General features: G+C 62.3%; 58 protein-coding genes and 1 other RNA gene (2 of these 59 cut by a window edge). 26 read left to right on the top strand and 33 right to left on the bottom strand.

Translation table 11 applies throughout. The features are described from left to right. Together BMZ70_RS19100 and BMZ70_RS19095 are read right to left on the bottom strand one after the other, a co-directional pair. Positions 1-1,187, bottom strand: the 5' portion of a protein-coding gene (locus BMZ70_RS19100; RefSeq protein ID WP_092278352.1) for a tryptophan halogenase family protein. The gene continues 325 nt to the left of window position 1, outside the view; the window shows 1,187 of its 1,512 coding nt (coding positions 1-1,187); the start codon lies at positions 1,185-1,187; its stop codon lies beyond the left edge, outside the window. A 56-nt stretch (positions 1,188-1,243) separates the two neighbouring features. Further along, a complete protein-coding gene (locus BMZ70_RS19095; RefSeq protein WP_092278350.1) occupies positions 1,244-3,952 on the bottom strand; it encodes a TonB-dependent receptor in 2,709 nt (902 codons plus the stop codon). Positions 3,953-4,320: 368 nt separating this feature from the next. Here BMZ70_RS19095 and BMZ70_RS19090 point away from each other — a divergent pair, with 368 nt between their 5' ends. Then, positions 4,321-5,076 (top strand): GntR family transcriptional regulator, encoded by a 756-nt coding sequence (locus tag BMZ70_RS19090; protein ID WP_092278348.1) that lies wholly within the window; start codon positions 4,321-4,323, stop codon positions 5,074-5,076. Next, complete coding sequence (locus tag BMZ70_RS19085) at positions 5,066-6,286, top strand: glycoside hydrolase family 18 protein (protein ID WP_092278346.1); 1,221 nt, start codon at positions 5,066-5,068, stop codon at positions 6,284-6,286. Before BMZ70_RS19090 ends, BMZ70_RS19085 begins: the two co-directional genes overlap by 11 nt. 36 nt (positions 6,287-6,322) lie before the next feature. Here BMZ70_RS19085 and BMZ70_RS19080 read toward each other — a convergent pair whose 3' ends face one another. The 8 genes from BMZ70_RS19080 to BMZ70_RS19045 form a co-directional block, all read right to left on the bottom strand. Then, positions 6,323-7,627 (bottom strand): tetratricopeptide repeat protein, encoded by a 1,305-nt coding sequence (locus tag BMZ70_RS19080; RefSeq protein WP_092278344.1) that lies wholly within the window; start codon positions 7,625-7,627, stop codon positions 6,323-6,325. A 71-nt stretch (positions 7,628-7,698) separates the two neighbouring features. Further along, positions 7,699-8,997 (bottom strand): MFS transporter, encoded by a 1,299-nt coding sequence (locus BMZ70_RS19075; protein ID WP_092278342.1) that lies wholly within the window; start codon positions 8,995-8,997, stop codon positions 7,699-7,701. A 23-nt stretch (positions 8,998-9,020) separates the two neighbouring features. Next, positions 9,021-10,523 carry a beta-N-acetylhexosaminidase gene (gene nagZ / locus BMZ70_RS19070; protein WP_092278340.1) on the bottom strand — a complete coding sequence of 501 codons (1,503 nt, stop codon included), beginning with the start codon at positions 10,521-10,523 and terminating at the stop codon, positions 9,021-9,023. A 127-nt stretch (positions 10,524-10,650) separates the two neighbouring features. Beyond that, positions 10,651-11,664: an SIS domain-containing protein gene (locus BMZ70_RS19065; RefSeq protein WP_092278338.1), complete on the bottom strand. Its 1,014-nt coding sequence runs from the start codon at positions 11,662-11,664 to the stop codon at positions 10,651-10,653. Between the two features lie 5 nt (positions 11,665-11,669). Then, entirely contained in the window at positions 11,670-12,767 is a 1,098-nt protein-coding gene (nagA, locus tag BMZ70_RS19060; RefSeq protein WP_092278336.1) for an N-acetylglucosamine-6-phosphate deacetylase, read from the bottom strand. Then, complete coding sequence (locus tag BMZ70_RS19055) at positions 12,764-13,498, bottom strand: GntR family transcriptional regulator (protein WP_092278335.1); 735 nt, start codon at positions 13,496-13,498, stop codon at positions 12,764-12,766. The genes nagA and BMZ70_RS19055 overlap by 4 nt, the downstream gene beginning before the upstream one ends. A 5-nt stretch (positions 13,499-13,503) precedes the next feature. Beyond that, entirely contained in the window at positions 13,504-14,373 is an 870-nt protein-coding gene (locus BMZ70_RS19050; RefSeq protein WP_092278333.1) for a glucosamine kinase nucleotide-binding domain-containing protein, read from the bottom strand. 210 nt (positions 14,374-14,583) lie between these two features. Next, the gene (locus BMZ70_RS19045) at positions 14,584-15,672 is read right to left on the bottom strand and encodes a GIN domain-containing protein (protein WP_092278331.1); all 1,089 of its coding nucleotides are present in this window, start codon (positions 15,670-15,672) and stop codon (positions 14,584-14,586) included. 186 nt (positions 15,673-15,858) lie between these two features. On the opposite strand from BMZ70_RS19045, the gene BMZ70_RS19040 reads away from it, so the two are divergent. The 3 genes from BMZ70_RS19040 to BMZ70_RS19030 are packed head-to-tail and all read left to right on the top strand — an operon-like array spanning position 15,859 to position 18,264. Then, entirely contained in the window at positions 15,859-16,044 is a 186-nt protein-coding gene (locus BMZ70_RS19040) for a hypothetical protein (RefSeq protein ID WP_092278329.1), read from the top strand. Next, on the top strand, positions 16,044-16,547 hold the full coding sequence (locus BMZ70_RS19035; protein ID WP_092278327.1) for a hypothetical protein: 504 nt from the start codon (positions 16,044-16,046) through the stop codon (positions 16,545-16,547). Before BMZ70_RS19040 ends, BMZ70_RS19035 begins: the two co-directional genes overlap by 1 nt. Positions 16,548-16,572: 25 nt before the next feature. Continuing rightward, a complete protein-coding gene (locus BMZ70_RS19030; protein ID WP_092278325.1) occupies positions 16,573-18,264 on the top strand; it encodes an AAA family ATPase in 1,692 nt (563 codons plus the stop codon). Here the strand turns inward: BMZ70_RS19030 and BMZ70_RS19025 are convergent, their stop codons facing one another. The 3 genes from BMZ70_RS19025 to BMZ70_RS19015 are packed head-to-tail and all read right to left on the bottom strand — an operon-like array spanning position 18,265 to position 19,368. After that, positions 18,265-18,612: a GFA family protein gene (locus BMZ70_RS19025; RefSeq protein WP_092278323.1), complete on the bottom strand. Its 348-nt coding sequence runs from the start codon at positions 18,610-18,612 to the stop codon at positions 18,265-18,267. Between the two features lies 1 nt (position 18,613). Then, positions 18,614-19,033 (bottom strand): SRPBCC family protein, encoded by a 420-nt coding sequence (locus tag BMZ70_RS19020; protein ID WP_092278321.1) that lies wholly within the window; start codon positions 19,031-19,033, stop codon positions 18,614-18,616. Beyond that, positions 18,946-19,368 carry an ArsR/SmtB family transcription factor gene (locus BMZ70_RS19015; protein ID WP_092278319.1) on the bottom strand — a complete coding sequence of 141 codons (423 nt, stop codon included), beginning with the start codon at positions 19,366-19,368 and terminating at the stop codon, positions 18,946-18,948. The genes BMZ70_RS19020 and BMZ70_RS19015 overlap by 88 nt, the downstream gene beginning before the upstream one ends. 84 nt (positions 19,369-19,452) lie before the next feature. Here BMZ70_RS19015 and BMZ70_RS19010 point away from each other — a divergent pair, with 84 nt between their 5' ends. From BMZ70_RS19010 to BMZ70_RS18985, 6 genes are all read left to right on the top strand, one after another. Beyond that, on the top strand, positions 19,453-20,130 hold the full coding sequence (locus BMZ70_RS19010; RefSeq protein ID WP_092278317.1) for a general secretion pathway protein GspB: 678 nt from the start codon (positions 19,453-19,455) through the stop codon (positions 20,128-20,130). A 67-nt stretch (positions 20,131-20,197) separates the two neighbouring features. After that, the gene (locus BMZ70_RS19005) at positions 20,198-20,383 is read left to right on the top strand and encodes a hypothetical protein (protein WP_092278315.1); all 186 of its coding nucleotides are present in this window, start codon (positions 20,198-20,200) and stop codon (positions 20,381-20,383) included. Positions 20,384-20,439: 56 nt separating this feature from the next. Then, a complete protein-coding gene (mobB, locus tag BMZ70_RS19000) occupies positions 20,440-20,961 on the top strand; it encodes a molybdopterin-guanine dinucleotide biosynthesis protein B (RefSeq protein WP_092278313.1) in 522 nt (173 codons plus the stop codon). A gap of 53 nt (positions 20,962-21,014) precedes the next feature. Next, positions 21,015-21,206: a YjfB family protein gene (locus BMZ70_RS18995; RefSeq protein ID WP_092278311.1), complete on the top strand. Its 192-nt coding sequence runs from the start codon at positions 21,015-21,017 to the stop codon at positions 21,204-21,206. Positions 21,207-21,362: 156 nt separating this feature from the next. Then, positions 21,363-21,632, top strand: coding sequence for a BufA1 family periplasmic bufferin-type metallophore (locus tag BMZ70_RS18990; protein ID WP_092278309.1), 270 nt, complete (start codon positions 21,363-21,365; stop codon positions 21,630-21,632). 24 nt (positions 21,633-21,656) lie between these two features. After that, positions 21,657-23,375, top strand: a complete 1,719-nt coding sequence (locus tag BMZ70_RS18985) for an MNIO family bufferin maturase (protein WP_092278307.1) — start codon at positions 21,657-21,659, stop codon at positions 23,373-23,375. Here BMZ70_RS18985 and BMZ70_RS18980 read toward each other — a convergent pair. Both BMZ70_RS18980 and BMZ70_RS18975 read right to left on the bottom strand, forming a co-directional pair. Further along, entirely contained in the window at positions 23,349-23,642 is a 294-nt protein-coding gene (locus tag BMZ70_RS18980; RefSeq protein WP_092278305.1) for a DUF883 domain-containing protein, read from the bottom strand. The genes BMZ70_RS18985 and BMZ70_RS18980 overlap by 27 nt on opposite strands. 142 nt (positions 23,643-23,784) lie before the next feature. Continuing rightward, the gene (locus BMZ70_RS18975) at positions 23,785-24,003 is read right to left on the bottom strand and encodes an RNA-binding S4 domain-containing protein (protein WP_092278303.1); all 219 of its coding nucleotides are present in this window, start codon (positions 24,001-24,003) and stop codon (positions 23,785-23,787) included. 192 nt (positions 24,004-24,195) lie between these two features. Between BMZ70_RS18975 and BMZ70_RS18970 the strand changes: the two genes are divergently transcribed. Beyond that, a complete protein-coding gene (locus BMZ70_RS18970) occupies positions 24,196-25,110 on the top strand; it encodes a hypothetical protein (protein ID WP_092278301.1) in 915 nt (304 codons plus the stop codon). On the opposite strand, the gene fumC is transcribed toward BMZ70_RS18970, so the two are convergent. Then, positions 25,107-26,504, bottom strand: coding sequence for a class II fumarate hydratase (fumC, locus tag BMZ70_RS18965; protein WP_092278299.1), 1,398 nt, complete (start codon positions 26,502-26,504; stop codon positions 25,107-25,109). The two genes, BMZ70_RS18970 and fumC, sit on opposite strands and share 4 nt — an antisense overlap. A 166-nt stretch (positions 26,505-26,670) precedes the next feature. Here fumC and BMZ70_RS18960 point away from each other — a divergent pair, with 166 nt between their 5' ends. Continuing rightward, entirely contained in the window at positions 26,671-28,320 is a 1,650-nt protein-coding gene (locus tag BMZ70_RS18960; RefSeq protein WP_130301112.1) for a FimV/HubP-related protein, read from the top strand. Positions 28,321-28,433: 113 nt separating this feature from the next. Further along, complete coding sequence (locus BMZ70_RS18955) at positions 28,434-29,639, top strand: aspartate aminotransferase type Ic (protein ID WP_092278295.1); 1,206 nt, start codon at positions 28,434-28,436, stop codon at positions 29,637-29,639. A 54-nt stretch (positions 29,640-29,693) separates the two neighbouring features. On the opposite strand, the gene BMZ70_RS18950 is transcribed toward BMZ70_RS18955, so the two are convergent. Together BMZ70_RS18950 and BMZ70_RS18945 are read right to left on the bottom strand one after the other, a co-directional pair. Continuing rightward, on the bottom strand, positions 29,694-29,972 hold the full coding sequence (locus tag BMZ70_RS18950) for a flagellar protein FliT (RefSeq protein ID WP_092278293.1): 279 nt from the start codon (positions 29,970-29,972) through the stop codon (positions 29,694-29,696). A 148-nt stretch (positions 29,973-30,120) separates the two neighbouring features. Then, complete coding sequence (locus BMZ70_RS18945) at positions 30,121-30,948, bottom strand: HDOD domain-containing protein (RefSeq protein ID WP_092278292.1); 828 nt, start codon at positions 30,946-30,948, stop codon at positions 30,121-30,123. A 117-nt stretch (positions 30,949-31,065) separates the two neighbouring features. Here BMZ70_RS18945 and BMZ70_RS18940 point away from each other — a divergent pair, with 117 nt between their 5' ends. Both BMZ70_RS18940 and BMZ70_RS18935 read left to right on the top strand, forming a co-directional pair. Continuing rightward, positions 31,066-31,710 (top strand): class I SAM-dependent methyltransferase, encoded by a 645-nt coding sequence (locus BMZ70_RS18940; protein ID WP_092278290.1) that lies wholly within the window; start codon positions 31,066-31,068, stop codon positions 31,708-31,710. Positions 31,711-31,754: 44 nt separating this feature from the next. Further along, a complete protein-coding gene (locus tag BMZ70_RS18935) occupies positions 31,755-31,943 on the top strand; it encodes a CsbD family protein (protein ID WP_092278288.1) in 189 nt (62 codons plus the stop codon). 45 nt (positions 31,944-31,988) lie between these two features. Here BMZ70_RS18935 and BMZ70_RS18930 read toward each other — a convergent pair whose 3' ends face one another. Both BMZ70_RS18930 and BMZ70_RS18925 read right to left on the bottom strand, forming a co-directional pair. Continuing rightward, positions 31,989-34,196, bottom strand: a complete 2,208-nt coding sequence (locus BMZ70_RS18930) for a S9 family peptidase (RefSeq protein ID WP_092278286.1) — start codon at positions 34,194-34,196, stop codon at positions 31,989-31,991. Positions 34,197-34,271: 75 nt separating this feature from the next. Further along, on the bottom strand, positions 34,272-35,648 hold the full coding sequence (locus BMZ70_RS18925; protein ID WP_092278284.1) for an MATE family efflux transporter: 1,377 nt from the start codon (positions 35,646-35,648) through the stop codon (positions 34,272-34,274). A 93-nt stretch (positions 35,649-35,741) separates the two neighbouring features. Here BMZ70_RS18925 and BMZ70_RS18920 point away from each other — a divergent pair, with 93 nt between their 5' ends. Further along, entirely contained in the window at positions 35,742-36,068 is a 327-nt protein-coding gene (locus tag BMZ70_RS18920; protein ID WP_092278283.1) for a beta/gamma crystallin-related protein, read from the top strand. A 192-nt stretch (positions 36,069-36,260) separates the two neighbouring features. Here BMZ70_RS18920 and BMZ70_RS28915 read toward each other — a convergent pair whose 3' ends face one another. From BMZ70_RS28915 to BMZ70_RS18895, 6 genes are all read right to left on the bottom strand, one after another. Then, positions 36,261-36,500, bottom strand: a complete 240-nt coding sequence (locus BMZ70_RS28915; protein ID WP_229205501.1) for a DUF6641 family protein — start codon at positions 36,498-36,500, stop codon at positions 36,261-36,263. Between the two features lie 336 nt (positions 36,501-36,836). Continuing rightward, on the bottom strand, positions 36,837-37,346 hold the full coding sequence (locus BMZ70_RS28085; RefSeq protein WP_130301114.1) for a hypothetical protein: 510 nt from the start codon (positions 37,344-37,346) through the stop codon (positions 36,837-36,839). A gap of 35 nt (positions 37,347-37,381) precedes the next feature. Further along, positions 37,382-37,723, bottom strand: a complete 342-nt coding sequence (locus BMZ70_RS18910) for a DUF3223 domain-containing protein (RefSeq protein ID WP_092278281.1) — start codon at positions 37,721-37,723, stop codon at positions 37,382-37,384. Positions 37,724-37,792: 69 nt separating this feature from the next. After that, complete coding sequence (locus BMZ70_RS18905) at positions 37,793-39,706, bottom strand: AAA family ATPase (RefSeq protein WP_092278279.1); 1,914 nt, start codon at positions 39,704-39,706, stop codon at positions 37,793-37,795. After that, positions 39,693-40,193 carry an ABC-three component system middle component 5 gene (locus tag BMZ70_RS18900; RefSeq protein WP_092278278.1) on the bottom strand — a complete coding sequence of 167 codons (501 nt, stop codon included), beginning with the start codon at positions 40,191-40,193 and terminating at the stop codon, positions 39,693-39,695. Before BMZ70_RS18900 ends, BMZ70_RS18905 begins: the two co-directional genes overlap by 14 nt. After that, positions 40,187-40,753: an ABC-three component system protein gene (locus BMZ70_RS18895; protein ID WP_092278276.1), complete on the bottom strand. Its 567-nt coding sequence runs from the start codon at positions 40,751-40,753 to the stop codon at positions 40,187-40,189. Before BMZ70_RS18895 ends, BMZ70_RS18900 begins: the two co-directional genes overlap by 7 nt. Before the next feature lie 816 nt (positions 40,754-41,569). On the opposite strand from BMZ70_RS18895, the gene BMZ70_RS18885 reads away from it, so the two are divergent. After that, the gene (locus BMZ70_RS18885; protein WP_092278273.1) at positions 41,570-42,493 is read left to right on the top strand and encodes a DnaJ C-terminal domain-containing protein; all 924 of its coding nucleotides are present in this window, start codon (positions 41,570-41,572) and stop codon (positions 42,491-42,493) included. A gap of 2 nt (positions 42,494-42,495) precedes the next feature. Continuing rightward, entirely contained in the window at positions 42,496-42,804 is a 309-nt protein-coding gene (locus BMZ70_RS18880) for a chaperone modulator CbpM (protein ID WP_092278272.1), read from the top strand. Here BMZ70_RS18880 and BMZ70_RS18875 read toward each other — a convergent pair. Further along, positions 42,782-43,858, bottom strand: coding sequence for a LysR family transcriptional regulator (locus BMZ70_RS18875; RefSeq protein ID WP_373922524.1), 1,077 nt, complete (start codon positions 43,856-43,858; stop codon positions 42,782-42,784). The genes BMZ70_RS18880 and BMZ70_RS18875 overlap by 23 nt on opposite strands. 140 nt (positions 43,859-43,998) lie before the next feature. Here BMZ70_RS18875 and BMZ70_RS18870 point away from each other — a divergent pair, with 140 nt between their 5' ends. From BMZ70_RS18870 to BMZ70_RS18855, 4 genes are read left to right on the top strand one after another with little or no spacing between them, the layout of a single operon-like run. Then, positions 43,999-44,610: an FMN-dependent NADH-azoreductase gene (locus BMZ70_RS18870; RefSeq protein ID WP_092278269.1), complete on the top strand. Its 612-nt coding sequence runs from the start codon at positions 43,999-44,001 to the stop codon at positions 44,608-44,610. A 53-nt stretch (positions 44,611-44,663) separates the two neighbouring features. Continuing rightward, a complete protein-coding gene (locus tag BMZ70_RS18865; protein ID WP_092278267.1) occupies positions 44,664-45,557 on the top strand; it encodes a cysteine hydrolase family protein in 894 nt (297 codons plus the stop codon). Next, on the top strand, positions 45,554-46,750 hold the full coding sequence (gene pncB, locus BMZ70_RS18860) for a nicotinate phosphoribosyltransferase (protein WP_092278265.1): 1,197 nt from the start codon (positions 45,554-45,556) through the stop codon (positions 46,748-46,750). The genes BMZ70_RS18865 and pncB overlap by 4 nt, the downstream gene beginning before the upstream one ends. Next, the gene (locus tag BMZ70_RS18855) at positions 46,747-49,026 is read left to right on the top strand and encodes a putative bifunctional diguanylate cyclase/phosphodiesterase (protein ID WP_092278263.1); all 2,280 of its coding nucleotides are present in this window, start codon (positions 46,747-46,749) and stop codon (positions 49,024-49,026) included. Before pncB ends, BMZ70_RS18855 begins: the two co-directional genes overlap by 4 nt. A gap of 13 nt (positions 49,027-49,039) precedes the next feature. Here BMZ70_RS18855 and BMZ70_RS18850 read toward each other — a convergent pair whose 3' ends face one another. The 3 genes from BMZ70_RS18850 to BMZ70_RS18840 are packed head-to-tail and all read right to left on the bottom strand — an operon-like array spanning position 49,040 to position 50,351. Then, positions 49,040-49,342, bottom strand: a complete 303-nt coding sequence (locus tag BMZ70_RS18850) for a hypothetical protein (protein WP_092278261.1) — start codon at positions 49,340-49,342, stop codon at positions 49,040-49,042. 37 nt (positions 49,343-49,379) lie between these two features. Further along, positions 49,380-49,679 carry an antibiotic biosynthesis monooxygenase family protein gene (locus BMZ70_RS18845; protein WP_092278259.1) on the bottom strand — a complete coding sequence of 100 codons (300 nt, stop codon included), beginning with the start codon at positions 49,677-49,679 and terminating at the stop codon, positions 49,380-49,382. 27 nt (positions 49,680-49,706) lie between these two features. Further along, positions 49,707-50,351 carry a TetR/AcrR family transcriptional regulator gene (locus BMZ70_RS18840; protein ID WP_092278257.1) on the bottom strand — a complete coding sequence of 215 codons (645 nt, stop codon included), beginning with the start codon at positions 50,349-50,351 and terminating at the stop codon, positions 49,707-49,709. 182 nt (positions 50,352-50,533) lie between these two features. On the opposite strand from BMZ70_RS18840, the gene BMZ70_RS18835 reads away from it, so the two are divergent. Both BMZ70_RS18835 and ssrA read left to right on the top strand, forming a co-directional pair. Next, positions 50,534-51,196, top strand: a complete 663-nt coding sequence (locus BMZ70_RS18835; protein WP_130301116.1) for a hypothetical protein — start codon at positions 50,534-50,536, stop codon at positions 51,194-51,196. Positions 51,197-51,364: 168 nt separating this feature from the next. Continuing rightward, positions 51,365-51,724, top strand: a transfer-messenger RNA (tmRNA) gene (gene ssrA, locus BMZ70_RS18830). Between the two features lie 183 nt (positions 51,725-51,907). Here ssrA and BMZ70_RS18825 read toward each other — a convergent pair. Further along, the gene (locus BMZ70_RS18825; protein WP_092278253.1) at positions 51,908-52,672 is read right to left on the bottom strand and encodes an SDR family NAD(P)-dependent oxidoreductase; all 765 of its coding nucleotides are present in this window, start codon (positions 52,670-52,672) and stop codon (positions 51,908-51,910) included. Positions 52,673-52,775: 103 nt separating this feature from the next. Here BMZ70_RS18825 and BMZ70_RS18820 point away from each other — a divergent pair, with 103 nt between their 5' ends. After that, entirely contained in the window at positions 52,776-53,675 is a 900-nt protein-coding gene (locus BMZ70_RS18820; RefSeq protein ID WP_092278251.1) for a LysR family transcriptional regulator, read from the top strand. Between the two features lie 175 nt (positions 53,676-53,850). Here the strand turns inward: BMZ70_RS18820 and BMZ70_RS18815 are convergent, their stop codons facing one another. Both BMZ70_RS18815 and BMZ70_RS18810 read right to left on the bottom strand, forming a co-directional pair. Then, complete coding sequence (locus BMZ70_RS18815) at positions 53,851-54,318, bottom strand: carboxymuconolactone decarboxylase family protein (protein WP_175500807.1); 468 nt, start codon at positions 54,316-54,318, stop codon at positions 53,851-53,853. A gap of 87 nt (positions 54,319-54,405) precedes the next feature. Further along, positions 54,406-54,624, bottom strand: partial view of an RNA polymerase sigma-70 factor gene (locus BMZ70_RS18810; RefSeq protein ID WP_092278249.1) — the end only. It continues 654 nt past the right edge of the window; 219 of the gene's 873 nt are visible here — the last part of the coding sequence; its start codon lies off the right edge, out of view; the stop codon is at positions 54,406-54,408.

Genomic DNA, 54,624 nt, shown 5'->3' with positions numbered 1-54,624 from the left:
TTGTAGTGGGCCACGATGTAGTCGCGGTGGCCGTCGAAGTAGTCGTGGATTTCCTGGTTGTAGAGATCTTGCGCCTTGTCGCTCAGATCGCCTTTTTCCAGGAACAGCAGGAAGATCGCGGCCGTCATCTGGGTCAGGTACAGCGCGGTCGCTTCCAGCGGTTCGAGGAAGCCCTGCGACAGGCCGACCGCCAGCACATTGCGGTTCCAGTGCTTGGTCACACGGCCCAGTTTCATTTTCAGATGGCGCGCCTGCACGTCCGATTCCAGCAAGCCCAGCTTGCTGCGCAGTTCGTGCTCGGCTTCGTCGGCCGACACGAACGACGAGCTGTATACATAGCCGTTGCCATAGCGGTTGGTGAGTGGGATCTTCCACGCCCAGCCATGCTTCATGGCGGTCGATACGGTCTGGGTCGGAATCTTGTCGCCGATCTCGCTCGGCATGGCGATGGCGGAATCGTTGAACAGGTTGTCGGCATAGCTGACAAACGGCGTCTCCAGCGTTTTGCCGATCAGCAGGGCGGAGAAGCCGGAGCAGTCGATGAAGAAATCGGCCGCCAGCTGTTCGCCTTCCTGGGTGGCGACGGCCGCGATGTCGCCGCGTTCATTCATCACCGCGTGCGTCACGTGGCAGACCTTGTGCTGCACGCCCAAGGCGGCCGCGCGCTGGTGCAGGAATTGGCCGAGCAGGGTGGCGTCGAAGTGGTAGCCGTAGGTGGTGAAGAACGGGAAGTTCTCCGCCGCGTGCGGCGCCAGGCAATCGTCGCTCAGGCGCGACGACAGGAAATAACGGTTGGGACGGGCGTCGATGGCGGCGCCGCGTTGGCGTGCATGGACGTTTTCCATAAAGTTCGGCAGGGTCAGGTTGTCGACCATCGTGGCGAACTGGTGGAAGTAGCTTTCGTAGCCGGGTTTGGTGGACCAGCCGTCAAACGTGATGCCGCTTTTGTAGGTGGCGTGACAGGCCGGCATCCATTCGGCTTCGCTGATGCCGAGGCTGTCGAAGTAGCGCTTGAGCGCCGGCGTCGAGCCTTCGCCCACGCCGATCACGCCCACGGTGGGCGATTCCAGCACCGTGATCTCGACGCCTTGTTTGATCAGGGCGTCGCCGTACATCAGGGCCGTCATCCAGCCGGCGCTGCCGCCGCCGACGATGATGATTTTCTTGGGAGGCGTGGTCACGTTCATGTCAGGTATTCCGGGTTAAAAAAAACGGGGCGCGAACGCCCCGTTTTGACTGCTGCTTAGTACTTGGCGTGCAAGGTCAGGTAGACCTGGCGGCCATTCTTGTACAGCGAACCTGGCAGGTCCATCGCGCCGGCGGTGTGGATGACCGAACGCACCAGCGGGTTGTTCAGGTCCTTGCCGTCCAACGTGATGCTGTAGCTGTCGTTGATCTGGTAGGCCAACGATGCCGACAGGGTGCCGATCGGCGCCTGGAAGGCGGCGCTGTTACGGCTGGTGCCGTTCAGGAAGCCCGAACGCCAGCTGTAGGTCACGCGGGCGCTCAGCTTGTCCTGCTCATAGAACAGGCCGACGTTGTAGGCGTTCTTCGAGGTGCCGATCAGGGTGCAATCCGGCGAAGTCAGGTTGCCGCATGGCGAACCTGGCGCTTTGCCGGTTTCCTTGCCCAGGGTGTAGGTGTAGTTGGCGTTGATGCCGAAGCCCTTAGGCAGTTCCTGCACGTACGAGAACTCCAGGCCCTTCACTTCCGCCGTGGTGTTGACCGGGGTCGACACCTGGTACACGGTGTTTTGCTTTTGCAGCTGGTTGTAGAAGGTGGCGGTGCTCGAACCGTAGGTCACGTAGCCGTCCAGCGCCGAGTAGAAGGCGCCGGCCGACACCAGCGATTTCGGCGCGAAGTACCACTCCAGGCCCAGATCGTAGTTGTTGGCGCGGATCGGACGCAGGTTCGGGTTGCCGACGTTGCCGGTACCCTGGACGTCGCGCAGGTCGACGCCGGCCATCATGCCCAGCTCAGGACGCGCCATCGTGCGGCTGGTGCCGAAGCGGGCCACCAGGTCCTTGGTCACGTCGAGGCGGAAGTTGGCGCTCGGCAGGAAGTCGATGTAGCCGTTGGAGTACTGCTTAGGCTCGAAGCCGCCCGATGGGCCGATCTCGTAGCGGTTCACTTCTTCGGTGGTGTGCACCACGCGCAGACCGAAGTTACCCGACAGGCTTTCGGCGCCGAAGTTGGCCATCACGAAGGCCGACTGGGTCGGTTCCTTGATGGTGAATTCGTTCTGGCGCAGGTTGCCCGAGTAGCTGCCGTATTTGGACAGCCAGCCGTTGACGGCGTCACGCGAGAAGGTCCAGTAGCCGGCGCCGTTGGCGCCCAGTTCGTTGAAGTCGCTCGGGAACGAGGTCAGGCCCGACATCGGCAGGTTGGCCACGGAATCGAGGCCCGGCAGGGCGTTGATGCCGATCGCGGTCAGGTCGCGCTTGTGTTCCGCCACACGGCCGCCGAACTGCACGCTGCTCACGGCGCCCCAGTCGGTACGCAGGGTGCCGCTCAGTTCACCGTAGGTTTCCTTGTCGTTCGCGGTCACATGCGAGCCGTAGGTGTACGGGGTGGCCTGCATGCCGCCGATCGAGAACTTGTCGGCGCCCGGGATGTTGTAGATCACGGCCGAGCCGGCGTCCTTGATGGTGTAGCTGCCGCCGGTCCACGGCATCCAGACACCGAGCGCGCCGCTGACGGTGTTGCCGATGCCCTTGGTGGTGCCGATGCGGCCTTTCAGGGTCAGCTGGTCGTTGACGCGCCATTTGGCGTCGATGTCGAAGAACTGCGATTGCGATTCCGCCACCGGACGGCTGAACTCTTCCTGTACCGCGCTCGACATGGTGGCGCAGGCGGTGCAGTTGGCCGGCACGGTGCCGGTCAGCTGGGTGATGACGCCGTTGCTCAGGGTGCCGCTGGTGGCGCCGGCCGGGAAGTTGGTGGTGGCCCACGACGGCGCCAGGAAGCGGCCCAGCGACTGCATGAAGTTGTGGTTGATGTTCGGCGCGTCGAGGTGCGAGCGGAACGCGGTCAGGTCCAGGGTCAGGTCGTTGGTCGGCTTGATCTGTACGTCGATCAGGCCGCCCTTGCGGGTACGCTCCTGCTCGAACCAGGCGGTGCCGCCCAGGTAGTTGGCCATCGCGCCGGCCGAACCTGGCACGGCGTTGGCGACCGGGCTGCCGGCTTCCACGCGGTCATACCAGATCTGGTTTTCCTGGCCGACGCGGCTCAGGGTGCGCTTCTGGTGGAAGCCTTGCACCAGCACGCCCAGGGTGTTCTGGTCATTCTTCCAGGCCACCATTGCGCTCAGTTGCGGGTCGGTCTTGCCGGAGTTCGACGAGTTGACGCCGCCCAGGCTCACCTGCGCGTTCAGGGTTTTCTTGAAGTCCAGCGGCTTGCGGGTCTCGATATCGACCACGCCTTCGGCGCCGCCTTCGAGCAGGTTGGCTTGCGAACCTTTATGGACCGTGACACGGCCGATCAGTTCGGACGGGAACAGCGAGAAGCTCACGCTGCGGCCGCCGCCGATGATGTTGTCGGCGAACCAGTCGCCGCTTGAGACGGTATGGCCGTTGAGGGTGGTCAGGGTCAGGCCGAACGGGGTGCCGCGCAGGGCCACGCGGTCGTTCTCGCCGAACGAGCCTTCGCCGCCGCCGGCCGCCGCCACGCTCACGCCTGGCAGGCGCTGCAGCGAGTCCGCCACGTTTTTGTCCGGCATCTTGCCGACGTCTTCGGCGGTGATGACCTCAACCAGCGAATCGGAGTTGCGCTTCTGGTTCAAGGATTGTTGCAGCGAGGCGCGGATACCGGTCACGACGACCGATGCCGGTTCGTCCGCTGCCTGTTGTGCTTGTGCTTGTGCTGAAATGGTGGCGCCCAGAATCATCAGGCCGACCGCAGTGGCGATCGGCGTCAGTTTGGACTGTTTGCTGTTCTTCGTATGGTGATGCATTGTTCCCTCCCGTTGAAGAGGGCTCCGCCGAGCCCCCTGATTGTTGATGTGCTTCTTTTTAGATCACGTTCAAAACCAATCCAACGCCAATATACTCGCGTTTCAATACCAGATCACTACCACTTTAAAATTCTTTTTTGTTATGTTGTATGTAGCCGACAAAGTATCTTTTCGGCAACCTGATAAGACCGGATTGATGGTGGTATGGAAAGCCGCTGTGCGCGTATGCAACACAGAAAAAGCCTTTACCTAAAGGCTCTGTGCGATGCGATAGATTTTTTTTGCGGCGCTGGCTGGCGCGCTGGAATTACGGTGGTCTTTTTTTGGTATTATCGTCTGACAACTACGGAGAGGACGTCACCATCGTTATGAAAAGCGATCCAACGACACCACTGGTACACATCCGACAGCACCTCAATGAGACCAGTAACCTGCCCCTGTACCAGCGCCTGCAGCGTGCCTTGCGTTCCGCCATCGAGCACCACTTGCTCAAGCAGGAGGACGCCTTGCCGGCCGAGCGCCAGCTGGCGGCCGACCTCGAGATCTCGCGCATCACGGTGCGCAAGGCGATCGACGGGCTGGTCAGCGAGGGCGTGCTGGTGCGGCGTCCCGGCTCCGGCAACTTCATCAACACCCGCATCGAAAAGAACTTCTCCAAGCTGACCTCGTTTTCCGAGGACATGCGGGCCCGCGGGCGCACGCCGCGCAGCGTGTGGCTCAAGCGCTCGGAAGGCACGGTGACGCCGGACGAGGCGATGCGCCTGCGCCTGAGCCCCGGCTCGAAGGTGTACCGCTTCAACCGCATGCGCTACGCCGACGATGTGCCGATGTGCCTGGAATACGCGACCATCGTCGCCGCCTGCCTGCCGTCGCTGGAGGCGGTGGACCTGTCCATGTACGACGCGCTGGAACAAGCCGGCAACCGCCCGGTGCGCGCCTTGCAGCGCTTGTCGGCGCTGCTGCTGAACGCGGAGCAGGCCGCGCTGTTGCAGGCGAAGGAAGGGGATGCCGGGCTGGCCGTTGAGCGGCTCGGTTTTTTGCGCGACGGACGCGCGGTGGAATTCTGCCGCTCCTACTTCCGTGGCGATATGTACGACTTTGTGGCAGAACTGAATGCAAACTAAATTTATCCCGCTGGCCCTGGCGCTGGCTGTATCGTCGACTGTCGCTCCGGCGATGGCTTCGGAAGTGATCGGCTACTACCCCGGCTGGAAGCACGCCGCCTTTCCCGTCGCCTCGGTCGACGCCAGCCGCCTGACGATGGCGCTGTACGCCTTCGTCGACCTGTGCTGGGACGGCAAGCATGGCAATCCCGAGCCGTCGGTAAACTATGTCGCGGCCTGCCAGGAACCGCTCAACGGCGCGCTGGCCTGGCGCGACGAAACCGAGGATGGCGCCAACCTGCGCGCGCTGGTGGCGCTGAAGCGGCAGCATCCGCACTTCAAGGTGGTGATCTCGGTGGGCGGGTGGGACTGGTCGAACCGCTTCTCCAACGTGGCGGCGTCGGCGCCGGCGCGCGCCAACTTCATCGCCTCGAGCTTGAAGGCGATGCGCAAGTACGGGCTGGATGGCGTCGACCTCGATTGGGAGTATCCGGGCGAGGCCGGCGTGCCTTGCGTGGCGGGCGAAGTGTGCGCGCGTCCCGAGGACCGCCAGAACTTCATCACCTGGGTGCGCGAGCTGCGCGCGGCCTTCGATGCGGCGGGCAAGCAGGATGGCAAGCATTACAGCATCACCATCGCGGCCGGCGCCAACGGCAATTACGTCGGCGATGGCAAGTGGCTCAAGGAGCTGGCGGCAGGCCTGGACTGGATCAACATCATGGCCTACGACTACCACATGCCGTGGGAGAAAAGCACGGGCCACCACGCGGCGCTGTACGCCGACCCGAAAGATCCGGTGGCGGCCGACGGTTTCTACGCATCGCGTTCGGTACAGCGCTATCTGGGCGCCGGCGTGGCGGCGGACAAGCTGGTGCTGGGCGTGCCGTTCTACGGCTACGGCTGGAAGGGCTGCGCGGCGGGACCGGCTGGCGATGGGCTGTACCAGCTGTGCACGGGCGGCGTCACCGATGGCATCAACGGCGGCAATTCATACGGCTACGGCACGATCTTGAAGAAGCCGGGCCAGCGCCTGCGCAACGCTGCCGCCAGGGTGCCTTATCTGTACGATCCGGCCGGGCAGGTGTGGATCACGTATGAAGATCCCGCGTCGCTCAAGGAAAAGGCGCGCTACATCAAGCAGCAGAAGCTGCGCGGCGCGATGTTCTGGGAACTGAGCGCCGACGACAGCGAGCACCAGTTGCTGCGCACTTTGTGGAGTTCAATGAGGTAAAAAAAAAGCCAGCTCGAACGCTGGCTTTTGATTTTCTTACTTGGCTTCAGCCGCGCCGATCTTCGGGCCGGTCTGGTACATGATCCAGTAGCGGGCCAGGTCGGCGCGCGGGTCGGTGCCGACGGCCAGAGGCTTCAGCACTGCCAGCGACTCGTCCTTCTTGCCGGCCATTGCCAGGGCGTAGCCCAGGCGCAGCTTGGCGTCTTCAGGATTCTTCGATACGCCCTTGGCGATACCTTGCTTCATCAGGTCGACGCCCTTGTCGAACTGGCCCAGGGTCACGTAGTTGTAGCCCAGGTTGACCAGGCCCACGCCGTCTTTCGACTTCTGCGCAGGAGCGATGCCGCTGTCGATGTTTTTCGCATCGTCAGCCGCGCCCTTGTTGGCGCTGTCGCGGATTTTTTGCAGCGCGGCCTTGTCCTTGCCGGCCGGGATGCCGTTCGGGTAGCCCTTGTCCATCGCGATCTTCGCTTCGGTGAAGAAGCCGCCCAGCACCGACAACTCGGCTTGTTCGGCGTAGTCCTCAGGCTCCATCTTCGACGGCACGGTGACGGCCTTCAGGCGCACCAGGTCCAGGTCCAGACGGTTGTTGTAGGTCTTCTTGCCACGGGTGCGGTTCAGCAGGTCGTTCCAGTAGTCTTCGGTCGGGTAGTAGCGGGTCAGCTCTTCCACCGCTTGCAGATACAGTTCGGTGTCCTTGGTCTTGATGCCGACGTTGCCCAGCAGGTTCAGGGTGTCCTTGCTTGGCGTGGCGCCGGACGCCTTGGCCGCTTCGATGTCCTTCAGCGCTTCGACCTTGGCGGTGGCGAAATCGTTCTTCAGGAAGTACGAGCGCACGATGAAGGGACGCTGCTTGACCTTGTCGCCCGACTCGACGCCGTAGCGCTCGAACCATTTGATGGCGTTGTCGAAGTCTTTCAGGTTGCTGTAGTAGATGCCGGCAATCGCGTCGATGAAGCGCAGCTTGTTATCCTGCGGCAGGCGGCCGGAATCGATCATCGCGATCAGGCCGTCGATGGTCATTTGCTGGTTGCCCGAAGCCTGGCCCAGTTGCACGCGCAACTGGTTCAGCACGAAGGTTTCGTACGGGGTCAGGTTAGGCATGGCCGCGACCTGGTCGATGCGGCTCTGGAATTCGGTGTAGTTCTTCGCGTCCAGCAGCGGCTTGGTCTGCGCCGGGTCGATCAGTTTGTAGATTTCCGGACGCACGGCGTCTTTCGGTGCTTCCGCTTTCTTTTCTTCCGCAGCGTGGACCGGGGCCAGGCCCAGCATGGCCGGAGCGGCGTTCAGGCCAATGGCGGCCAGGAGCAGGCTGATACGAGCAAAACGAGTGTGGGACATGGTTATCCTTTAAATCATACTGGAGATGTAAACCCGCGTATTGTTACATAAAACCGGTTCGAAATCCCAATTCAAGCGTGCTGCACGGCGGCGGCCTGCGCCTCTTCCTTCTGCTGCGGGCGCGCGACCATCGGAATGACTTGCGACAGGATGGCAACCGGAATCGCCGACAGCATCACCCAGATGAAGAAATGCTGGTAGCCGAGCGCGATCTGGATGTCGCCGCTGAATAGCTTGAACAGCACAGAGCCCAGCTGCATGATGCCGGTGGCGAAGGCGTAGTGCGCGGTCTGGAACTTGCCCGGCGCGACCACCTGCATCATGTACAGGATCAGGCCGACGAAGCCAAAGCCATAGCCGAACATCTCCACGCTGAGCGCCGCGCTGATGATGGACAGGTCGGTCGGCTGGAAGGTGGAGAGCAGGTAGAAGGCGACGTTCGGCAGGTTGACCGCGAGGATCAGCCACAGGATGGCGCGCTTGAGGCTCAGCCACGAAGTGAAGTAGCCGCCGGCGATGGAGCCGACCAGGAACGCCACGGTGCCGACGGTGCCGTACACCGCGCCCACTTCGGCGGTGCTCAGGCCCAGGCCGCCGAGTGCGCGCGCCTCGCGCAGGAACAGCGGCCCGATGGACTGCACTTGCGCCTCGCCGGCGCGGAACAGGATGATGAAGATGATCGAGACCCAGATGCCTGGCTTCTGGAAGAATGCCACGATCACTTCCCACAGCGTGCGGGCGATGGCGGTGGCGTTGGTGTCTTTGCTCGCTTGGTTTTGCGCCAGCGGCAGCGCCCAGCGGTTGTACAGGCCGAGCGCGATCATCATGGCGCCGAGGATACAGAAGCAGATGGTCCATGCCGGCACCACGCCCAAGGTTTTCTCGAAGTGGCCGGCCAGCAGCAGCAGGCCGCCGGTGGTGAAGAATTTGGCGGCGTTGAAGAAGGTGCCGGTCCAGCCGGCGTACTGCGCCTGGCCTTTTTCATCGAGGCTGGTAATGTACAAGCCGTCGCACGAGATGTCGTGGGTGGCGGAGGCGATGCCGACCAGTGCCAGCATCGCCAGGCTGGCGGCGAACCAGAACGGCGCCTGCAGCGCCAGCGCGACGCCGCCGAGGCACAAGCCACCGAACACCTGCAAGAAGGTGACCACCAGCTTTTTGCTTGGCGCCAGTTCGAGGAAGGGACTCCACAACGGCTTGAGCGCCCACGGCAAGCCAACCAGGGCGATCCAGTGATTCAGCTCGTCGTTGGGCACGCCCATGCTCTTCAACATCTGGCTGGCGACGATGGCGACGGCGAAGTAGGGCAGGCCCTGCGCGAGGTACAGGGTCGGCACCCAGAGCTTGGGATTGCGGATGGTGTCTTGCATGTGGAGTGTCTCCGGTGTGTTCTTTATTCGAAGCCAGGTACCGGTGCGTTGCCGGTGGCTTGCAGGGCGCCGGACAGCCAGCCGTTGATGGCCTCCAGCGCCGGCTTGGCGAAACCGTAGGTCATCAATGCGGGCGCGTTGATGTCCAGCGCCTGATACGGGTTCCACAGCGCCAGATGCAGGTCCGGACGCCAGGTGTCGCGCGCATGCTGGCCGTAGCGCAGGCGCGAGGTGGAGGCCAGCATGGTGAAGCGGCCGTCTTGCGGCAGCGCGCTCCAGTCGAAGCTGTCGGCATCGGCAAAGGTGACCAGTTCGACGTCGTACAGCGCGCGCAGCGAATCGGCCACCACACCGGCCGGCACGCCCGCTTCGGAGACGCCGTCGCTCACCACGTCGGCGCGCGCGATCAGACGTACCTTGGCGCCGGCGGCGGGACGTTGCGGCTGGCTTGATGCGGTGCTGTACGCGGTCAGGCTGCGGCGCCAGCCTTCGGCCATGATGTCGCGGTCGGCCGCGTCTTCCTTGTACGAGCGCGGTTTGCATGGGTAGGCCTTGGCCAGCGACGACAGGCGCGCCAGGCGGGTGTCGATGTCGGCCTGCGACAGCGCGCCCGAGGCGATGGCGGCGGCGATGGCGTCCAGCGTTTCGTTCTGCGTTTCAGTGGTGCCCAGCGCCATCACCATGTCGGCGCCGGCGGTCAGCGCGCGCACGGCGGCGTTGCCGACGCCATAGCGGCCGGCGATGGCGTGCATGTCCATGCCGTCGGTGATGATGATGCCCTTGTACTCCCATTCCTCGCGCAGCAGGTCGTTGAGGATGCGGCGCGACATGGTGGCCGGGTTTTCCGGATCGAGCGTCGGGTAGACGATGTGCGCGGTCATCATGGCCGGCGCCGCGCCGGAGGCGATGCGGAACGGCGCCAGTTCCAGGCGGTTCAGTTCTTCCACCGGCTTGTCCACGGTCGGCAGGTCGCGATGCGAGTCGACGTTGGTGTCGCCGTGGCCGGGGAAGTGCTTGACGCAGCAGGCCACGCCTTCGGCATGGCTGCCGGCCATCCACGCCATCGCCAGTTCGGCGGCGCGTTTCGGCTCGGCGCCGAACGAGCGTTCCGCGATCACCGGGTTGTGCGGATTGTTGTTCAGGTCCAGCACCGGCGCGAAGTTCCAGTTGAAGCCCAGCGCTTTCACCGCGCGCGCGACGGCGGCGCCGGTGCGGTAGGCGAGGTCGGTGTCGTCGGCCGCGCCCAGGCCCATTGCGGCCGGCGGTGCGGGCACCCAGGTCGAACGCACCACGGCGCCGCCTTCCTGATCGATGGCGATCAGCGCTTCAGGGCCCATCACGGCGCGCAGATCGGCGGTCAGCTTGGCCAGCTGTCCGGAGTCGGTCATGTTCCCCCGGAACAGGCAGACAGCGCGGATGCTGTTCGCTTTCAGGAAGTCGGCGGTGGCCGCATCCAGCACGGTGCCGGGAAAGCGGATCATGATCAGTTGACCGGCGATGTTGCGTAGTTCGTTTTGTGTTGTCATTTCACTGCTCCGTCCATGCCGCGCCGTTGCCGTCATTCCGGCGCAGGCCGGAATCCAAGGAGTGCGTGCCTGCACGCTAAGCTTGGGTCCCGGCCTGCGCCGGGACGACCGCGTGAGCGGGCATGCTTTAGTTGGTCTTGGTGACTTTGCTCAGGTGGCGCGGCTGGTCCGGGTCCATGCCGCGCGCGGCCGACAGTTCCGCCGCCATTTTGTAGAACGCCTGGATCGCCACGATAGGATCCAGATCCGGCGTCGCCGCCACCGGCAAGGTCAAATCGCGTTCCGCCACATCGGCCGGCGCCGCCAGCAGCACGTGCGCACCACGGCCGCGCATTTCGCTCGCCAGTTGCAGCAGGCTCGCTTGCGTCGGGCCACGGGTGGCGAAGATCACCAGCGGGTAGCCGTCTTCGATCAGCGCCATCGGGCCGTGCTTGATTTCCGCACCGCTGAAGGCTTCCGCTTGCAGCGCCGACGTCTCCTTGAATTTCAGCGACGCTTCCAGCGCCACCGGGAAGCTGATGCCACGGCCAACCACCATGATGTTACGCGCAGGCGTCAGCACTTCCACCGCCTTCGACCAGTCTTCGGTGGTCGCGGCGCGCAGCGATTCCGGCAGCGCTTCGAGGCCGGCCAGCAGTTCAGGATCGTTCTGCCATGCGGCCACCAGGCGCGCACCTGCCACCAGGCTGGTGATGAAGCTCTTGGTGGCGGCCACGCTTTGCTCTTTGCCAGCGCGCAGCGGCATGGCGAATTCGGCGGCGTGCGCCAGCGGCGAATCGATATCGTTGACCAGCGCAATGGTGGTGGCGCCGCCATCGCGGAAGTAGCGGATCGGTTCCACCACGTCCGGGCTCTGGCCCGACTGCGAAATCGAGATGGCCAGCGTGTCGCGCGTCAGCAGCGGCGATTTATTCAGCGTCACCAGCGACATCGGCAGCGACGCCACCACGCGGCCCAGGCGGGCCATGATCAGGTAAGCCACGTAGGCGCAGGCGTGGTCCGAGCTGCCGCGCGCGATGGTCAGGGCGGTCGAGAAGGAAGTGCTCCTCAATTTGCGGCCCAGTTCCGCGTAACGGTCGCCGTCGTTTGCCAGTTGCTGGGCTACGCAATCAGCTGCGGACAGGGCTTCTTTCAACATCATTGAGGTCACAACAATTCTCCTTCGATATAGACGGCTTTGAGTTTCAGGTCACGGTCGAGCACCACGAAGTCGGCATACGCGCCGGGAGCCAGGCGGCCCCGCTCTTGCAGGCCGAGATAATCGGCCGCATACGTTGAGACCCGTGCCGAGGCATCCGCCAGATCGAGGCCGAGTCCGACCAGGTTGCGCAGCGCCTGGTCCATAGTGAGGGTGCTGCCGGCCAGCGTGCCATCAGGCAGCCGCACGCCGCCCATGCATTTCATGACTTTATGGCGGCCCAGCATATACTCGCCGTCCGGCATGCCGGTGGCGGAAGTTGAATCGGTGACGCAGTACAGGTTCGGGATGCAGCGCAGCGCGGTGCGGATCGCCCCCGGATGCACGTGCAGCAGGTCGGGAATCAGTTCGGCGTAGGTGCCGTGCGCCAGCGCCGCGCCGACCATGCCGGGTTCACGATGATGCAGGCCGGGCATGGCGTTGAACAGGTGGGTGAAGCTGCGCGCGCCTTGCGCCAGCGCGGCCACGCCGTCTTCGTAGGTGCCCAGCGTATGGCCGATCTGCACGCGCATGCCGGCGTCCGACAATTCCTTCACCAGCGCCTGGTGGCCATCGATTTCCGGCGCCACGGTGATCACGCGCAGCGGCGCCAGTTGTTCCAGTTTTTCCACATCGGCCAGCGTCGCGGAGCGCGCGTACGGCGGCTGCGCTCCGAGCTTGCCGGAGTTGATGTACGGGCCTTCGAGGTGGGCGCCGAGCACACGCGCTTCGCCCTTGCCGCGCGCGGCGGCGGCCTTGCCGATGCCTTTCAGCGCAATGTCGATATCTTCCGGCGGCGCGGTCATGGTGGTGGCCAGCATGCTGGTGGTGCCGTGTTTGGCGTGGATCGCGGCGATGGTGTGGACCGCGTCGCCGCCTTCCATCACGTCCTTGCCGCCGCCGCCGTGCACGTGCAGGTCGATAAAGCCAGGCAGGATATAGACTTCTTCATTGAGCGCAGGATCGGCGCTGCCGCCAATGATGGCCGCAATGCGTTCGTCGAATGTGATTTCACCGTGGACCCAGCCGGACGGTGTCAGGATATTGCCTTTGATTGCATCGCTCATCTGCGCGACTCCGCTACGAATTCATAATAATCACTGCGGCAGTACGAATGGGTGAGTTCCACCGCAGCGCCGTTGTCGAGATAACTGACGCGGGTGATGTGCAGCATCGCGGCACCCGCAGGAATATTGGCCAGGCGCGCTTGCTCCTCGCTGGCGTTGACGGCGCGGATATGCTGCAGCGCGCGCATCGGAATGGTGCCGTTGGCTTCCAGGTAGCCGTACAGCGATTCGGTTACGCTGTGCGGATTCGGCATGTACTGCGCCGGGATGGTGGTGGTTTCAATCGCCATCACCACATCGTCGGCGGTGCGCAGGCGCTTCAAGCGCGCCACCGGCATGTTGGGCGAGAGGCCCAGCGACAGCAGTTCCACCGGCGAGGCGATGCCGATGTCGCGCTGCAGCCAGCGCGAGCCAGCCGTGAAGCCGCGCTCGCGCAGCTCTTCGGAAAAACTGGTCAGGCGCGATAGCGGCTGTTCGAGTTTCGGCGTGATGTAGGTGCCGGAGCCGCGCTTGCGGGTCAGCATGCCGCGTTCGCACAGCATGTCGATCGCCTTGCGCGCCGTCACCCGCGAGATGTTGAGCATGTCCGACAGCACGCGCTCGGAAGGCAAGGCTTCGTTGGCGCGCCAGTCGCCGCCGGCGATGCCATCGGACAGCTTGTTCGCCAACTGCATGTACAGCGGGGTATCGCTATCAGGATCCGGCGTGAAGTCGCTCAACTGGGCCAGCATGGGGCTCACTCCTTGGAACGGGACTGGATCAGGCGCAGCGCGCCGGCCGCCGAATCGCCATGCGGATTGACGATGCGCTTCAACATCGACACCGGCAGGTAAGGGCGCAGCGGCGCGGCCAGGCCGCCGCACAGGGCGATCGGCAGGGTGCCGCTGGCGTCGAGCGCATTGGCCATCAGCTGCACCTGGCGGCCCGCTTCGAGCAGGATGCCGCGCGCGGTGTCGTCGCTCTCGCCGTGCTGCAGGATGATGCGCGCCAGTTGCGCGTAATTGGTTTGGGTCGCTTGCGCCAGCCAGTTCTGGATTTCATTGCGGGCGCCACCGCAGGCGTTGGCGATGTCGGTAGCGAAGGCATTGGCCGGCATGCGGCCGTCCAGCACTTGCTGCACGTGGTTGATGGCGCGCAGGCCCATCCACGCGCCGCTGGCTTCGTCGCCGGCCGGGAAGCCCCAGCCGCCGACTTCCACGTGGCGGCCGTCGGGCAGTTTGATTTCGCCGACGCTGCCGGTGCCGAGCGCGATGATGGCGCCGGGCTGGCCCTGGTGCGCGCCGAGCACGGTGGTATGGCCGTCGCTTTCCAGCGCCACTTGCGCGTAGCCGGGATTGGCGGCGACGAATTCGGCCGCCCATTGTTTGTTGTGCACGCCAGCCAGGCCGAGGCCGATGGCGATCTGGTCTTTGGTGGGAACGTCGAGGCCGGCGCTGCGGAAGGCCACGGCGGCCGCGCTGTCGACGGCGGCCCAGGCCTTGGCGATGCCATGCATCAGGCCGGACGGGCCGCTGGCGCCTTCGGCGATTTCCGTGCCGTCGGCGCGCGCCAGGCGCACCCGGGTGCCACTGCCGCCGCCGTCAACGCCGATGAAAAATTCGATCATGTTTACCTGAGTAAGCTAGTGCCGGGATGCCCGCGATGAAGGGCACTATAGGGTTGGCAAACCAGCTTGTCAACAGGTATTTAACTGGTATTAAAAAATATTGAAGTGGACTGGCGTTGTCTCCTTGGAATCGTTTTGTAAGTTCTTGTTTTTACTTGTTAAATTGAAATTTATTGGTGCCGGCTCGGATGTGGCATTTGCATGCCACTTTCAACGATGGTAGGTGACCAGATGGGTCTTGGTGGTATCCATTTTGTCGGCGATGGCCACCACCGCGTTGCCGGGGCCGTGCACCGTGACGTCGGTCTGGCGGGTGCACAGCTGGCGCGCGTCGAGGTCGCCCGAACCGCTCACTTGCGCGCTCAGCACGGTGGTGGTGCCGGACAGCACCATGTTGCCGGGACCGCTCAGGCGGGCGCGCACGCTTTGCGCTTCGAGGCCGCGCACGGTGAGGTCGCCGGAGCCGTGGACTTCGGCGTCGAGTTTCTTGATGTGGCCGGCGATGCAGGCTTCGCCGGGGCCGTGCAGGTTGGCGCTGGCCGCTTCGGCGCTCAGGGTGCAGGCGTCGAGGTCGCCCGAGCCGTGCACTTCGGCGCGGATTTCCTTGGCGGTGCCGCGCAGCGCCACCGAGCCGGGGCCGTGCAGGGCGGCGTTGACGCGGTTGGCGTGGATGTCGCCCACCTCGAGGTCGCCGGAACCGCTGACCACCAGGTTGAGGTCTTGCGTCACGCCGCTGGCGCTGACGTCGCCGGGGCCGCTCATTTGCAGGTTGAGGTTGGCGGCCGACAGGGAACGCAGGTCGAGGTCGCCGCTGCCGTTGGCAGTCACGCTGAGGTCGCCCACTTTGCCGCTGGCGTGGATGTCGCCGGGGCCATCCGAGACCAGGGTCAGCTGCTTGCCCTGGAATTGCTGCAGCTCGACGTCGCCGCTGCCGGCGTTGCGCAGGCTTTTCAGGTTGGCGGCGTTGATGCGTACCGTCAGCGGCTTGGCGTTCTTGCCCCAGCTGAGGTTGAGCGTCCAGCCTTTTTGCTTGCGCGGCTGGCGTATGGTCAGGGTGTCGCCTTCGACCACGGTTTCAATTTCGGCAAACTGGCGGCGCGGGCCGGACAGCTCCACCGCGTTGGCGCCTTGCGCCGTCACGATGACCTGGAACGGGCCGATCAGGTTGAGGTTGCTGAATGGCGCCACGGTGCGCGTTTCGCTGCCGTAGCTGTCGTCTTGTTTGTCGGCGGCGTGGCCTGCCGCAGCAGCCAGCAGCAAGGTGGTGGCGAGCGCCGCGTGTTTGATCGTCTGCTTCATGTTGGTCTCGGTATCGGAAGTGGCGAGGATTGGACGATATGACAAAAGCAAGCCGCCGTCGCGCGCCGTGGGATGGACGCACGGAAGTGTGGGATCAACTGCAAAAAAACGGGGCTGAGCCGCATTCAACTTCCCGTGTGAGCGGTCGTTACTGTTTATAATGGACGAAGCCGGAAAGGAGGGCACATGATCAAATACATGGGAACGAAAAGTACCAGCGACGGTGGTGTGCTGTATGTCTTTTTGATTAACGGCTTGCAGAAGGAAATCCGGGAGCATGCATTGAAACAGTATCCGGGCTGCTACGAAGCACTGCCACCGACGGCCAAGGCACGCATCAGCGCCAACCGCGCGTGGTTGTCGAAAACGTAATGCGGGCGCGCTTTCCTGCCATCGGCGCCGCGCTGGCGTTGGCTTGCCTCGCTGCGGCGGCGCAATCGGTGCCGACCACGTTTGGCACCATCGTCGGCAACGGCCTGCTGTGCCGTGACCATACCGACAATATCTACTTCTACAATTATTTCCTCAAGCATTTCGGCGCGGCCTACAAGCATGAGGGCGGCGCGTTCTGGTTCCGCACCGACGGCGCCTCGCTGTGGGGCACCACCATTTCCGAGGTGATGGTCAGCGACGACACCAGCCCGTATATTTTTGTGGGTGCGGTGGCGGAGTCCACGCCGGAAAATCTGGAGCAGGCCATCATCCGCCAGGTCGGCACGCATTACACGGTGATCGACACCTCGGCCTATCCGGTGCGCGAGGCCAAGCCGGCCAGCCGCATCGTGTATTTCGACACCAAGTCCAAGATTTACTGCGCCAAGTACAAGCCGATGCCGCCAGTGCAGCCGCCTGCCGTCCGACAACGGCTAAAATAGCCCATCGCGCATTTACTGGGCTTTCATGTACACGCACTATTTCAATCTCAAGCAACCGCCGTTTTCCATTGCCCCCGATCCGCGCTATCTGTTCATGAGCGAGCGTCATCGCGAGGCCTTGGCGCATCTGTTGTACGGCATCGGCAGCGGCGGCGGCTTTGTGCTGCTGACCGGTGAGATCGGCGCTGGCAAGACCACGGTGTGCCGCTGCTTCATGGAGCAGATTCCGGAGAACTGCAAGCTCGGCTACATCTTCAATCCCAAGCTGTCGGTGGAGGAGTTGCTGCTGTCGATCTGCGACGAGTTCGGGATTGTATTGCCGCCGCCGGTGGCGGGCGCGGTCAGCGTGAAGGGCTATGTGGATGCGATCAATGCCTACCTGCTGGCCAGCCACGCGCAGGCGCGCAACAATGTGCTGATCATCGATGAGGCGCAGAATTTGTCGGCGGAAGTGCTGGAGCAGCTGCGCTTGCTGACCAACCTGGAGACCAGCGAGCGCAAGCTGTTGCAGATTATCCTGATCGGCCAGCCCGAGCTGCGCGGCATGCTGGCGCGGCCGGAACTGGAGCAGCTGGCACAGCGGGTGATCGCGCGTTATCACCTCGGTTCGCTGTCGGAGACGGAGACGGGGACGTACATCGAACACCGCCTGGCTGTGGCGGGGGCGACCGCGATTGCGCCGTTCCCGCGCAAGCTGATGGGGTTGGTGCACAAGCTGACCAAGGGCGTGCCGCGCCGGATCAATCTGCTGTGCGACCGGGCGCTGCTGGGCGCGTATGTGGAGAACCAGCCACAGGTGACGCGGACGATTTTGAAGCGTGCCGCCAGTGAAGTGTTTGCCGGGCAGGCGGCGCCGGCCGGTGCGGACGTGCGCGGCGCCGACGCGGCGAATGGCGCGGCGGCGCGCTGGCCGCTGGTGGCGGCGGGCGTGCTGGGCGGCGTGGCCATCAGCGCGCTGGCATGGCAACTGCTGTCGCGCGAAGCCAGGCCGATGGTGCCAGGCGCGCAAGCGGCCGCCGCCGCGACGGCCGGCGCCGGCCCCACCGGCGCGCTTGCAGCCGGCGCCTCGAAAGCCGGCGTGCTGGCGCCTGGCGCGGCATCGGCCGGCGGCCTTGCGGCGGGCACCGCGCCTGTTGCGTCGCAACCGGGACGCGACAGCGCTGCCGCCTTGCGCCAACTGGCCGGGCTGTGGGGATTGACGCTGGTCGACGGCGAGCCATGCGCGACCGCCGCACGCGCCAATCTGCGCTGCCTGCAAGCGAAGGGCGGCATCGAGGACTTGCGCCTGCTCGACCGTCCCGCCATGCTCAAGCTGCACGATGATCCCGCCGCGCCCAACTACGTCTTGCTGACCGCACTCGACGCCGGCGCAGCCACCATCGTCAGCGCTGGCGGCAAACCGCAAACCATCTCACTGGAAGCCCTGTCCGCCCGCTACGACGGCGAGTACACCACTTACTGGCGCGCCCCGCGTGCATGGCGCGACGAGGTGCGCAGCGGCGATCGCGGCCCGGACGTGGACTGGCTGGCCAAACGCCTGTCGCAAATCTACGACCTGCCCAAGCCGCAGGAAAACCAGCCGCTGGACGCCACGCTGCGCAAGCGCCTGACCGAGTTCCAGGCCACGCAGGAGCTCAAGGCCGACGGCGTGGCCGGCCCCAAGACCTTCATCCGCCTGTACCAGCTGGGCGGCGTGCAGGAGCCGCGCCTGCGTTGATCAGATGGCGCGGCCGTCGTAGTGATGCACCGGGATCGCGTTGAGGTCGATATCCTCGATGCAGCGCAGGTTGACGGCCGCCACCGCATCGCCGTTGGGCGACACACCTTCGCCGTACGGATGGATGCCGCAGTTGGCGCAGAAGTGGTGCTTGATCACGTGCTTGTTGAACAGGTAGGTGCTGATGTTTTCAGGCGGCGTCAACAGGCGCAGCTGGTCGCGCGGCACGAACCACAGCAGCGATCCCTTGCGCTGGCATATCGAGCAGTTGCAGGCGAGGGCGGTGCCGATCTCGCCCTCCGCTTCGAATTTGATCTGGCCGCAATGGCAGCTTCCGGTGTATTTCATGTCAGGTCTCCTGTAGTAATTGGTCGAGCTTGGTGAAGAACAAGGTCCAGCCGCGTTGGTGATTGTCGCGCGCTTGCTGGTCGAAGAAACGGTCGTGCACAAAGGTCAGCTCGGTGCCGCCGGCCACCGCCTGCAGTGTGATGCTGATGCGCGAGATTCGTTCCGGCGTGCTGTGGAAAGCCCAGCTGAACACCAGCCGGCTGGGCGGCGTGACTTCCTGGTATTCGCCGCCGACTTCGTTGGCGCTGCCGTCGGGCGAGTGGAAGCGGATGCGGAAGCGGCCGCCGGGCCGTACGTCCAGTTCGGCTTCGGTGTCGGCGCCGAACCAGCGGCTCAGCGCTTGCGGCTCGGTCCACGCGGACCAGACGCGCTCGGCGCTGGCGGGGTAGTGTCGGACGATGCGGACTTCGTTGGCTTGCATGTGGTTTCCTCCTGGTGATACAGAAAGCGCCCCAGCGCGTCGAGCTGACCGTTCCAGAAGCGCTCGTAGTGGGCGATCCATTGTGCGGCCTCTTGCATGGGCGCCGCTTCCAGCGCGCAGCGCACCACCCGGCCCTCCTTGGCGCGCGCGATCAGGCCGGCTGATTCCAGCACCGCGAGGTGCTTCATGAAGCCGGGCAGCGACATGGCGTGCGCCTGGGCCAGCTCGGTCACGCTGCAGGCGCCAGCATCGAGCTGGACGAGGATGCGGCGCCGCGTGCTGTCGGACAAGGCGGCGAACACGAGATCGAGTTGGGTGTCGTTATACTTAACCATTTGGTATAGTATTAGCGCGTGCGGCGGCTTTGTCAAGCACGATGCATGCGTTAAGATAGGACGATCTTCACCACGGTTATCGCTATGTCTTATATTTTGGAAGCGCTGAAGAAGGCGCAGGCGGAACGCCAGCTTGGCCATGCGCCCACCCTCCACGCGCCGACCTTGCAGGGCAGCGGTCCGGCCTCGGCGACGGCGCGCTTCAGCAAGCCGATGCTGCTGTCCGTGGTGGCGATGGCGGCCGTGATCGGCGTGCTGCTGGTGCTGGTGTGGCGTGCGCCGGAACCGGCCTCCGCACCGCTGGCGGCGACGCCTGCGCAGCCGGCCGCATCGCCGCTTGCTGCTGCCGCGCCAACTGCCGCCGCGCAGGTGAGCGCCGCACCAGCGACTGTCCCGACTCCGCTGCCTGCCCCGGCGGCCGACTTGCCGCCGTCCGTGGCCCACATGGCCCGCGCTGCGGCGCCTGCGCCAGCCTCGCAGCCTGCCGGGGCTGCCGCACCTGCTCCGGCCAAGCCGTCCGCCGCGCCTGAAGAGCCGGTGGTCAACCTGCGCGACCTGCCGGAACCGATTCAGCGCTCGATCCCGCCGGTCACAGTGGGCGGCTACATCTACTCGAAAAACGCCGCCGACCGTCTGCTGCTGGTCGACAAAATCTTGCGCCACGAAGGCGAGGAGGTCGCGCCGGGCCTGCTGCTGGAAAAATTGCAGCCGAAAGAAGCCGTTTTCAACTTCAAAGGCTACCGCTACCGCGTCCCGTACTGAACTGTAATTTGCCTGTCATGAAAACATGATATTTTTCCATCATTGTGAACTCAGCAATGGAACTATCATGAAACAGTTGAAACTTTTGCCTTTCCTGATCGCCGCCACTGTCTATGCGCCGCGCAGCCACGCCGCCGAAGTCGCGCAGGCGGCCGAGCCAAGCGGCCTGAGCATGCTGCTGATCTGCCTGGGCCTGATTGTCCTGTCGATTGCCGCCAACGGCAGCAGCGGCGTCATCCGGCCGGAGCACTAAACCGCCCTTTGCGTTGCTGCGTATAATGCTGAGCATCAACAGTGGAAGGGCAGGCAATGCAACAAGTTCTCGGGGTAATCGGTACCTCCGGCAGCGGCAAGACCACGCTGCTGGAATTCCTGCTGGCGCAGCTGGCGGCGCAGGGCGTCAAAGTCAACGTCATCAAGCACAGCCACCACGACCTGCAATTCGAACCGCAACACAAGGATAGCGCGCGCCTGCGTATGGCCGGCGCGGCCGAGGTGATGGTGGGCTCGCCGTTCCGCTACGCCATCATCCGCGAGCTGCGCAGCGAGCCGGAGCCGACGCTGGAAGAACAGCTGGCGCGCATGTCGCCGGCCGACCTGACCCTGCTGGAAGGTTTCAAGTCCTATCCCATCGACAAGCTGGAAGTCTACCGTGTGGCCTGCGGCCGGGCGCCGCTGTATCCGCATGACCAGCATGTGGTGGCGGTGGCGGCCGACCACGAGCGCCCGGACGGCTTGCGCGACAGCCTGGCCTGGCTCGACGTGAACCAGCCGCAGCAGGTGCTGGCCTGGCTGCGCGAGCATCTGAAAAAAAAATCATCGAATCGCTAAAGTCTGCTTCGTTTCGTCCGTAAATAAGGTGATAGCCCTAATTGGAGGACCACATGGACGTTACCGGTATTGCTCAGACCGCAACGACGATTGCCGACACCGGCACCAAGCAAGCCGTCGGTGTTGCCGTGCTGAAAAAAGCTCAGGACATCCAGGCTTCCAGCGCTGCCGCCTTGATTGAGGCGATTCCGCCGGTGCCTAATCTGCCGCCTCACCTCGGCAACAACATCAACACGACTGCCTGAGCGGCGTCGCGCGGCCCGTCGCCGCGACCTTTGCTGCGCACCGTCCGGTGCGTGGTGTCTCCTCGCACACTCCAGATTTGCTGTTTTGACTGATGCGTATCGGCGGCATTGCTGGTACGCTGCGGGTGCTAAACTTTTTCACCACTGGAGACCTTCATGAATAAACGTCAAGCCCTGATCGCCGCCGCCCTGGCCACCGTGTGCGCCACCCAGACCGCGACCGTCGCCGCCGCCGAAGAGCAGGAAAAATGCTACGGCGTGGCCAAGGCCGGCCAGAACGATTGCGGCACCGCCGCCCACTCCTGCTCGGGCCAGGCCAAGGCCGACAATGAGCCGGACGAGTGGAAATTCGTGGCCAAGGGCACATGCGAGAAAGCGGGCGGCAAGACCACGCCTCCGGCCAAGCAATCCAAGCCGGCCAAGTAATTCATCGCAGGCGGAGCCGGGCAGATGGCACAAGGTGTCGGCGTAGGACTGCGGGCTCCGCACTACAAGCAATTCCTGGCCCACCGGCCGCGCGTGGCGTGGCTGGAGGTGCACAGCGAAAATTATCTTGGCCAGTCCGGCTGGGACTGGCACGTGCTGCAGCAATTGCGGCGCGATTATCCGGTGAGCTTGCATGGTGTCGGACTGGGACTCGGTTCGGCGCGCGGCTTTTTCGAAGCGCATTTGCAGCGCGTGCGCGAGCTGGTGCGCAGCGTCGAGCCGGCGCTGGTGTCCGAGCATTTGTGCTGGGGCGCGGTGGCGGACCGGCAACTCAACGATTTGCTGCCCTTGACGCTGGACCGGGCGGCGCTCGACTTGCTCAGCGCCCGCGTGAGCCAGGTGCAGGATGTGCTTGGCCGCCAGCTGTTGCTGGAAAATGTGTCGACCTATGTCCGCTTCCATGCGGATGCCATGAGCGAGGCGGAGTTCCTTGCCGCGCTGGCGGCGCGCACCGGCTGCGGGCTGCTGTTGGACATCAATAACCTGTACGTCAATCAATGCAACCACGGCGAGGATGCGCTGGCGGCGCTGGCCGCAATTCCGCCCGGCGTGGTGGGCGAGATGCATCTGGCCGGGCATCTGGTGACGCCGGAGGTGGTGATCGATCATCACGGCGACCGCGTGGCGGAACCGGTGTGGCGCTTGTACCAAGCGGCGCTGGCCCGCTTCGGCGCGGTGCCGACGCTGATCGAGTGGGATACCGATGTGCCGCCGCTGGAAGTGTTGCTGGACGAAGCCGGTAAAGCCGCCAGACTGCATGCGGTCGCAGCGCCACCCAACACGGCGCCGCACACGGCCTCGGCGCCGTCCGCTTCCGCCTCGCTGGCTGGCATCGCGTCGCCGACAGGCGCCGTCTCCGCGCCGGCGGCTGCGGGCGCGGGCGGCGAAGGCGGCGTCGCGCCGCAGCTGGCGCAGCATCAGCAACTATTTGCCGGCGCGCTGTTCAATGCACAGCTGGCGCCGCAGGCATTGGCGCTGTGCGTCGCCGGGCGCGGCCACGCCGAACATCGCTACGCCCTGTATCGCGGCAACCTGACCACCACCTGGACCAAGACGCTGGCCGCCGCCTACCCGGTGGTGCTGGCGCTGGTCGGCGAGGAATTCTTCGGCGGCCTGGCGCGCGCCTACGGCCGCGCCCATCCGTCCGACAATCCCGACCTGAACCGCTTCGGTGTGCACTTCAGCACTTTCCTGCGCGACTTCCCGCACGTGGCGGACTACCCATACCTGCCCGACATGGCGAAACTGGAATGGCAACTGCACCGCGCCCACTACGCGCCGGCGGCAGAGGGCGTGAGCGCCCAGCAATTGGCCGCCATTCCGCCCGACCAGCTGGAAAGTGCCCACTTCGGCCTGCATCCGGCAGCGCAACTGTTCAAATCCGACTGGGCCGTGATCCCGCTTTGGCAAGCCCACCAGCCGGACAGCGACGTGGCCTTCCCGCAAGACATGGCCGCAGCCAGCCACGGCATGGTGGTCCGCCCGCACTGGCAAGCCAGCGTGCAGCCGCTCAGCGCGGCCGCTCACGCCGCATTGGGCATGCTTTCGGAAGGCGGGAATTTCGGCGCCGCGCTGGATGCGGCCTTTGAGGAAGACGACAACTTCGACGTCGCCGCCAGCCTGCAACACTGGCTGGCGCACGCGGTACTGGTGGGATTACGGCTCGCGGCGGAAGGCGCGTAGCAGCTTGGCCTCGCCGGTCAGATCCCGGTGCAGGCGGTTGGCGGCCTCGGTCAGTTCGATCATGCGATCGATCTGCACGTCCTCGAAGCGCGTCAGTTCTTCGGTGGCGGCGACCAGCGCGTCGGCCAGCTTGTTGCGGGCGGCCTCATACTGAGCGCCATGATACTGGTCCGTATTCTTCAGCAGTTCTTCGGCGTTCTCGATCACCTGGCGCAAATCGTCCAGTAATCGTTCCTGCGCGGGACTGCTTGGTTCAGGACCGTCCATGACGTCCCCCTGTCAAAACAAGTTGAAAAAGCCGGGCGGCCAACCTAGCCAATATAGCGGCGCCAGTGTGCACCGGTTTGCGCACGCTCAACCCCCCGCCATACTTTCAGCTTAGGACGTTATTTCCGTATCGCAAGAAAAATTACGCGGCAACCACGCTGATTCTCACGTCGCCGACACTGACCTGCTGGCCGGCGCGGATCTTGGCGGTCTTGCGCAACTCTTGCTTGCCGTCGACTTTGACATCGCCGCTGGCGACGATTTGCTTGCCGGCGCCGCCGCTGTCGCACAGGCCCGCCAGCTTGAGCAATTGATTCAGCTCAACAAATTCGCCATTCAATTCGAAACTAACTTTCTGCATTTTATCCTCTGTTGCCATGATGTGAAATCGGCTGCCGCAGCGCCTGCGAACAGTGTAGCGGCATTCCGACATGAGCGTAGTTTACCGCACCAACGCCGAGTAATTTAGATTGCTACGCGGAAAAGATAAGACTATGCTGAATCAACTGCTGTAAGATTAAGCAGGGGGTAAACGAACGCAGCGAGTTGCATCATGACCAAGCTACTTCTGGCATTGGCGACACTGGGCCTGATCGGCGCAGACGCCGTCGCATCCGATCCGTTTGCGCAGTCGCAAACACCACCGTGGTTTGAAAAACGCGCCGATGCGGCCTTGTTGTTCGAGGGGGCAGATCGCCAGTTTGCGCTGGCCGATACGCTGCTCAGCGAGCCGGCCCAGCGCTACGCGGCGTTTGCCGGTTCGGGCTCGCCGCGATTGCGCTTTGGCGCGCTGCCGGGGCATATGGCGCTGCTCGATCCGCTCGGGCCGCTGCTCAACGAGCACAGCAAGCGCTTCCTCAGCAGCGCCGAATTCGAGAAGAAAATGGGGCGTGGCACCGGGATCCTGACCATCGGCGTCCTGCGTGAAGCGGGCGGCGCGCCGGGCACGCAGCACAGCTTGTCGATGATCCTCAACACGCGGCCGACCACCACCTTCACTTCGCTGTCGCTTGGCTACGCGCTGTCGCCGACCAGTTCGCTGATGGCGCTGGCCTCGTACGGCAAGACCGCAGGCATCGGCACGCCGGACAGCCTGCTGTCGCAAGTGTCGTCGGTGCGCACGATGGCCTACAGCCTTGGTTATGTGAAGCGCCAGGTTTTCACCAGCAACGACCGGCTGGCCTTCACCTTGTCGATCCCGGCCAAGGTGCGCTCTGGCTCGCTTGAGCAGAGCGGCGCGCTGCAGCAAGCGGTCGACCCCAATGTGGCCGGGTTTGGCGGGCCGCGCCTGAACCTGCGGCCGACCGCCACCGAGCGTGACTTTGAACTCGGCTACACCCGGATGTTCGGGCGCGACGGCAACAAGGGCCGGCTGACCGGGGCGGTGATGTACCGCATCAATCCCGGCCACGACGCCACGGCCCGGCCGGACCTGCTGATGGGCGTGCGCTACGGCTACGGCTTTTAACCCTTGGCGCCGGGCTTGGTCATGTCCAGCGGCACGATCCACTGGGTGAACTGCTCGGCCGTCACATAGCCGAGCGCCAGCGCGGCTTCCTGCAAGGTGGTGCCTTCGTGCTGGGCTTTCTTGGCGATCGAGGCAGCCTTGTCGTAGCCGATGTGCGGCGCCAGCGCCGTCACCAGCATCAGCGAGCGCTCCATCAATTCCGCTATCCGTCCCCGGTTCGGCTCGATGCCGTGCACGCAGTGTTCCTCGAAGCTGCGCATGCCGTCGGCCAGCAGGCGCGCGCTTTGCAGGAAGTTGTGGGCGATCATCGGCTTGTAGACGTTGAGCTCGAAGTTGCCGGAGGCGCCGCCCATCGTGATGGCGACATCGTTGCCGAACACCTGGCAGGCCAGCATGGTCAGCGCTTCGCACTGGGTCGGATTGACCTTGCCCGGCATGATGGAGCTGCCCGGCTCGTTCTCGGGGATGGTGATTTCGCCGAGGCCGGAGCGCGGACCGGACGCCATCCAGCGCACGTCGTTGGCGATTTTCATCAGCGCGGCGGCCAGCGTTTTCAGTGCGCCGTGCGCGGAGAGCAGGGCGTCGTGGCCGGCCAGCGCGGCGAATTTGTTGTCGGCGCTCTGGAACGGCAGGTGCAGGTTGTGGGCCAGTTCGGCGGCGATGCGGGTGGCGTACTCGGGATGCGCGTTGAGGCCGGTGCCGACGGCGGTGCCGCCGGCCGCCAGCTGCAGCACGCCGGGCAGGGCGGCCTTGATGGCGTGCTCGGCAAAGTCGAGGTGGGCCACATAGCCGGAGAATTCCTGGCCCAGCGTCAGCGGCGTGGCGTCCTGCAGGTGGGTGCGGCCGATCTTGACGATGTCGGCAAACGCCTCGGCCTTGCTGTGCAGGCTGGCGCGCAGCTGGGCCAGCGCCGGCAGCACGTTGTTGGCCAGCGCCTGGGCGGCGGCCACGTGGATGGCGGTCGGGAAAATGTCGTTCGAGGACTGGCCTTTGTTGACGTCGTCGTTCGGGTGCAGCATGCGGCGCTCGCCGCGCACCCCGCCCATCAGCTCGGAACCACGGTTGGCCAGCACTTCGTTCATGTTCATGTTCGACTGGGTGCCGGAACCGGTCTGCCACACGGCCAGCGGGAATTCGCTTGGGTGCTGGCCGGCCAGCACTTCGTCGGCGGCCTGGGTGATGGCGATGGCCTTGGGGCCTTCCAGCAGGCCGAGGTCGAGGTTGACGCGGGCGGCGGCGCGCTTGACGCTGGCCAGTGCGTAGACCAGCTCGGTCGGCATTTTTTCGGTCGAGATGCGGAAGTGTTCGAGGGAGCGCTGGGTTTGCGCGCCCCACAGCTGGGCGTCGGGGACGTCGATCGGGCCAAAACTGTCGCGTTCGCTACGGGTGCTCATGGACGAATCCTTGGTAGGGAAGAGAGCAATGAGTGTAGCGCAGTTTGGAAAAATTAACCGGGGGCTACAAAACCGGGAAAATCAGCCGTTATAGCTGTTACACTTTTGAAATTCTCGCCTGACCGCGACCGATACGATGATGCAGCGCAAGCACTTTACTCCTCTGATGTTAGCCTTGGCATGTGCCGCGCAGGCGGCCGAGCTGGGCGATATCGCGCCGCGCTCGTACATCGGCCAGCCGCTGGCGGTGGATATCGAGCTGGTGTCGCTGACGCCGGAGGAGGCGCTCAACCTGACGGTGCGGCTGGCGCAGGCGGATGTATACCGGGCGGCCAATACGGCCATCAATCCAGCGCTGGCGTCGGTGCGCATGCAGGTGGAAAAGCGCGGGCAGAAGCAACTGCTGCATGTGACCACCACGCGCGCGGTGGAGGCGGAGTACCTGCATTTGTATGTGGAGCTGGGCGCGCCGGGTAAGTCGGAGGTGCGGCTGGCGACCGTCTGGCTGCAGCGGGATCCGAATCCGCCGCCGGCGCCGGTTGTGGCGGCGGTGGCGCAGCCTGTGGCGCAATCGATCCCGCCGGCCAGCGCCATGACGCCGGCGCAGGCCGAGCAAATTGCCGCGCAAGCGCGCGCGGCCCGTGTGGCGGCCGCTGCAGAAGCCGCCAAGGTGGAAGCGGCCAAAGTGGAAGCCGCCAAACTGGAGGCTGCCAAGGCGGAAGCAGCCAAGGTGGAACTTGCGAAGGCGGAAGCGGCACGCGAGCGCGCCAAGCCGGCGCCGCTGCCGTCGATGCATGAGGCGGAAACGGGCAAGCCGGGTGAAGTCAAGGCGGCGGGCCAGGCGCGCCGGATCGCTGGCGTGCTGGTGGGGAGCGACGGTAAGCCAGTCGCACCGTCGGCGCGCGAAGAGGCGTCCGAGGTGCCGGTCGGTGTGGCGCAAGCGCTGTTGCCACTCGCGCCGCTGCCATTGCCCAAGGGCGTGAAGCGGCCGGCGCCGGCATCGTGCGCGCCGACCGGCATGAGCGCCAAGGAATGCGTGGCGCTCGATGCGCGCAATACCGAGATGGCCGGCAAAATCACCGAACTGGAAGGCAGGCTGAAGGCGCTGCAAGGCGCGCTCGGCGGCGCGGTGCCGACGGCGACAGCAGTGCAGGCGGCGCCAGCGGCCAAGCAGGGTGCGCCCGGTGGAGCGGCAGCGGGCACAGCGCCGGCAGTCGTGGCGGCTAGCCAATCGGCCAAGCCTGGCGCGCAGGCGGGCGGACAGGCGGGCGGTGCGGCCGGTCCGGCCAAGCCCGCCGCGAGTGCGGCCGCCAAGCCTGACGCATCCCCGGCTGCGGCCAAGAATGGTGCGGCCGCGAGTGCAGCGGCGGGCCACGCGGCGTCGAGCGGTGCGGCTGAGAAGGCGGGTGCCAAGATGGCTTCGGCCAGTTTGTCGGCGCAGGGCGAGACGGAGGCGCATGCGGCCAAGGCGGAGGGCGCGTCTGCATCCGCAGCGGCCGCGTCTGCAGCATCGGCCGCGTCGGGCGAAGCTGCAGCCAGCGCGGCGGCATCGGTGCCGACCAAGCAGGTGCGCGTGCTGCCCAAGCTGAAGTACAAGAAAGAAAAGGAAAAACCAGCCGAACAATCCAGCTCCATGCTGCCGCTGATCGGCGGCGGTGTCGGCCTGCTGGCGCTGCTGGGCGGCGGTTTTGTGTTCCTGCGCAAGCGTAGCGCCGGCGCGGGTCCGCTGAAAATCTGGCAAGGTTTCCGCAAGAAGCAGGCTGACAAGCCTGCGCCCGAACCCGCCGTCGAACCGGCTCCCGAGTCTGTCGCTTGATGCAATAAATGCATAAGCCTGATGCAATAATCGCATAAGCATATAGCAGGAAGCTCTGATCCCATGAGGGCGATCTGGGGTATAGTATTTTCCCCACATTTGAAAGAGCCTCCATGAGCGTAGCTGACCAATACCAAGCCTTCAAACAACTCGGCCTCAAACTCGATATGTCGCGCGGTAAGCCGGCGCCGGAGCAGTTGGACCTGTCCAACGCGCTGACCGAAGCGCTGGACGGCTACATCGCTGCCGACGGCACCGATGCCCGCAACTACGGCGGCACCATCGGCCTGCCGGAAATCCGCGCGCTGTTTGGCCAGTTGCTGGATGTGCCGGCAGCGCAAGTGGTGGTCGACAGCAGCTCCAGCCTGTCGCTGATGCACGATGTGATCGTCTACAGCCTGCTCAACGGCGTGCCCGGCCATGCGCCGTGGGTGCAGAATCCGGTGACCTTCCTGTGCCCGGTGCCGGGCTACGACCGTCACTTCGCGATCTGCGAAGCGCGCGGCATCAAGATGATCAACGTGCCGATGAATGAAGACGGCCCGGACATGGATCTGGTGGAGAAACTGGTGGCCGAGGACGCCAGCATCAAGGGCATGTGGATCGTGCCGAAGTACAGCAACCCGGGCGGCGTGGTGTATTCGGAATCGGTGGTGCAGCGTCTGGCCGCGATGAAAACCGCCGCGCCGGACTTCCGCCTGATGTGGGATGACGCTTACCGCTTCCACCACCTGGGCGAGCAGAAGCTGGCCGTGGCCAATATCCTGGAAGCGTGCGCCAAGGCCGGCAACCCGGATCGCGCGATCGTGTTCGCGTCGTCGTCCAAGGTCAGCTGGGCTGGTTCGGGCGTGGCGGCGCTGGCGGCTTCGCCGGCCAACATCGCGTGGTGGACCAAGTATGCCGGCCTGCGCAGCATCGGCCCGGACAAGATCAACCAGCTGCGCCACGTGCGCTTCCTGAAAGATCTGCCGACGGTGGAAGCGCTGATGGAAAAGCATCGCCAGCTGCTGAAGCCGAAGTTCGATGCGGTGCTGGCGCAGTTCCAGGCGCACCTCGGCGAGGTGGCCGGCGTGTCGTGGACGCAGCCGGATGGCGGCTATTTCATCGACCTGATCACCCCGGATGGCGCCGCCAAGCGCACCGTGGCGCTGGCGAAAGAAGCCGGCATCACCCTGACCCCGGCCGGCGCCGCCTTCCCGTACGGTTTGGATCCGCGCGACCGTCACATCCGCATCGCCCCGAGCTTCCCGTCGCTGGACGAGATCAACCAGGCCGCGCAGGGCATCGCCTTATCGCTGCGCCTGGCGCTGGAACAGTAAGCAGGAATAAAAAAAGCGCCTCGATGAGGCGCTTTTTCGTAGGGTAGGTCCTTTTTACTGGCGGGCCATGCCTGGAATGTTGTTCATCCAGGGATCGGTAGCGTCACGGATTTCGCGGTCGTTGGCCAGGATTTGTTTCAGCAGGTCGATCTTGCGCAGGCGCTGGGCGCCGGCCAGGGCTGGCACGCCGGTGCTGACGGCGCTGGCTTCAGCGGCGCACTGGGTTTCCAGCTTGCCGAGGCGGTCCAAATCTCCCATACGCGCGGCGGCCGCCATCTGGCTGGTCAAACCGGCAATGTTTTCATACATCGAGAGGACTTCGGAAGAGGTCATATTCCCACCTGGCTAAGTTAAGCGGATTACCGCATGTCCTGATTAACGTCGCCTTAAACGGGAACTTTAGGGTTTTTTTGAAAAAAAATCGAAAAAAAATCCGCCTGAGGTGAAAACAGGCGGATTTTGGTGTGTAAAGATTAACTTTTTACTTCACGAGCTCTTCCAGGCCGGCGCTCAGTTCGTCCGGCGGCGGCATGTCGTCGAGCAGGGCGTTGTCTTCCAGGCCCAGTTCCTCAGCCAGGTCGACCGGGTAGCAAGCGGCGATTTCATCGTCGCTCAGCTCGGCGGACGCCACGCGCGCGCGCCAGGCGGCCAGCGCCACCACCGCTGCCAGGCGGTTCAGTTCGCCGTTGTGGTGCGGTTCCGGGAAGGCCGAGATGGTCTCCGAGAAGGTATGCGGGAATTTCCAGCGCTTGGCCAGTTCGGCGCCGACGTCGGCAAAGGTGTAGCCCAGCGAGGCCTGCTCGGCGTCCAGGCGGCGTGAGTCCAGCGGGCCGGCCACCTTGTCCAGCGCCATCGCCTGTTCCGGCGCGGCCGAATGGATCACCAGCTGGCCGATGGCGTGCATCATGCCGATGGTGAAGGCGAGGTCGGTGTTTTCCTTGGTTTTCTTGGCGATCCACTTGGCCGAGACGGCGGTGTGCAGGCTGTATTTCCAGAACTGCTTCAGGTCGAGGCCGGGCACGGTCTTGAAACCGCTGACCAGGCCGGAACTAATGACCAGCGTGCGCACGGTCACGAAGCCGAGCATCAGCACGGCGTCTTCGACGGTGCCGATGCTGCGCGAGACGTGGTAGTAGGCCGAGTTGGCCAGGCGCAGCAGCTTGGCGCTCAGCACCGGATCCGTCGACAATTTTTTTGCAATCTCTTCGGTCGAGACGCTGGCCTTGTCGAAACTGCTGATCAGCTCTTCCACGACTTTGGGCGCGGTAGGCAACGCAGTTGGATTCTGGAACAGGGCATCAAGTTTCATATTTATCTCCTTGGTGTTGAGCGCGTTGCTATAGGCTAACTATATAGCGATTCGCCCAATGAAAGAAGAGATTTGCTCGGGTTTCGTCGCTTTTGTGTGTCGGGGTACACTGGCGGAATGGACGATAAAGAGATAGAAAAAATCACGCATACCACACTGCAGCATTACGAGCGCAGTGCCGAACAGTTTTTTGCCGGCACCATCGATCATGATGTGAGCCAGAATATTGCGGCCTTGCTGGAGGCGATCGAGGCGCCGGCGCCATATCGCTTGCTCGACCTCGGCTGCGGGCCGGGGCGCGACTTGAAGGCATTCAAGGCGATGGGGCATGAGGCGGTCGGCATTGATGGCGCTGCGCAGTTCGTCGAGATGGCGCGCGCCTACAGCGGCTGCGAGGTGTGGCAGCAGGATTTCGTGCAGCTTGATTTGCCGGTTCAATACTTTGACGGCATCTACGCCAACGCTTCGCTGTTTCATGTGCCGAGCGTAGCGTTGCCGCACGTGCTGCGCGATTTGCATGCGGCATTGAAGACCGGCGGCGTGCTGTTCAGTTCCAATCCGCGTGGCGATAACCGCGAGGGTTGGAATGGTCCGCGCTATGGCAGTTACTACGACTACGAAACGTGGGCGCGTTATTTGGTGGCGGCGGGCTTTGAGGCGGTGCGGCATTACTATCGGCCCGATGGCTTGCCGCGCGAGCAGCAGCCGTGGCTGGCCAGTGTGTGGCGTTGCGTACGCGAACGCACAGAAGCTCTGCCGTGAGCGTCCTATAGTTGGCCTTCCTCACACAAACTTGGGAGTCCATCATGAACAAGGATCAAGTCAAAGGTAAGGCCAAGGAAGTCGGCGGTAAAATCCAGGAAGAGGCTGGCAAGCTGGTCGGCAGCTCGGAACAGCAAGCCAAGGGCCTGAATAAACAGGCCGAAGGCAAGCTGCAGAAGGGCTATGGCGACGCCAAGGAAGCCGTCAAGGATATCGCCAAAGGCAACCGCTAAGCCGAGTGCCCATGAAAAAAGCCGCTGTTACCAGCGGCTTTTTTGTTATTCAGGCTTCAGGTTTTTCTTGAAGAAGGCTTCAATCTTGCCGTACACGTGGCGCTGCGACGGCCGGCCCGACAGGCCGTGCTTGCCGCCCGGGTAGGTCATCAGCTCGAACTGCACGTTGCGCTTCACCAGCGCATCGATCATGCGCGTGGTGTTGGTGAACAGCACATTGTCGTCGGCCATGCCGTGCATCAGCAGCAGCGGCGATTTCAGACCGTCGAGATGCGAGTACACGCCGCTGTATTCATAGCCGGCCGCGTTCTCTTTCGGCGTGCCCATGAACTGCTCGGTGTAGTGGGTGTCGTACAGCGACCAGTCGGTCACCGGCGCCACCGATACGCCCATCGCGATCTTGTCCGATGCTTCCGCCAGCAGGCGCAAGGTCATGAAGCCGCCGTAGCTCCAGCCGAACACGCCGACGCGCTTGGCGTCCACGTAGCTTTGCTGGCCCAGCCATTCCACGCCGGTCAGCTGGTCTTCGATTTCCACGCGGCCCAGTTGATGGTAGTTGGCGTCGGTGAAGGCGCGCTCGCGGCGGCCCGAACCACGGTTGTCCAGGCGCCAGACGATGAAGCCTTGCTGCGCCATGTACTGGTCGAAGTAGTTGCCCCACTTGCGCTGCACGTGCTGCGAGTGCGGGCCGCCGTAGGTGAACAGGAACACCGGATATTTCTTGGCCGGGTTGAAGTTGGCCGGCTTGATCATCGAGTAGTACAGGGTCTGGCCATCCTTGGCCTTGAGCGAGCCGTACTCGGTTTTCAGATGCGCATCGAGATACTTGCCGTACGGGTGCTTGGCGTTCAGCTCGTTGTGCTCCAGCCATTCGATCATGCTGCCGTCCGGACGGCGGATGCTCACTTGCGGCGGCGTGTCCGGGTTGGAGAAGGTGTCGACAAACACTTCGCCGTTGCGCGCGAATGAGGTGTTGTGCCAGCCGTCGCCTTGCGTGAGACGTACTGGTTTGTCGGCGCTGCTGCCATCGAGTTTCAGCGCATAGGTCTGGTTGTCGATCACCGCGTCGCGGTTGGATTCGACGAACACGCGGCCGCTCTTTTCATCCACGGCCAGCAGCTGTTCCACGCCCCATTCGCCTTTCGAGATCGGGTGCAGCAGCTTGCCGTTCATGTCGTACAGATACAGGTGCTTGCGGCCGGTGCGTTCCGACGACCAGATGAAGCCCTTGTTGTTGGACAGGAAGCGCAGGTCGTCGAAGATGCTGACCCAGGTCTTGGCGGTTTCGGTGAGCAGCACTTTTTGCGCCAGCGTGGCGGCATCGACCGACACCAGTTCCAGCGTCTTCTGGTCGCGGCTCTGGCGCTGGAACAGCAGCGCCTTGCTGCTGGCGGCCCAGTCGGCGCGCACCAGATAGATATCCTTATTGGCGCCGAGGTCGACGTCGCGAATCACGCCGGTTTCCGGCGAGACGATCTTCAGCTCGACCAGCACGTTAGGATCGCCGGCGGCCGGGTAGCGCTGCTCGATCACGTCGGTGCGGTCGGCGTAGATTTCAAAGCGGCGCGCGATCGGCACCGGGCTTTCGTCGTAGCGCTTGTAGGCGATGGCGGAATCGTCCGGCGCCCAGTAGTAGCCGGTGGTCTGGCCCATTTCTTCCTGCGCCACGAATTCAGCTTCACCGTTGTGGATGGCGTCCTTGCCATCGGTGGTCAGCTGCTTTTCCTTGCCGGTCGCCAGTTCGATCACGAACAGGTTCTGGTCGCGCACGAAGGAGACGTAGCGGCCTTGCGGCGAGATCTTCGGATCGAGCACATTGCCCGAAGCGACCAGGCGCGCCTGATCCGGCTTGGCGGCGTCGACCAGATACAGGTTACCCGCGATTGGCACCAGCAGGCGCTTGCCGTCCGGCGACCAGCTGTAGTTGAGAATGCCCTTGAACGAAGCGATGCGCTCACGCTCGCGGCGCGCCTTTTCGGCGTCGGACAGTTTTTCTTCCGCCACCAGGATCTTGGAGTCGATCAGGCGGTGCGTGCTCTTGTCCTTGAGGTTGTATTCCCACAGGTCGAGCTGGAACTGGTTGTCGTCGCGGCCGCGCAGGAAGGTGACGCGGGCACCATCCGGCGAGACTTTCAGGCTGCGCACGCCGGGGCCGCTGAGCGAGGATTCGCCGTGGATGCGGTCCAGCGTGAGTTGTTCGGCCGAGGCTTGGGTCCCGGCCAACAGGGCGAGGGAACAAAGAAGGAAGCGCATGGTGTTGTCTCTTGGTTGCAGAATCCGAGACGATACCAGAGCGCACCGCCGGTGGCGAGACGGCAAGATTGGGAATCAGCGCCCTAAAACCGTTTTTCCTTCGGCCACCCGGCGTGACGCCAGCCGTTGCAGGGCCCAGCTGAGCAGCACCGCCGCGACTGTCAGTCCGATAGTCAGGCCGATCCAGAAGCCGGCCGCCGCCATGTCGTGGCCCAGTCCCAGCCAGCAGCCCAGCGGCAGCGCGAAGCCCCAGAACGCCAGCAGCTGGATCTGCATCGGCGCGCGCGTCACCTTGTAGCCGCGTATCGCACTCGATGCCGCAACCTGGGTAGCATCGAATAATTGAAACAGCGCGGCAAACAGCAGCAGGTAGGCGCACAGCGCCTGCACCGCCAGATCGGAGGTGTAGGCGGCGGCGATCTGCTGGCGCAGCAGCACCATCAGCAGCGCCGACAGCGCGCCAAACGCCAACGACATGCCGACGCCGACCCACGAGACGAAGCGCGCGCGCACCGCATCCCCTTCGCCCATCGCCTGGCCGACGCGGGTGATCAGGGCGATGCCAAAGCTGAGCGGCACCATGAAGGTCAGCGAGCTGAAGTTGAGCGCGATCTGGTGCGCCGACACTTCCACCACGCCGTAGCGCGCCACCAGCAGACTGACCGCGCCAAACGCGCTGACTTCGGCAAAGTAGGTCACGCCGATCGGCAGGCCGAGGCGCAAGGTGGTGCGGATCTCGGGCCAGTGCGGCCATTCCCAGTGGCTGAACGGATAGGTGGCGCGGTAGGCCGGGGCGTAGCGGATCCACAGCAGCATGGCGCCCAGCATCAGCCACATGCACAGGCCGGTGGCGACCGCGCAGCCGACGCCGCCCAGCTTGGGCAAGCCGAAGTGGCCGAAGATCAGCAGCCAGTTGACGATCACGTTGAACAGCAGGCCCAGCAGGGCGATCACCATCACCGGCTTGGTCTCGTTGATGCTGGCGCTGTAGCCGTACAGCGCGCGGTAGGCGGCCAGCGGCACCAGGCCGATGCTGATGAAATGCACGAACAGCGTGGCCTGGGCCTGCACATGCGGCGTCAACTGCAGGTAGTCGAACACCAGGGTGGCCAGGTTGGCCAGCAGCGCCGCCGCCACGCCCACGCCGACGCTGGCCCACAGCGCCTGGCGCACCGTGTGCGGCACCTTGTCGAGTGCGCCGGCGCCGACATCGTGCGCCACGATGCTGTTGACCGCCATCATGATGCCGGTCACCGTCACCAGGATGATGCCCCACACCGAGGCGCCCAGCGCCACGGCCGCCAGCTCGTCGGCGCTGGCGTGGCCGGTCATGGCGACGTCGGCCACGCCCATGCCGACATTGGCCAGCTGGCCGATCAGCACCGGCCAGGCCAGTTGCCACAGGGCGGCGATTTCACGGCGGACGTTGGGCAGGGTGAAGGTATGCGGCATGGGGGAAACCCGGGGTTACAGAAACTAGCAATTTTACTGTGTTGGCAACAGCTTTGCGCGTTATGATGCTGGCTCATCCATTGGAGACGGACCATGCACCCATTCCTCGCCGCCGCCGTCGCCGCTGTATTGGGCACCACCAGCGTGGCCGCCAGCGCCGGCGACATCACGCTGTACACGCGCGCCCATCTGGGCGGACCCGCCATCACCCTGCACGAGGCCGTTCCCGACCTCGACCTGCAAGGCTTCAACGACAAGACTTCCAGCGTGGTGGTGCACAAGGGCACGTGGCAAGTGTGCGCGGAAAAACACTACAAGGGCAAGTGCATGGTGCTGAAGGAGGGCGAGTACGGCGAGCTGAAAGGCTTCGACGATATGATTTCCTCGGTGCGCGAGGTCGAGCCCAGGAAGGCCAAGTAAGGAGCGTGTCACGTGGAGTACAAGGATTACTACCAGACCCTGGGCGTGGCCAATTGCCAGTAGGGCTAAATCGTCGGTAGACCTTGGCGTGCAAAATACGTACAAAATTTGCGAACTTTCGGCTAGCTTATTGCACCTTCGGAAATGACAAAGCGCCCATTGCGGGCGCTTTTGCTATCTGGGCCTTACGGATCACTTCTTAGCGAAGCCTTTGCGCAGCGCGCCGCTCATCACTTCGATCTGGGCGTCCAACTCGCCAGCCGATACAGCAGCTTTCAGCGTTTCCAGCGTCGGAATCAGGTCAGCTTGCGTGGCCAGCTCGATAGCCGCTTTACCCTTCGACAGTTCCAGCGGCTTAGTGCCGTATTTGACGACCAGACACAGCTTGCCGCTGTCATCAGTAAACCACCAAGGCTTAACGCGCTTCGGCATTTCAACGCGCTTGCTCTCGCCGGATTCCTGATCCTTCACGGTGCGAATACGCGTCGCGCGTACACGCCGCCTTCCTGCTGGGCTTGCGCGTAAGCGACCTGCTCGTTCAGTTTTGCGATCAGCATGTCACGGCGACGTGCGATTGGCGATACAGGGGCAGGGCGTTTTACGGTAACGATTTTCAAGCTGTTGAGCAGGGACATTTTTGCCATCCTTAATAGTTGTTCATGTAAAGGATGGTGCGCGATAATTAATAAAAAATCAACAAAAAAGTGACTGTATGACGCAACAGGTGTCGGCTCAACAGACATTTGCCCATAGCTGTTTAACGCCTCTTCAATAATTAGAGCGTAGTACTTCTCCTAGCGCCTTCATGGTCTGCGTAAATTGTGACGCTGATTCATGGTGAATCGCTTCAGCGTGCTCACGATTTTCTGAATAGGCTATAGAAGAAACAGTGGAATGTAATGAACGAAGTTCAGATCGCAAATTGTCATCAAAAACACGCTCTACAAGACAACTCAGTTTCTGATTTTGCAATCTAAAACCCTCGTCCAAATCAGGTCCAAGCCTATTTTTCTTCCAATCCTTATTAGTCCGGTAAGCCTCTAAATCGGAGAGATAGATCCTTGCAGAAAAACGCATCAGATCATGAAAGCAATCTTGTACCTGAAGGATTGTCTCGCGCTGAAATGCTCTTCGACGCTCATCACGCTCATCCCGAGTTTTTGCAGATTGCAAGCTTGCCGCATTACGACTGTTAATTGTAGTAGTTGCGATGCTGGTCAACGCCCCGACCGCCGCCCCGCAGAGTGTACCTATAAATGCCCATGTGATTGGTTCCATTTCCGCCTACGCAGTTAAAAAGACAATCGATACTATCATTTTTTATTACCGCGTCGTGAAGCTACCTCGATAGCTCTTATGTAGCTGAAATCAATCGAGGTATCATCAATCCGATAGACATAAAAGCAAGAGGTCATACCGTTATGCTCTTTATCTCGGTCCCTAAAGAAATAAGCAATACCCTTCCCTGACTTTGTACTTTCTGCGGGCATATCGCGGTCATATTCTTGGAGTAGTGCGGCTAAATCGCTTTGGTCTGAAATGTTTTTTACACTTTCACCGTCCGATAGACCATTTAATATCGCTTTAAAATGCGCTTTTGCCGCAGTTTGCGTTGCCCAGAATTTTCCATTTGAAAGTAGTACAGATTTAGCCATACAATCTCCACGCCCTATATGAATCTATAACGACGACATAAAAGACCATTCAAAACAATGGATATTAAGTTAATTTCGCACGTCTAGTGAACGGGCATTCGGACTAAACGACCTTCCTGCGACTAGATCCTCTCTTTCCAATAACGGATTTATTTCCGATGTGGCAAATATTAATTGAAAATCAACATCAAAACCTTCACATTCGTTAACGATAATCTCTTGGAGCCGGTGACTGCGTTCCTTCTCCATGCCTCCATCATCTATCCCGTCAAGCATCATAAAACGCGGAACACGCATGTACGGGTGTTTGATGCTGGCAGTTAATAACGCTAAGTGGAAAATGTGTCTCAACACGACAGCCGAACTTTCGGAGAAATTCTTTGCGCCATTCACATAAACAGCATTCTCAACAAAGTCGAATATTACTTCGCGAGGATTTTTGAATTCTTCTTGCAATGGTAGATCTAATTTTAGGAGCCTTTGCATAGCACTGGAAACAGTCGCTGCTACTTCTGCTTTGCGGCTATCTTGACGTACCGCGAGCTGGCGCACTCGGTCTTCTAGTTTGATCTTTTCGTTATGTAATAAATCACGCTTGGCTTGTAATTCTGCAATAACCGCAGCTAGCTTTTGGCGTTCGTAAGCTTGACGAATTTCTTCGTCCAAATTACCAATTTTCCTAGCGGCTTCTTCAATTGCCAGTTCAACCTCACTTGACCAAGACGACTCCAGATCACGATACTTTCGTTCTAACGCCCGTAATTGATCCGTAATCAGCGGAATATTTGTTCTTAACTCTTCGATATTTTTTTCTCGCCCTTCTAATAGCGATTCTGACTCTTTTAATTGGACGTTTATTTCATTTCTCATCCTTAGTAACTGCATTTCACCTCGGCCATCGCCTAATTCCTGCGTGCAAAGATGGCAGTGATCGTGATCCTTTTCACTAAGTAATGGCGAGAGGCAGCTTGGGCAGAAATCAAATCTTAAGTTGCCAAAATAAGAGCGGGTTTCTTTCGATTCATCTAAATTCTGTAATCTTGCACGCAACTCGGCTACGAACATTGTAGAATCAGTTTGATCAAGTTCTAAAGAATGCAGTTGATCTTTAGCTTCAAACTCTTTGCGGCGTATATCGTTAAGCTGCTGTCGTAAGTTATCCGGAAAGGCTTGTGCAGCTTTTCGTTCCTTGTTGTTGATAGTACGCTTCTGCTTAAGTTCTATCAAATTAGCAGACTGCTGAGTGCGCGCTTCTTCAAGTTCGGTGATTTTGATGTTTAAAAAATCCAAACTTTCTGACTGCCCTGAACGACCTAAAACATTGTAAATGCTACGTAATTCGCTTTCCTGTTTTCCTAAAAGCGAATCGATCTCCCTCAACCTTAATTGAGCAGAATATAATTCGTCATCATAGACTCCACAAAGATACCCACCAACCATATCGCGAGTTAACGGCGTATCGAAACTATCTAGGCGAAATATGGGACTGTGAACTGATGGCTGGTCTGCGTACAGGACCCTAAGTAGCTGATGTAGCGTAAGATTTGACGCGCCATCACCTTGGGCTTGGGGCATCTCAAGCGCCTCGATCAATGCCTGTGAGAAGCTAATCCGATGTGCGCTGCGCAAAAATGGGTACAATTCCCAATCTTGCGAGCCCGCTTTGAGCGCTGATTCCAGGGTTCCCCAATAAATTGCCATCGGCCTTTTCAGGCTTTCGCTAATTTCTCTTCGTAAAGTGGCTACTTTTCCGTTAAGCTCGACTTCTACAAGGGTATCTGTACACATTAGTGCCTCTTGCTTCCACCGGATGTTTTCAGCACCAAGTGAAAAAGCAAGCATATCCATTATAGTAGTTTTTCCACTACTATTTCGACCACGAATTACGTTTACGCCCGCGTGAAACTCGCAATCAAAGGCTTTATGCCCGCTTTGAAAAACTATTAGTCGGTTTATCTTAAGTGTTGGTTTATATAAAGTCATATCTGTATTCCATTAACTCGGTTCTGTGCTTCAATCCGTTTACTCCCAGAAGAGGAATTGTCGATAATTCATCGAGCACGAAACGAGACACATTGTCGTGTGATTTTACAAATGACCTAATGTATGAGTTTAATGAATCCGGGATAGGTAATTTTGTACGAGTAACATATCCAACTTCAAAGCGATCTAGATCAATAAGGCTTGCCGCCGCGATACATTTTAGCGCCGCGTCTTGAATGAATCGCATATCTCGGAACGTCGTTCTTATATTAATAGGGTCATGATACTGATTACTGAGAAGCTTGGCTTCTTTCCGAATAGGGGTCATCCCTTGAGGGATCTTGACTTGTGTAACAGCAGACGGATAAAGAAGGAAGAATTCAAGTATTCGTGCTTTATCGATCTCCAAATCTTGCACTTTGTCAATTACAGCTAGTAATCGGAAAATGCAATGATAGGCATCATATCCCGGGTGGTAAATCAGCATTTATCCCACCTTATGTGGCAATTTCCACCAAGGAAATATATTAAAGAAAAGAGATCCTTTGCGGTAATTTCTAAAAGGTTTTCCCCAAGTATAGATTTGGTATCATTTATAACCTTTAAGATAGCTTGATCGATTGCCGCTCGTCCAGCTTCAATTTGAATCATTGGGGTTGCGGTTAGCATAAAATTGGTATGGAGCTCATCCAGAACAATCGTAAAGATTCGTTGTGCTGTACTAGATGTTTGCCTTCGCATGATCGCCTTAAAGGCACTTTCCTTCATTGCCTTGGCGACTGAAAGTTGATCGAGACGACCACTCTCCTGAAGTTTTGCTTCAAGGCCGCGAACGTCTCCGTCCGTCGTGCTAGTCATGTAGTGCTGAAGTTGCTCACAAAATCCTCCGGCTGTATCTTTATCGGGATCGTCTTGCCTGAGTTTGATATACAGCCTTGTGAGTTCGCTATTCCCTAGGGCAAGGGGAGATGAGAAATTGAAGTTGTTTTCGGTTTTGTTGCCACCGACAAGGTCGCCGGTTACAACGTTGTCGTTCTGTTCGCTCACGGTTTGTTGTTCTTATGCATGTCGCCTGCGACCATGTCACCGCCAACAAAGTTGCCAGTTTGCTTAACTTTGGTGGTTCGGCTCGAATCGACGAACCGCTTAGAGTATGCTATCCGCACCGTCCAACCCGCACCAAGCCCAGCAATGAATGTGCCTACGTGCGTCGCCAAAGATGTCCAGTCCATCACTTCTCCTATGCCATGAAGTATTACCAAAAGTCGTTTGTAGTCAATTCTCCTACGATTTTTTCATTTTCGCAACATTTTGTGCTCAATAGCGTAAGAAAATTCCTACAGCCAGCTGGATAGTGACCACGGGCGACGTCAATGTTGCGGCTGAGGTTGGATATCTTCACAGATGCGAACTACTGCATGTGGCCTAAGAGATAAAGTGTGGCGGTACATGAGCGTAATGAATTTTTAAAATAAGAAAATAGCGAAATCCTTATATTTTAAGCTAATCGATTGAAAGTAAAGGGATTTCGCCATTAACGATTTTCGGTTGATTTCTAAAACAAAAGAACTCACCCTTGGATACATTAAATCCTTTTGTTTTCGATATGGCACAGGAAAAAAATCACCGAAAAGAACTTAGGGGTACCTTTCGTTCATTGCAATTAAACGGCACGCAGCACGCAATCGAGCAATGCTCACTTGGCAGGAATCCGTGTTGGGGAGTTGCTGCGCTGTTGGTCGAGGATGTGCTGTCCGAGGCAGCGCTGGCAACCTTGGCCACGACTTAGGGCTGACCGTATCTGCCTACACGTTCCGAGCTTTTTCGGTAGACTGATAGTCAAAGCATACGGGAGCCCGCAACGTGGAATACAAAGATTACTACCAGACCCTGGGCGTGGCCAAGACGGCCAGCGAAGAGGACATCAAAAAGGCGTACCGCAAGCTGGTACGCAAATACCATCCCGACGTCAGCAAGGAAGCCGACGCCCAGAAGAAAACCCAGGAAATTAACGAAGCCTACGGCGTGCTGGGCGACGCGGAAAAACGCGCCGCCTATGACGACCTCGGGCGCGGCCAGCAGTACCGCGCCGGCCAGGAGTTCCGTCCGCCGCCGGACTGGGGCCGCGGCTTTGGCGGCGGCGCGGGGGGCTTCGGCAGCGACCCTGCGAGCAGCGATTTCTTTGCCGACCTGTTTGCCAACCTCGGCGGCGGCCGCCGGCGCCAGCCGCCCCGGCGCGGCGAGGACAGCCATGCCAGCATCACCATCGAGCTGGCCGACAGCTACCACGGCGCCACCCGCACCGTCAGCCTGATGCTGGCCGAGCGCGATGCGCAGGACCGCATCGTCACGCGCGAGCGCAACCTCAGCGTCAACATTCCGGCCGGCGTAACCGCCGGCCAGCAGCTGCGGCTGGCGGGGCAGGGCCACCCGGGCGCGGCCGGGCCGGGCGACCTGTATCTGGAAATCCAGTTCCGCCCCAACCCGCGCTACCGCCTCGACGGCCGCGATGTGTACCAGACGGTGCCGGTGGCGCCGTGGGAGCTGGCGCTGGGCGGCGAGATCGAGGTGACCACGCCGTCCGGCAAGGTGAACGTGACGGTGCCGGCCGGTTCGCAGAGTGGGCGCAAGCTGCGCCTGCGCGGACGCGGCATTCCCGGCAAGGAAGCCGGCGATTTATACCTGTTGCTGGAAGTGGTGCTGCCGCCCGCGAATAGCGAGCGCAACCGCGAACTGTACCAGACGATGGCGCGCGAGATGGCGTTCAATCCGCGCGCGGGAGGATGATCATGGGACAAGCAATCGTGATGGCGGTGCTGGTCGACGAGGCCGCGCTGACCCTGGAAGAACTGGCGCAAGCCTGCGCCGTGGAGCCGGACTGGGTGGTGCAGCATGTGCGCACCGGTATTCTGCTGCAGGACGCTTCGCCGCATAGCGGCGGCTGGCGTTTCAGCAGCGCCGACCTGGTGCGGGCACGGCGCCTGTGCCAGATCGAACGCGACTTCGAGGCCAACGATGACGTGGCGGCGCTGGTGGTCGACCTGTCGGAAGAAATCAGCCGCCTGCGCCGTAAGCTCAACGCGGCCGGAGTGAGATAGGCGCGGCCACCGCCATCCCGGCCGGCGCGTCCGGCTGCGGCGGCTTTGGCTTGGCCCGGGACTTGCGCGGCGGTTGGCCGACGGCGGCCGGCGCGGCATCGCTGACGCCATCCGCCGCGTGGGCGTAGGCGGGCACCGGGTCGCCGTGTGCGGACAGGCATTGCGCGCCATCGGCTTGTGCCGCCGCCGCCGCGCCCGGCTGGGTCAGCGCCATGAATTGCTGCATCAGCCAGCGCGTGGCCGGACCGGGCTGTTCGTCGCCGCGCCGGATCACGTACAGCGGGAAGCTGAAGGCGCTGCCCTCGGGAATCTGCAATTGCACCAGCCGGCCCGCGTCGAGGTCCCACTGCACGAACTCGAGCGGCATATTGCCCCAGCCGATGCCGTTGCGCAGCAGCGCATGCTTGGAGCTGAGGTCGCCCAGGCGCCAGTCGCGCAGGGCCAGCACGCCGAAGTCCTGGCCTGCCGTCAGCGTGCTGCGGTCGGTCAGTACCAGCTGGGTGTGTTCGCGTAGCACTTCGGTCGGCACGATGCCCTCGATCTGCGCCAGCGGATGGCCGGGCGCCACCACCGGCACCATCGTCACGAAACCGCAGGCCTGGCGTTCGATCACGTCCGGCGTGCCCGGCATCCAGCCGCTGATGCCGATGCGGCAGGTGCCGTCCATCACCAGCTGGGTCACCGCGCCCAGCGCCTCGGTGCGCAGGCGCATGGAGACGGTCGGGAATTCCTTCTGGAAGGCGTGCAGGATGCGCACCAGGGTGCAGGTCGAGAACATCACGTCCACCACCAGCGACACCTCGGCTTCCAGCCCGGCCGACAGCGCCTTGGCGCGGGCGCGCATGCCGTCCACCTTGAGCGAGACGGCGCGGGCGTCGGCCAGCAGCGCCTTGCCGGCCTCGGTCAGGGTCGGCTTGCGGGTACTGCGGTCGAGCAGCGCCACATTCAGCTGTTCTTCCAGGTTGGCGATGGTGTAGCTGATCACCGACTGGGTACGGTGCAGGGCGCGCGCGGCATGGGCGAAACCGCCGTGGTCGATGACGGCGATAAACACGCGCAACTGGTCAAGGGAGGGAAGGCCGGGATCTCGCATGATCGATTTTATCGATAGGTAAAATAGAAATAAACTGTATTTACTCGATATTATAATCGTTTTACGATGCGTTCATTCCCTCACCGAAAGGACACCGCATCATGGCAAAAGTACTCCACATCGACAGCAGCGTGCGCAGCACCGGCTCCCTGACCCGCCAACTGGGCAGCGAATTCATCGCCAAGCTGAAAGCCGCCGACGCTTCGACCACCGTCGTCACCCGCGACCTGGCCACCAGCCCGGTGCCGCACCTGACCGAGCAAATGCTGGGCGCTTACTTCACCCCGGCCGAGCAGCGCAACGCCGAACAAGCCTTCACCATCAAGACTTCGGACACCCTGGTGGACGAACTGCTGGCCGCCGACACCATCGTGATCGGCGCACCGATGTACAACTTCTCCGTGACTTCCGGCCTGAAAGCCTGGATCGACCACGTGGCCCGCGCCGGCCGCACCTTCAAATACGGCGCCAACGGCCCTGAAGGCCTGGTCCACGGCAAGAAAGTGATCGTGTTCGTCGCCACCGGCGGCGCCTACAGCGAAGGCCCTGCCGCCGCCTATGACCACACCACCACCTACCTGCGTTCGGTGCTGGGCTTCCTCGGCATGACCGACGTCACCTTCGTCGTGACCGAAGGCGTGGCGATGGGCGAAGAGGCCGTCGCTGCCGCGCTGGCCAAGAGCCGTGCCCAGATCGAGGCCATTGCTGCCTAAGCAATAATCCCGCTCCGTGCGGTATCATGGGGGCTTACAGCAATGGAGCCCCCATGAAACGGAATCTGCATCTCTTGATGATAGACCCGCAAAACGATTTTTGCGACCTGCCGGAAAACTATCGACCGATCGACCCGGTCAGCCGCCAGCCGCTGGCGCCATCGCTGCCGGTACCTGGCGCCCACCAGGACATGCTGCGCCTGGCCTCCCTGATCAATCGTGGCCGCGCCGGCCTGAGCGCCATCAGCCTCACGCTCGATTCGCACCACCGTTTCGACATCGCCCACCCGACCTTCTGGATCGCCGCCGACGGCGCGCCGGTCGCCCCGTTCACCGAAATCACCGCCGCCGATGTGCGCGCGCAGAAGTACACGCCGCGTCATCCCGCCGCCTTGCCGTTGACCCTCAACTACCTCGACCAGCTGGAAGCGGCCGGCCGCTACAAGCTGATGGTATGGCCGGTGCATTGCGAGATCGGCAGCTGGGGCAACAACGTCCACGCCGATGTGCACGCCGCCTACAGCCATTGGGAAGAAGCGTCGCTGGGCATCGTCGCCAAGCTGGCCAAGGGTTCCAACCCGTGGACCGAGCACTACTCGGCGGTGCAGGCCGAGGTGCCGTACGCCGACGATCCCGACACCCAGTTCAACACCAAGTTCGTGCGCACACTGGCCGAGGCCGATCGCATCTACGTGGCCGGCGAGGCCGGCAGCCATTGCGTGAAAGCCACGGTCGAACACATCGCCGATTATTTCGCGGCCGAGTACGGCCCGGCATCGCTGGCCAAGCTGGTGCTGGTGACCGACTGCATCAGCGCGGTGAGCGGCTTTGATGCGCAATACCAGGCCTTCCTGCAAGCCATGCAGGCGCGCGGCGTGCAGCTGATGCAGTCGGCCGATGTGCTGCCGGAACTGCTGACGAACGCGGCCGCCGTGGAGAGCGCATGAAGCAGCCCATCGTCCGTAGCTTGCTGGAGACGGACCTGTACAAATTCACCATGTGGCAGGCGCTGCTGCATGGCCACCCGAACTCGCACACCGAGTACGAATTCGTGTGCCGCAACACGCCGGCTTTCCCGCTGGCCGACCTGCGCGAGGAAGTGGAGCGCGAGCTCGACCACCTGTGCTCGATGAGCTTCCGCGACGACGAACTCAGCTATCTGCGCGCGCTGCGCTACATGAAGAGCGACTTCATCGACTTCCTCACCGTGTTCCGCTTCCAGCGCAAGTTCATCGAAGTGGGCGTGGCGGGCGACGCCCTGGCCATCCGCGCCGCCGGCCCGCAGGTGCACGTGATGGGCTTTGAAATCTACGTGCTGTACATCGTCAACGAGCTGTACTTCCGGCGCTTCGACGCCAGCGCTGCGCTGACCGAAGGGCGCGCGCGGCTGGGCGCCAAGATCGCCAAGCTGCAAGCCTTCAGCGCCGAGCCGGCACTGCGCTTCCCGTTCGAGTTTTCCGACTTCGGCACGCGGCGCCGCTACTCGGCCGTGTGGCACGACGAAGTGGTGCAGCGGCTGGCGCGCGAAGTGCCCGAGTATTTCAAGGGCACCTCCAACGTCTACCAGGCCATGCAGTTCGGCCTGATCCCGATCGGCACGATGGCGCATGAATACATGCAATCGTTCCAGGCCTTCGGCGTGCGCCTGCGCGATTTCCAGAAGGCCTCGCTGGAAGCGTGGGTGCAGGAATATCGCGGCGATCTCGGCATAGCCTTGACCGACGTGGTGGGGATGGACGCCTTCCTCGACGACTTCGACCTGTACTTCGCCAAGCTGTTCGACGGCCTGCGCCACGACTCGGGCGACCCGGTGCTGTGGGGCGAGAAAGCCATTGCCCACTACGCCGCGCTGCGCATCGACCCGGGGACCAAGCGGCTGGTGTTCTCGGACGGCCTGAACCTCGACAGCGCGCTTGCCTTGTACCGCCACTTCAACGACCGCATCATGACCGGCTTCGGCATCGGCACCCACCTGACCAACGACGTCGGCCTGGCGCCGCTCAACATCGTGATGAAGCTGGTGTGCTGCAACGGCCAGTCGGTGGCCAAGCTGTCCGACTCGCCCGGCAAGACCGTGTGCAAGGACGAAACCTTCCTGGCCTATCTGCGCCAGGTCTTCAACCATCCGGCCAGCGCATGACCCCTTTATTCCTGCTGAATGCCGGTATTTATCTGGTCGTCGGCATCGGCTTGTTGCTGGTGTGGCAGCGCCATCGCACGCAAACCTTCGCGCGCGACATCGGCTGCTCGACGCTGTTTGCCGCGCTGCTGCCGCTGGGCTACCTGACGAACGGCCTGGCGCCGGCGCCGTGGAATGCGCTGGGCCTGCCGCTGGTGGTGCTGGGCGCCGTGCCCAACCTGCTGTTCCTGGCGTCCGGTGTGATGCGGCTGTCGGGCCGGCGCCTGCCGTATGGCGCGGCCGCGCTGATCGTCGCGCTGGCGCTGTCGGCACTGCTGCTGCCGCCGCTTGAGATGCGGCTGCTGTGCTGGGCCCTGTTCAATCTGAGCGTGCTGCTGACCGTGGGCGCGCTGGCGACGCGCTGGCTGTGGCATGCCGGCAGTGCCGTGCGCCTGGCTGGGCCGTTGCTGATCGGGCTGGGGCTGAGCCAGTTGCCGCTGATCGTCTATGGCGAGCAGGGCCTGGTGCCCAACCTGGTGCTGGCGACGCTGCTGCGTGCCTCCATCGGCGCGGTGTTCGGGCTGTCTGCGCTGGATGGCGCGCTGCGCGAGGCCGGCAAGCTGGCGGCCCGCTTCCAGCTGCTGACCGAGCACGCGCAGCAGGGCGTGGCGGTGACGGACGGCGAACGCATCCTGTACGCCAACCCGGCGGTGCGGCGCATCTACGGCATGCCGCTCGGCCTCGACAATCACACCGAATTTGCCAAGCTGCCGCCGCAAGCCTTCAATGTGGAATTGCTGCAGCGTTACCACCGTCAGGTGCAGGACCGGCCGGGCACGGTGGCCACATGGGAAGGGCGGCGCGAGGTGGCCGGCGGGCGCGTGCTGGAACTGCGCTTCGAAGCCTGGCGCGTGGAGTGGGACGGCCAGCCGGCCACCCAGGTGCTGATCACCGACGACACCGAGCGCAACGCCAGCGCCCGCGAACTGTTGCACCAGGCCACGCACGACAAGCTGACCGGCCTGCCGAACCGCACGGTGCTGATGCAGCGCCTCAAGGAGTATTGCTACCTGACCGACGGCGCGCTGCAATGCACGCTGGTGGTACTGAATATCGACCGGTTCAAGCTGTTTAACGAGAGCCAGGGTCTTGTGGCCGGCGACCAGCTGCTGGTGGCCTTTGCCGGGCTGCTGCGCGACGCCCTGGGGGCGGGCGCCGAGCTGATGCGCTTGGGCGGCGATGAATTTGCCGTCATCGATCCCGATGGCGCCAGCGTGCGCGAGCTCGGTATCCGCCTGCGCGGCGCCTGCGCGCGGCCGGTGCGGCTGGCCGGCGGCGAATACGTGGTGGACGTCTCAATGGGCGTGGCCATCTTCCCCGACCATGCGGTCGACGCCGAAGCGCTGCTGCGCGCCGCCAACGCTGCCATGTACCAGGCCAAGCGCATCCCCGGCACCGCGCTGGCGCTGGCTGAACGGCGCTACGCGCAATTGACGGGCATGGCGCTGGAAAACGAACAGGCGCTGCGCAAGGGCATCCGTAACCATGAGCTGTATCTCGACTACCAGCCCAAGATCGACGCTGTCAGTGGCAAGCTGCTGGGCTTTGAAGCGCTGGCGCGCTGGCAGCGGCCCGGCATCGGACTGGTCAGCCCGGTGGAATTCATCGCGATTGCCGAGCGCACCGGCCTGATCTCCGAGCTGGGGGCGAGCTTGCTGGAGCGCGCCTGCTGCCAGATCGCCGTCTGGCGCGCCGAACTGGGCACCTGCGTGCCGGTGGCGGTCAATGTGTCGCCGATGCAGTTGCTGGACCAGGGCTTTCCGCAGTTGGTGGAGCGGGTGCTGCGCGAGACCGGCATCCCGCCCGCCTGCCTGACGCTGGAGATTACAGAAAGTGCGGCGGTCGAAAACCTCGAGTCGACCCAGATTCAGCTGAACCACTTGCGCGGACTGGGTATCGCGCTGGCGATGGATGATTTCGGTACCGGCTTCTCATCGCTGAGCATGCTGCGCGAGCTGCCGCTGAGCACCTTGAAAATCGATCGCGGCCTGATCTCGCCGTTGCCGGCGCCCGATGCGGTGGCGGTGGTGACGGCGATCTGCCAACTGGCCTCGGCACTGGACTTGCAGGTGGTGGCCGAAGGCATCGAAACGCTGGAGCAAGCGATCGCCGCGCGTGACGCTGGCTGTCACGCCTTGCAGGGATATTTCTATGCGCGGCCGCTGGCCGTGGCCGACGCTGGCGACTGGTTGCAGCGCCAGTGCGGCGCCGGAGCGTGCGCTGGCTGCGCGGCTTAGCGTTGCCTAAGCGTCAGGCGTCACGCGCGCCGTAGCCGCCCATGATGGAATCGGCCTTGTCGCGCTCGTCCTCATCGTAGATATCGACCGTCAGCATGGCGCCGCTGCGCTGGCGCGCGGCGGCGGCGGCGGCCGGGCCGCCGGGCGTGAGCGAATCGAGCAGATTGCCGACCGTGCTGGTGGCCACGCTGGGCGGCAGCGTGGTGTGCTTGGTCAGCTTGACGCTCGATTGCGGGAAACCGCTGGAGAGCAGGGCGCTGCGGGCGCTTTCGGCGTCGGTCAGCTGTTCGAAGTTGCGGTGGATGGTGCGGCTCATGATGGCCTCCTGTTGAGACACATGTGCGGGGCGGCCGTCAGAAACCGGCCACCACGGTGGTGAAATGCTCTACCTTGGGCGGCTGCGCGAAGTGGCTGCCGACCAGCCCGCGCCAGTCCTGGAAGCCGGCGCTGCCACGGAAATCGACCGTGTGGTTTTCCAGCGTCTGCCAGCCGATCACCAGGTGATAAGTGTCCGGTACCTCGATATCGCGGTCCAGCCGCATCGACAGACAGCCCTTGGCGGCCTTGAAAATCGGCACGGCCTGGGCCACGGCGGCCTGGAAGGCGTCATGGTCGGTGGGTTTGATGTACAGCTCGGCGATCTCGTAAATCATGGCAATTCCAGACAGTGGGCGGATGCTCTATTGTGCCTCAACTGGCGGCGCCGTGCGCAGGATGAAACGCATGGCCTGTTGCGCCAGCTCCTGCACATCGGCGCCGCTGCCCGGCTTGTACCATTGGACCGTCCAGTTGAGCGCGCCGAACACCAGCAGGCGGTCGAATTGCGAGGGCGGGCCCCAGGCGCCGGAATGGTGCAGCGCACTAATGGCACGGTCCCAGACCGCCTCGTAGCGGTCCTTGAGCGCGACCAGGCGGGCGCGCGAGGCTTCGTCGAGCGAGCGCCACTCGTACAGCAGCACGGCGACGAAATGGTTGTCGGGCGCGAGCAGGGCGTGCAAATGCAGCTCGACCAGCCGCTGCAGCAGGGCGCTGGGCGCCAGCGGCTGGGCGGCGACCGTCTCGATCTCTGCCAGCGCGTGCTGCAGGCCCTGTTCCATGATGGCGGTGAGGATATCCTGCTTGGTCTTGAAGTGGTAAAACCAGCTGCCGGCCTGGATGCCGGCGGCGGCGGCAATATCGCGCACCGTGGTGTTGTCATAGCCCTTGGTGCGGAACAGCTGGGCCGACTTCTCGATCAATTCGGCGCGCAAGCCGCCGCCTTCCCCTTTCTGGGGCCGCCCGCGTTTCTTCGGGCCAGGGACAGCGAGGACGGCGGCATCGGGCATGGCGGTGTCGGTAGCTGGTGGGATGACAGTGTCATTTTAATGCAGTGTTGGCATGGATTTCACAAAACCCGCTACCGTGTGCTGCGGCGCAACAACAACTGTGGCATGGCGCACCTTTGATGTGCATCATGCCGCTTCCAAATGGCCGGCCTACGCTCGACGGTATGACAGAGGAGGCGACCATGAACGCGCTGGCTCAGCTTGACACACCCTATCGTGCGGCGGAGGATGAAGAAATGGATACTGCTATCGACCTGCTGAGGCAGGATATGGGCGCGAGATTCGATGAAGTTAACGCCCGAATCGCCGACTCGCGAAAGGAGGTGATCGAAAACACGCGGCTGGTCGAGGCCAAGATCAGTGAATTCCGCAAGGAAACATTGGACAACTTTAAAGCAGTCGAGGCCCGGATCACCGAGTCGCGCCGGGAAACGTTGGAGACTCTCAAAGCGGTCGAAGGCAGAATGGCCGAATCCCGGCGAGAGACGCAGGAGAGTTTCAAGCTAATCGAAGCCAGGATGGTGGAATCACGGCGCGAGACGCAAGAGAATTTCAAGCTAATCGAAGCCAGGATGGTGGACTCCCGGCGCGAGACACAGGACAATTTCAAGCTAATCGAAGCCAAGATTTCGGACTCTCGCAAGGAGGCATCCGATAATTTCCGGCTGGTGGAAGCCAAGATTGACGAGTTGCGCCGCGAGACCACCGCGCGCCTTGAAACCTTGCAGGCCGAGAGCCGTAGGCAGATGGAGCACAGCGACGTGCAGTTCCGCTGGCTGGTGGGCGTGGTCGTGGTAGCCGTGCTGAGCATGGCTACCCTGCTGGTCAAAGCAGGTCATTTATAAGGAATTGGTGCCGGTATATTTCCCGACCGCCGGCGCCGGTAGTAGCCGCCTCGAGGGGGCTAATTAGTCGTTCCATGTGAGAACTGGGGCCATCATAATGGCCGAATATGACGGGCGTTTGACGTGCATGGCGGGGCGAGGCAAAGTACTGTAAAATAGGAAATCTGTGGGGACGACCTGGTTTCGACGTGGGTTGCAAAGCAGAGCAGGGCATACCGAGGCCTGGTTACCTCGTAAATACACCCAGAAATCAATAACTGCAAACGATAACTCGTACGCACTGGCAGCCTAAGGGCTGTTAGCTCCTAAACGCTTCTTCCCTGGGGCGGACCGTTAAAAGTCATGGAGTCATTTACAGGGAATCGCGTTGTAACGGGTCACTTGAAGCAACGCTAAATCTAAGGTGAATCGCTGGTACGTAACGTGCACATCCGTGCCGTGCCGGTTAAATTAAATGATAGTGCTAAGTATGTAGAACTGTCTGTGGAGTGCTTGCGGACGCGGGTTCGATTCCCGCCGTCTCCACCATCCGGATGAAAAAAAAGGCCCGGCGCTGATGCGCTGGGCTTTTTTTATTTCGCCGTCGCTGTGATAGCTAGAAGTAGCGCGGGTCGTAGTGCCATTTGCGGAGGGCCGTCGCCATGATGCGCTCCGTTGAGACTTTAGCGTAGCTCAAGTGAGCGCATGGGGTAACTGAATCAGGTCATATTGTCAGATCTGGGCGATGCCGCCGTCGACGAACAATTCAATCCCGTTGATGAAGCTGCTGTCGTCGGAGGCCAGGAAGGTCACGGCTTTGGCCACTTCCGATGGTTGGCCCAGGCGGCCGATTGGTACCAGCGAGGCCAGGTGGTTGAGCAGGCCGCTTTGCTGTTCCTGCGGCACCAGTCCTGCCAGGCCAGGCGTGTGCACCGGGCCTGGGCTGATGGCGTTGACGCGGATGTTGCGTGGTTTCAGATCCAGCAGCCAGTTGCGTGCGAAGTTGCGCACGGCCGCTTTGCTGGCGCTGTAGACGCTGAAGTTTTCCGTACCCTGCACCGAGGTGGTCGACGCGGTCAGGATCACCGAGCTGCCATCCTTCAACAGGCGCAGCGCTTTCTGCACGGTGAACAGCGTGCCTTTGACGTTGCTGTCGAAGATGCCGTCGAAATGCGCTTCGGTCACGTCTTGCAGCGCCATCATGTCGCCGCCGCCGGCGTTGGCAAACAGCACGTCCAAATGGCCCGAGCGTTGTTCGATTTCGTTAAAGATCCGGTCCAGGTCATCCAGCTTGGCGACGTCGCCCCGAATGCCGTAGGCGGTGGCGCCGCCTTCACGCAACTTGGCGACCGCCGTTTCCAGTTCCGCCTGACGACGGCCGGTGATGTACACCACCGCGCCTTGCGCCGCGAAGTCCTGCGCCGATGCCAGTCCGATGCCGGTGGTGCCGCCGGTAACCAGTGCTACTTTGCCTGCCAGTTTGCTTGCGTTGCTCATGATGGAACTCCTCGTAATGTGTGGTTGATGAGTGCCACTTTACGCGCCGCAAACTTTTGAATAAAGTAGTGGAAATCGAAAAGATTATTTCCAAAGGTGAATAATGGACCAATTGCAGTCGATCCGCGCGTTCGCCCGGGTGGTGGAGGCGGGCAGCTTCACCAAGGCGGCCGACACGCTGGGCATGCCCAATGCCAGCCTGACCAAGGCCATCCAACAACTGGAAGCGCATTTGCGCGTCAAGCTGCTGTTGCGCACCACGCGCCGGGTGTCGGTCACGCCGGAGGGCGCGCAGTATTACGAGCAAACCCAGCGCTTGCTGAAGGAATTGGAGGATGTGGACGCCAGTTTCAGCGCCGCGCAGTCGCGCCCGCGCGGCCATCTGCGCATCGACATGGGCAGTTCGACTGCCAACCTGGTGGTGCTGCCGGCCTTGCCGGATTTTCTGGCGCGCTATCCCGATATCCGCGTCGATCTTGGCGTGTCGGACAAGCACGTGAACCTGATCGGCGATAACGTCGACTGCGTGATACGCGGCGGCGAGTTGACGGATTTGTCGCTGGTCGGCCGCCAGATCGGCAGCGCGTCCTGGGTGACGTGCGCCACGCCGGACTATCTGCGTGCGCACGGCACGCCCAAGCATCCGTCTGAACTGGAGCAGGGCCATGTGCTGGCGCATTACCTATCCACCCGCGCTGGCCGCGCCATGCCGCTGAATTTTGAGCGGCGTGGCGAGAAGCTGTCCCTATACGGCACGCGCATCGTGGGCGTCAATGAAAGCAACGCCCACGTGGCCGCCGGCCTGGCCGGGCTGGGCGTGATACAGACCTTCACCTACGCGGCCGCGCCGCACCTGGCCAGCGGCGCGCTGGTGCCGATTCTTGAGAAATGGCAGCCGGCGCGCTATCCGTTTTATGTCGTGTTCCCATCCAACCGCTACGTCAGCAACCGGCTGCGCGTGTTCATCGACTGGGCCGCCGAGCTGTTTTCGGGCCTGAGTTAGCGCCGGTTTTTTAAGCCTTATTCCATTAGGTCTTTGAGTCGAGGGGCATCGGGTTTGAGCACTTCGCGGCAATCGCCATCATAGAAACAAATCGACGCGCAATTCATGGAGGTCCAATTCGACCGCATGTTGTGCCAACGGCCCCAAGCAATCGCATGCTTGGGGCTGGCTGTGCTTAGAAACCTGGCGGCGGAACTTCCGGGATTTGGTTGTGCAGGCTGGCATTGATCACATTCCAACCGCGTATTACGGCGATAGCGTAGCTCAGTTCGGCGATTTCGTTGTCGGTAAAGTGTTCTTTCAGCTCGCCGAAATCGGCGTCGCTGGGTTGCTTGTGCGGCAGGGCGTTGACGGCTTCGGCCCAGTTCAGTGCGGCACGTTCCCGTGCGCTGAAGAACGATTCCGGCGCCTCGCGCCAGCCGGGCAGGGCGTTCAGGTGGCGCGGTTCGGCGCCTTGCTTGATCAGGTCGCGCCAGTGCATGTCGATGCACACGCCGCAGCCGTTGATCTGCGACACGCGCAGGTTGATCAGTTCCACTAGCCGCGCGCCCAGCGAGCTTTTCTTGACGGAGCCGGACAGCGCGATCATGGCCTGCAGGTTGGCCGGCGCAAGTTGGAAGAAGGGGATGCGAGCTTGAGTCATGATAGTGCCTCTCAGTGTCAGCGGAGAACACACCATTGCGCCCTCCATACCTGTAAGACGGGCCGCTCGCAGCGCTTGTGACAGCTTTTAGAAAATAGTTTGCGGCACCCCGGCCAGCTTGTCCGGATTGCGGACGATGAACACCGCCGCGATGCGCCCGTCCTCGATCACAAACGCCTGCGCCGATTCCAGCTTGCCGTCGACGTAGCGCACCAGCCCCGGCCCGCCGTTGACGCGCGCCTGGCGATACACCACTTGCTGCGGATACTGGTGCTCCAGCGACCAGAACGACCCCGCCACCCGCCC

Source organism: Duganella sp. CF402, from assembly GCF_900109645.1.
Classification (GTDB): domain Bacteria; phylum Pseudomonadota; class Gammaproteobacteria; order Burkholderiales; family Burkholderiaceae_D; genus Rugamonas.
Note: the sequence above shows the minus strand (reverse complement) of the source record. Positions and strands in the feature narration are given on the sequence as shown.

Bases quoted from the DNA above. Each gene is read 5' to 3' on its own strand.
- BMZ70_RS19095 (WP_092278350.1), bottom strand. From the start codon at position 3,952: ATGCATCACCATACGAAGAACAGCAAACAGTCCAAACTGACGCCGATC.
- BMZ70_RS19090 (WP_092278348.1), top strand. From the start codon at position 4,321: ATGAAAAGCGATCCAACGACACCACTGGTACACATCCGACAGCACCTC.
- BMZ70_RS19085 (WP_092278346.1), top strand. From the start codon at position 5,066: ATGCAAACTAAATTTATCCCGCTGGCCCTGGCGCTGGCTGTATCGTCG.
- BMZ70_RS19080 (WP_092278344.1), bottom strand. From the start codon at position 7,627: ATGTCCCACACTCGTTTTGCTCGTATCAGCCTGCTCCTGGCCGCCATT.
- BMZ70_RS19075 (WP_092278342.1), bottom strand. From the start codon at position 8,997: ATGCAAGACACCATCCGCAATCCCAAGCTCTGGGTGCCGACCCTGTAC.
- nagZ (WP_092278340.1), bottom strand. From the start codon at position 10,523: ATGACAACACAAAACGAACTACGCAACATCGCCGGTCAACTGATCATG.
- BMZ70_RS19065 (WP_092278338.1), bottom strand. From the start codon at position 11,664: ATGATGTTGAAAGAAGCCCTGTCCGCAGCTGATTGCGTAGCCCAGCAA.
- nagA (WP_092278336.1), bottom strand. From the start codon at position 12,767: ATGAGCGATGCAATCAAAGGCAATATCCTGACACCGTCCGGCTGGGTC.
- BMZ70_RS19055 (WP_092278335.1), bottom strand. From the start codon at position 13,498: ATGCTGGCCCAGTTGAGCGACTTCACGCCGGATCCTGATAGCGATACC.
- BMZ70_RS19050 (WP_092278333.1), bottom strand. From the start codon at position 14,373: ATGATCGAATTTTTCATCGGCGTTGACGGCGGCGGCAGTGGCACCCGG.
- BMZ70_RS19045 (WP_092278331.1), bottom strand. From the start codon at position 15,672: ATGAAGCAGACGATCAAACACGCGGCGCTCGCCACCACCTTGCTGCTG.
- BMZ70_RS19040 (WP_092278329.1), top strand. From the start codon at position 15,859: ATGATCAAATACATGGGAACGAAAAGTACCAGCGACGGTGGTGTGCTG.
- BMZ70_RS19035 (WP_092278327.1), top strand. From the start codon at position 16,044: ATGCGGGCGCGCTTTCCTGCCATCGGCGCCGCGCTGGCGTTGGCTTGC.
- BMZ70_RS19030 (WP_092278325.1), top strand. From the start codon at position 16,573: ATGTACACGCACTATTTCAATCTCAAGCAACCGCCGTTTTCCATTGCC.
- BMZ70_RS19025 (WP_092278323.1), bottom strand. From the start codon at position 18,612: ATGAAATACACCGGAAGCTGCCATTGCGGCCAGATCAAATTCGAAGCG.
- BMZ70_RS19020 (WP_092278321.1), bottom strand. From the start codon at position 19,033: ATGCAAGCCAACGAAGTCCGCATCGTCCGACACTACCCCGCCAGCGCC.
- BMZ70_RS19015 (WP_092278319.1), bottom strand. From the start codon at position 19,368: ATGGTTAAGTATAACGACACCCAACTCGATCTCGTGTTCGCCGCCTTG.
- BMZ70_RS19010 (WP_092278317.1), top strand. From the start codon at position 19,453: ATGTCTTATATTTTGGAAGCGCTGAAGAAGGCGCAGGCGGAACGCCAG.
- BMZ70_RS19005 (WP_092278315.1), top strand. From the start codon at position 20,198: ATGAAACAGTTGAAACTTTTGCCTTTCCTGATCGCCGCCACTGTCTAT.
- mobB (WP_092278313.1), top strand. From the start codon at position 20,440: ATGCAACAAGTTCTCGGGGTAATCGGTACCTCCGGCAGCGGCAAGACC.
- BMZ70_RS18995 (WP_092278311.1), top strand. From the start codon at position 21,015: ATGGACGTTACCGGTATTGCTCAGACCGCAACGACGATTGCCGACACC.
- BMZ70_RS18990 (WP_092278309.1), top strand. From the start codon at position 21,363: ATGAATAAACGTCAAGCCCTGATCGCCGCCGCCCTGGCCACCGTGTGC.
- BMZ70_RS18985 (WP_092278307.1), top strand. From the start codon at position 21,657: ATGGCACAAGGTGTCGGCGTAGGACTGCGGGCTCCGCACTACAAGCAA.
- BMZ70_RS18980 (WP_092278305.1), bottom strand. From the start codon at position 23,642: ATGGACGGTCCTGAACCAAGCAGTCCCGCGCAGGAACGATTACTGGAC.
- BMZ70_RS18975 (WP_092278303.1), bottom strand. From the start codon at position 24,003: ATGCAGAAAGTTAGTTTCGAATTGAATGGCGAATTTGTTGAGCTGAAT.
- BMZ70_RS18970 (WP_092278301.1), top strand. From the start codon at position 24,196: ATGACCAAGCTACTTCTGGCATTGGCGACACTGGGCCTGATCGGCGCA.
- fumC (WP_092278299.1), bottom strand. From the start codon at position 26,504: ATGAGCACCCGTAGCGAACGCGACAGTTTTGGCCCGATCGACGTCCCC.
- BMZ70_RS18960 (WP_130301112.1), top strand. From the start codon at position 26,671: ATGTTAGCCTTGGCATGTGCCGCGCAGGCGGCCGAGCTGGGCGATATC.
- BMZ70_RS18955 (WP_092278295.1), top strand. From the start codon at position 28,434: ATGAGCGTAGCTGACCAATACCAAGCCTTCAAACAACTCGGCCTCAAA.
- BMZ70_RS18950 (WP_092278293.1), bottom strand. From the start codon at position 29,972: ATGACCTCTTCCGAAGTCCTCTCGATGTATGAAAACATTGCCGGTTTG.
- BMZ70_RS18945 (WP_092278292.1), bottom strand. From the start codon at position 30,948: ATGAAACTTGATGCCCTGTTCCAGAATCCAACTGCGTTGCCTACCGCG.
- BMZ70_RS18940 (WP_092278290.1), top strand. From the start codon at position 31,066: ATGGACGATAAAGAGATAGAAAAAATCACGCATACCACACTGCAGCAT.
- BMZ70_RS18935 (WP_092278288.1), top strand. From the start codon at position 31,755: ATGAACAAGGATCAAGTCAAAGGTAAGGCCAAGGAAGTCGGCGGTAAA.
- BMZ70_RS18930 (WP_092278286.1), bottom strand. From the start codon at position 34,196: ATGCGCTTCCTTCTTTGTTCCCTCGCCCTGTTGGCCGGGACCCAAGCC.
- BMZ70_RS18925 (WP_092278284.1), bottom strand. From the start codon at position 35,648: ATGCCGCATACCTTCACCCTGCCCAACGTCCGCCGTGAAATCGCCGCC.
- BMZ70_RS18920 (WP_092278283.1), top strand. From the start codon at position 35,742: ATGCACCCATTCCTCGCCGCCGCCGTCGCCGCTGTATTGGGCACCACC.
- BMZ70_RS28915 (WP_229205501.1), bottom strand. From the start codon at position 36,500: ATGCCGAAGCGCGTTAAGCCTTGGTGGTTTACTGATGACAGCGGCAAG.
- BMZ70_RS28085 (WP_130301114.1), bottom strand. From the start codon at position 37,346: ATGGAACCAATCACATGGGCATTTATAGGTACACTCTGCGGGGCGGCG.
- BMZ70_RS18910 (WP_092278281.1), bottom strand. From the start codon at position 37,723: ATGGCTAAATCTGTACTACTTTCAAATGGAAAATTCTGGGCAACGCAA.
- BMZ70_RS18905 (WP_092278279.1), bottom strand. From the start codon at position 39,706: ATGACTTTATATAAACCAACACTTAAGATAAACCGACTAATAGTTTTT.
- BMZ70_RS18900 (WP_092278278.1), bottom strand. From the start codon at position 40,193: ATGCTGATTTACCACCCGGGATATGATGCCTATCATTGCATTTTCCGA.
- BMZ70_RS18880 (WP_092278272.1), top strand. From the start codon at position 42,496: ATGGGACAAGCAATCGTGATGGCGGTGCTGGTCGACGAGGCCGCGCTG.
- BMZ70_RS18870 (WP_092278269.1), top strand. From the start codon at position 43,999: ATGGCAAAAGTACTCCACATCGACAGCAGCGTGCGCAGCACCGGCTCC.
- BMZ70_RS18865 (WP_092278267.1), top strand. From the start codon at position 44,664: ATGAAACGGAATCTGCATCTCTTGATGATAGACCCGCAAAACGATTTT.
- pncB (WP_092278265.1), top strand. From the start codon at position 45,554: ATGAAGCAGCCCATCGTCCGTAGCTTGCTGGAGACGGACCTGTACAAA.
- BMZ70_RS18855 (WP_092278263.1), top strand. From the start codon at position 46,747: ATGACCCCTTTATTCCTGCTGAATGCCGGTATTTATCTGGTCGTCGGC.
- BMZ70_RS18850 (WP_092278261.1), bottom strand. From the start codon at position 49,342: ATGAGCCGCACCATCCACCGCAACTTCGAACAGCTGACCGACGCCGAA.
- BMZ70_RS18845 (WP_092278259.1), bottom strand. From the start codon at position 49,679: ATGATTTACGAGATCGCCGAGCTGTACATCAAACCCACCGACCATGAC.
- BMZ70_RS18840 (WP_092278257.1), bottom strand. From the start codon at position 50,351: ATGCCCGATGCCGCCGTCCTCGCTGTCCCTGGCCCGAAGAAACGCGGG.
- BMZ70_RS18835 (WP_130301116.1), top strand. From the start codon at position 50,534: ATGAACGCGCTGGCTCAGCTTGACACACCCTATCGTGCGGCGGAGGAT.
- BMZ70_RS18825 (WP_092278253.1), bottom strand. From the start codon at position 52,672: ATGAGCAACGCAAGCAAACTGGCAGGCAAAGTAGCACTGGTTACCGGC.
- BMZ70_RS18820 (WP_092278251.1), top strand. From the start codon at position 52,776: ATGGACCAATTGCAGTCGATCCGCGCGTTCGCCCGGGTGGTGGAGGCG.
- BMZ70_RS18815 (WP_175500807.1), bottom strand. From the start codon at position 54,318: ATGACTCAAGCTCGCATCCCCTTCTTCCAACTTGCGCCGGCCAACCTG.